Raw genomic sequence first — 56,250 nt, forward strand, 5'->3', positions numbered from 1 at the left:
ACATCATGGTAATCGGCGAAGCCCCCGGCGCGGATGAGGACAGACAGGGCAAGCCCTTCGTCGGCGTTTCCGGCCAGTTGCTGGACCGCATGCTGTCCTTCATCGGCCTTACTCGGGAAAACTTCTACATCACGAACACGGTCTATTGGCGCCCGCCGGGCAACCGGAAGCCCAATGACGGAGAGTTCGCGGTCTGCCGCCCCTTCGTCGACCGGCATATCGAACTGATCGATCCGAAACTGCTGCTGCTGGTCGGCGACAAGTCGGTGCGCGGCCTCGCCGGCGCCACGACCGGCATCACCCGCAGCCGGGGCCAGTGGTACGACGTAAAGATCGGCGACAAGACGATTCCGGCGCTTGCCACCTTCCACCCGGCCTATCTGCTGCGCACCCCCGCCGCCAAGCGACAGGCCTGGCAGGATCTGCTGACCTTCCAGCGCCGGATGCGAGAATTGGGGCTGGACTGACCCGCCCTACCGGAACATCAGGATCGGCAGGCGGCAGGAGCGGACGAGGCTGGTCGTCGTGGAACCGATGATCAGGTTGCGGATGCGGCTATGGCCGTAAGCGCCCATGATCAGCATCTGGCTTTTCTTTTCCACCGCCACGTCGGGAATGGCCTGTTCCGGTTCGCCCGCACGGATTTCCCAGGTCGCGGTCAGCCCTGCCTGTTTCAGCGTGGCGGCGACGCCTTCCAGCTCTGCGCGCACATCGGGCGTATCTTCACCGGCCTTCAGGATGTGGAATTCGATCCCGGCATAGGCTGACGCATCCGTGCCGGACAGATACCGCACCGCCTTTGCGATGCTGGTGCCGCCGTCATAGGCAATCAGACAGCGCTCGATAGGGCTGAATTCATAGTTTGCCACCAAGACCGGCTTGTCCGACCCGCGCAGCACGCGTTCCAGGTTGGACCCCAGATGCTCCCGGGCATAGCCGGACGCCTCGCCCCGCTTGCCGACGACGATCACGTCGGCATCCTGTTCTGCGACGGCGTCTGCCAGATCGTCGTGACGCAGCCGGGTCTCGACCGCGGCCTCCGTCTTTTCCGCCAAGCGCGCCGCTACATCCTCCAGGATCGCCCTGCCGCGCGCGAGCGCAAGCTGCGCCCATTCCTCATCGGCCGCGGACAGCTTGGTCAAGAGATCGGTACGTGCGCCGAGGCTGAGATTGCCGCTGAGATCCGCCGGGACGCTCTGGCGCGACCGACGGCCCAGCATATGGGTCACCATGATCCGAGACGGCGCGTTGAGATTGGCCAGCCAGGCCGCATGGTCGCAGACGCTGGCCGAATAAACGGACCCGTCCACGAAAGCCGCGAGTTTCAAGCTCATTTCCCCCTCAATGCCCCATCAGCTTGTCCATCGCGCCCGGCTGATCGGCGACACCCAATTTGTCGACGATCGTCTCGGACGCCTCGTTCATGCCGACGAGGTCGACCTGCGTTCCTTCTCTGCGGAACTTCAGGATCACCATGTCCACGGCAGCGACACTGGAGATATCCCAGATATGCGCCTTGCTGACGTCGATGATGACGGAATCGGGCGCCTCGCGAAAGTCGAAGGCGCGCTCAAAGGGTTCCGCGCTGGCGAAGAAGATTTGCCCTTCGACGGTATAGGTCCGGGTCCGCCCATCCGGCGTGATCGTGCTGGTGACCCGGAACAATTGCGCGATCTTGGCGGCGAAGAACAGGGCTGACAGCAGGACCCCGAACGCAACGCCGATGGCGAGGTTGTGAGTGTAGACGACCAGCGCGACGGTGCTGAGCATGACGATGGAGGAAGAGCGCGGATTGGTGCGCAGCGCCTTGATCGACGACCAGCTGAAGGTTCCGACCGAAACCATGATCATGATCGCGACCAGGGCGGCCATTGGAATTTCGCTGACCAGATCGCCCAGGACTAGGATCATGAACAACAGACCGCAGCCCGCGAAGAAACCGGACAGGCGACCGCGCCCGCCGGATTTCACGTTGATGATCGACTGGCCGATCATGGCGCAACCGGCCATGCCGCCCAGGAAACCGGTCACCGTGTTGGCGACACCCTGTCCGATGCATTCGCGGTTCTTGTTGCCGGTCGTGTCGGTCAATTCGTCGACGATCTGCGCCGTCATCATGCTTTCCAGCAGCCCGACCGCCGCGACGGCAATGGAATAGGGCAGAATGATCCACAGCGTCTCCAGCGTCAGCGGGACATCCGGCAGCAGGAAGATCGGCAGGGTATCCGGCAATTCGCCCATATCGCCGACAGTGCGCAGATCCAGTCCGAAGCCCCAGACGATGGCGGTGATGATGACGATGCAGATCAGCGGTGACGGAATGACCGAGATGAAGCGCGGCACCAGGTAGATGATGGCCAGCCCCAGCGCGACCAGCGCATAGGTCATCGGCGGCACGTCGATCAGTTCCGGCAATTGCGCCAGGAAGATCAGGATCGCGAGCGCGTTGACGAAGCCGGTCATGACAGACCGCGACACGAAGCGCATGACCCGCGCCAGTTTCAGCCATCCGGCGGCGATCTGGATCACGCCGGTCAGGACGGTACAGGCCAGCAGATATTGCAGTCCGTGATCCCGGACCAGGGTCACCATCACCACCGCCGTCGCCGCCGTCGCCGCGGAAATCATGCCCGGACGGCCGCCGACGATGGAGGTCAGAACCGCGATCGAAAAGGAAGCGTAGAGCCCGATCTTCGGATCGACCCCCGCGATGATCGAGAAAGCGATCGCCTCGGGTATCAGCGCCAGGGCGACGACGAGACCGGCCAGAAGGTCGGCGCGCACATTGCCCAGCCATTCGTGTTTCAAGTTTCGCAGAGGGTCGGTCATCGCGGGTCCTGGTCTCGGGCCCATCGGATGAGCCGGGTTTGCAGTCATTTCCTGTGCAGGAAAGGCGCGGACCCTACATTGCTGCACCGCACAAAATCAAGTCAAAGCGACCTTCCGGACAAGCGAAACGCCCCGCATCTTTCGACACGGGGCGCTTCTTCGGTACGCATTTCAGTCGGACGTCAGACTTTCGCCGCCTTCTTCAAGTGGCTTCGTTCCTGCATCAGTCCGCGATAGATCGCATAGCACATCACCAACAAGACCACCGTGAACGGCAGGCCTGTCGAGATCACCATCGACTGCAACGACTTCAGGCCGCCGGCCGAAAGCAGCAGGACGATCGCCACCGCACCTTCGAAGACGCACCAGAAGACGCGCTGCGGCACGGGGCCGTCGGTCTTGCCGCCCGCCGTGATCGTATCGATCACCAGCGAGCCGCTGTCGGACGACGTCACGAAGAAGACGATGACCAGCACGATCCCGATGAAGGACGTGATCGACGCCATCGGCATCGGGTCCAGCATCTTGAACAGCTGCAGCTCGAGGGCCGCGTCCTGGGCCGCGGTATAGCCTTCGACCAGGACCTGCTGAATCGCCACGCCACCGAAGACCGACATCCACAGGACGCAGACCAGGGACGGGATGAGCAGGACACAGGTCACGAATTCCCGGACGGTCCGGCCGCGGCTGACCCGCGCGATGAACATGCCGACGAAGGGTGACCAGGAAATCCACCAGGCCCAATAGAACGACGTCCAACCCTGGCTGAAGTTCACATCCTCCCGCCCGAACGGATTGGACAGGGCCGGCAGGTATTCGACATAGGCGACCAGATTCGACGCGAAGCCTGTCAGGACCGCAATCGTCGGTCCCGCGAACAACACGAAGAGCAACAGCAGCAGGGCGAGCCCCATATTGATTTCGGAGAGGACCTTCACGCCGCCCTCAAGCCCGCGCAGGACCGAGATCAGGGCGATGGCGGTAATACCCGAAATTAGCACGACCTCCATCGTGCCGCTGGCGGGTATGCCGAACAATTCCTCCAGACCGGCATTCGCCTGGGTCGCGCCGAGGCCGAGCGAGGTCGCCAAGCCGAACAAGGTCGCGAACACGGCAAGCGTGTCGATGACATGGCCGACCCAACCCCAGACGCGTTCGCCGAAGATCGGATAGAAAGCCGACCGGATCGACAGCGGCAGGCCCTTGTTATAGCTGAACAGAGCCAGCGACAGCGCGACGACCGCGTAAATCGCCCAGGGATGCAAAGCCCAATGGAAGATCGTCGTCGCCATGCCGAGCCGCACAGCCTCCGCCTGATTTCCTTCCGCGCCGCCGAGCGGGGCCCAGTCGGTGCGGACACCGTTCTCGACGGTTGTTCCGCCCATCGCGGTGGAGAAATGCGCCATCGGTTCGGAGACGCCGTAGAACATCAGGCCGATGCCCATACCCGCCGCGAACAGCATCGCGAACCAGCCGAGATAGCTGAAATCGGGCGTCGCGTCCGCGCCGCCCAGCCGGACATTGCCCAGAGGCGTCACGATCAGCATCAGGCAGAACAGCACGAAGATATTCGCCGCGCCGAGGAAGAACCAATCGAAGCTCTTGGTCACGGCGCTGAACAGCCAGGAGAAGGCCTCTCCCGCCTGCTCCGGCAGCGCCAATGTGTAGAACACGAACGCGACGATGGTGATACCGGACACCATGAAGACCGGGTTGTGAATATCGAACCCCAGGGGCCCGACGGTACCGTCGATATTGTCCTGACCGATTTCGTACTCGGTCTCGATCACATGGGAATGCCCGTCCGGACTGGGCACGCCCTGAGATTGCGTCGGTGAATCGCTCATGATCCCACCCCCAAAATTATATGACTACCCGGACCGATCCGATAACCGGCCCCGCTCTGGATTCTGTTCATAGAAGTTGTCTCCCGCAGTTTGATTGTCGCGCGACCGCCGGGGAGTCTTGTTTCGCGTCGTTCGTTGTTGACGGCGGTCCGCTTGTCGGCACCAGGACAGGCGGTGGGTGAATTTGCCTCTCCCCCCTTTTGCCGTATGTCCCCAGCGCCGTGCCGCCGCTCCGTCCAACCTCCAGACAGAACGGCCCAAACACTTCACTTACGATGCATTACGCCAAAGATTCGCCAAATTTTCAAATCACCCAGATTTCCAAACGGATGACAGGGCAAATATAACGCAACACAAATGTCGCCGCACGAGCAGGAATTCCTGCTTTTCACCGGCGATCGATAGCGCAGAACTTTATGATATTTTCATCGGAGAATGCGACCCGCGTTTCTCCTATCACCCCCCTGCAGTTATGATTCGTAATATTTATGAAATAGAGCCTATCGGCCTCGCGAGAGCCAATCTGTAACATCTGCGACACAAACACGGTGGGCTTGCGTCCGTCATAACGGACATGTGAGGCGGCGTGTTTCGCAATCGCCCGATGCGCCCGTCATTTTCCATACATGTTGCCCACCCCCGGCGTTCGGGGTTGGATGCCTGAATGGAGCAGGAGAGAAAGAAGGCCATGCCGGAACGGATCGATACCGATATTTGCGTCATCGGCGCGGGGTCCGGCGGATTGAGCGTCGCGGCGGGCGCCTCGCAGATGGGCGCGCGCACGGTCCTGATCGAAAAAGGACTGATGGGCGGCGATTGCCTGAATTACGGCTGCGTCCCGTCCAAGGCCCTGTTGGCCGCCGGGCATGCCGCGCAGGCCCAACGCGATTCAGGGCGTTTTGGTGTCGCCGCCATCGAACCCGCCATCGATTGGGCGAAAGTGCGCGATCACGTTCGCGACGTCGTCGCCGCCATCGCTCCGAACGATTCCGTTGAGCGGTTCGAAGGGCTCGGCGTGACCGTCTTACAGGGTGCCGCGCGCTTCACCGGCCCGCGGGAGGTACAGGTCGGCGACACGGTGATCCGCGCCAAATACATCGTGGTCGCGACCGGGTCCTCCCCCTTCATCCCGCCGGTTCCCGGATTGAAGGACACGCCCTATTTCACCAACGAGACCATCTTCGACAACGACGCGCCGATCGGCCATCTGATCGTGATCGGGGGTGGGCCGATCGGTTTGGAAATGGCGCTGGCCCATCGCCGTCTCGGGGCGAAGGTCACGGTCATCGAAATGGCCCGCGCGCTGGGCAAGGACGATCCCGAGGCGGCGGCCCTGGTTCTGGATCGGCTGCGCGGCGAAGGGATCGACATCCACGACCGCACCGAATTGAAATCCGTCGAGAAGACGGAGACCGGTATCCGCGCGACCGTCGAATGCGAAGGCCGGACGGAGACGGTGGAGGGCAGCCATCTGCTGATCGCCGTCGGCCGCCGCGCCAACACCGCCGGGTTGGACCTGGAGAAGGCCGGGATCGAGACCGACCGGGGCGCGATCAAGGTCGATGCGCATCTGAAGACCGCGAACCGTCGTGTCTTCGCCATCGGCGATGTGCGCGGTGGGTATCAGTTCACCCATATGGCGGGCTATGACGCCGGAATCGTCATCCGCCAGGCATTGTTCAAGATGGTCTGGGCCAAGGTCGATCACAGCGCGGTACCCTGGGTCACCTATACCGACCCCGAACTGGCCCAGGTCGGCCTGACCGAAGCGGATGCAGAGGCCAAGCTGGGCAAGGGCAACTACCAGATTCTGCGCTGGGGCTTCGCGGAGAACGACCGCGCCCAGGCCGAACGCGCGACGGACGGCTTCGTGAAGGTCATCACCGACAGGAAGGGCCGCGCCTTGGGCTGTACCCTGGTCGGCCGCCATGCGGGGGAACTGATCCTGCCCTGGATCATGGCGGTGCAGCAGAAACAGAAGATGGGCCAGATCGCCAGCCTGATCGCCCCCTATCCGACCCTGTCCGAGGTCACCAAACGCGCCGCCGGCAGCCACTTCACGCCCAGCCTGTTCAGCGAGAAGACCCGCAAGGTGGTGCGGACGCTGATGCGGTGGATTCCCTGACCCGCCCCTTCCTTCGACGCGTGATTTCAGATGCGTTCGACCCTACACTCGGCCCTGCGACGTCGTGTCGTTGGAGACGGTGAGGGAAATGTTCCTACCTCGGATTGCCCTTTTAGCGACGCTGGTCGGCATTCTGGGATGCGCGGGGCCGACGGAGACGCGCCGAGAGGCCGCGCCGGGACTGGCCCTTTCGGTCGAGGACCTGTACGCGGAACCCGTCTTCGCCGCCGATACTGCGCTGTTCGATGCCTGGACGCTGGTGCCGATCCGCGGCGAAGGGCGTTGGGGGCTGGAGCCGGGGCCGGATGACGCGCTCGCCATTGCCGGGCGGCCCGAGGCGGGCGCATCCGCGATCTATCTGAACACCGATATCGACCCGGTCGCCTGTCCGGTTCTGGAATGGCAATGGAGCGTCGGTGCGGTCCAGCCAAGCGCCGATCTGACCCGCCGCGAGACGGACGATGTCGCGGCGGCCCTGTTCGTCCTGTTCGGGGATGCGGGATCGCCCCTGGATCCAAAGCCCGTCCCGACCCTGCGTTATGTCTGGACCACGGAGCGGCATCAGGTGGGGGACGTCATTCCGAACCCTTACCTGCCCGACTTCGTGCGCAACATCGTCGTCGCGCGGGGGGAGGCCGATATCGGCCTCTGGCGACGGGAACGCCGGGACCTTCAGGCGGATTACCGCGCCGCGTTCGGTGTGCCGCCGGACGCCTTCGTCTGGTCGGTCGCGCTTTTCGTCGACAATGATCAGACAGGAGAACCGGCCGCCGCCTTTTTCCGCGACGCCTCGGTGTATTGCGACTGAAACGCTGAATTTGGCGCGAGACCTGTTTCGACGGGAACCTTTCGGGCCGGTCGGACGTTCATGCGGTGATCCGAAAGACCGCAAGGGGAACGACAGGAATTGCCCGGCAAGACCACAGACCAGGAAGCCCGGAAGGAGGAAGGCGGCAAGCTGCGCCTGCCCTCCTCCAAGATCTATCAATTGATCGCCAAGGAAGGCCGGGAGGAATTGGAACGACCGTTCCAATCACTCGCCGCGTCCGGCCTGGTTGCGGGGCTGTGCATCAGCTTTTCGTTGTTCTGCGAGGGCTTCTTCAAACTGCACGCCCCGGAAGGCGCGGATTTCTACCTGGTCGAAAACCTGGGATACACGGTCGGCTTCCTGATTGTCGTCCTGGGCCGGTTCCAACTGTTCACCGAAAATACGATCACCGTGATCTTGCCGCTGCTGGAGGAACCGAGCCGCAACCACCTGGTCCGCATTGCGCGGCTGTGGTCGGTCGTTCTGGCCTTCAACCTGGTCGGCACGTTCCTGATCGCCTTGATGGTCAGCCATTTGCCGCTGTTCAGCCCGGAACAGATAGAACCCTTCATGGAAGTGTCGCGCCATGCCGTGGACCGTCCCCTGGGCGACGTCTTCTTCCAGGCCATGCCGGCGGGTTTCCTGATCGCCGCCATGGTCTGGATGATGCCGACCGCGGAACATTCGAAGGTCCTGGTCATCGCCGCGATGACCTATCTGATCGCCATCGGCGATTTCGCCCATGTCATCGCCGGGTCGGTCGAGGCCTTCCTTCTGATGTTGCACGGCGACATCGGCCTGGGCCACGGATTAGGCTATTTGATCCTGTCCGCGGCCGGCAACATCATCGGCGGCACCGGCGTCTTCGCCATGATGGCCTATGCCCAGGTGCGGGAGGAGATGTAAGCCCTCACCCGCCCAGTTCGAACGCCACGTGGTCGCGTAACGCCGCCTTATCCAAATCAATGCCGAAGCCCGGCGCGTTGGAGATCGGCAGGCGGCCGGTCGACGGGTCGTGCAGCAGCGGATTGCGCGCGACCTCGACATAGCCGGGCACGCGGTCCCAATAGGGGAAATGTTCCTGGACATAGAAATTCGGGATGCAGGCGCTGAGGTGAGCGGCGATGCGGACCGCAACGGTGCTGCCGCAGACATGGGGCTGGACCTTCAGGCTGTAGGCATCGGCCATGGCGGCGATCTTATACGCCTCCGCGAAACCGCCGGTATTCCCGATATCGGGCTGCAGGATGTCGACGCAGCGGCGTTCCAGCAGATCCCGGAAGCCCATGCGCAGATACTGCCGCTCCCCCGTCGCGACCGGAATGCGGGTCTGTGATGCGATCCGTTCCAGCGCGCCGAAATCGCCCGGGTCGCCGACCTCCTCAATGAATTCGATATCCAGGTCCGAAACCGCGTCTAGGAAATAGATCGTGTCGGCCAGCGCGATGCCGCCACCGAAATCCAGGCACAGCCGCCCGGTCGGCCCCAGCACGCCGTGAACGGCGCGGACCAGATCGGCGGCACGGCGCCAGGATTGCGGGTCGGACGCGTCGCGATTGACCGGGTGACGCAGGGTCCCATTCGGCTGTACCCGCGCGAAGGGATACATTTTCAGCCAGTCGAAACCGTCGGCCACGGTCGCCTCGGCCATCCGCACGATCTCCGCATCCGAGGTCGCGCCGAAATACCAACCATTGGCATAACAGGGCAGGTCGTCCCGCATCCGCCCGCCGAACAGGTCATAGACCGGTACCCCCAACGCCTTGCCCCGGATATCCCACAACGCCATTTCGATGGCACTCAACGCCGCCCCGGCAATGCCGCCCGGATTCTTCAGCCAAAAGGACTGGTCGTACATTTCCCCGGTCAGCGCATTGATGCCGGGCACGTCCTTGCCGATCACGAAGCGGGTCAGCAGATCCTTGATCATCCCCGCCGCGCCGCTGCCGCCGCTGCCATAGGCGATGGCCGCCTCGCCGACGCCCTCGGTTCCATCGGCATCGCGCAGGGTGACAAGGACAGGCTTCAGCCCTTCCCCGGCGACCTGATAGATTGTGGCGGATTGGATTTTCATGACACGCCCCCCGATCCTGAAATGTCGGGCAAGGATGGCGCGGTCCGGAACCGGCAACAAGCGCACCTGAGGCACACCACTTGTGCCGCAATGCACCCGTGCGAATGTCCCAAAAAGCATCGCTTTATGTCTGCACAAAAACCCTCTTTCCCTGGTCTTCAAACCGAGTCAGAGTGCGCGCCGACGTGATGGGTTCGCTGCGGCGATGGCTTAGAGGGTTTCTGCATGAAAAATCAGGCGCGTGTGGTGGTGATCGGCGGCGGGGTCGTCGGGTGTTCGGTTCTGTATCACCTGACCAAGATGGGCTGGACCGACATCATGCTGATCGAGCGGTCGGAGCTGACCTCCGGGTCGACCTGGCACGCGGCCGGCGGATTCCACACGCTGAACGCCGACACCAACATGGCGGCGCTGCAGGGCTATACGATCAAGCTGTATCGCGAGTTGGAGAAGATCACCGGCCAGTCCTGCGGGTTGCACCATGTCGGCGGCGTGACCATCGCGACGACGCCGGACCGCCTGGACTATCTGAAGGCGGAGCGCGCGAAGCACCGTTACATGGGCCTGGAGACGGAAATCGTCGGGCCGGAAGAGATCAAGAAGCTGTCGCCCATCACCAATGTCGACGGCGTGCTGGGCGCGCTCTACGACCCGCTGGACGGGCATCTGGACCCGTCGGGCACGACCCATGCCTATGCCAAGGCCGCGCGGATGGCCGGGGCCGAGATCGTCCTGCGCAACCGGGTGATCGAGACCAATCCGCGCGCGGACGGCACCTGGGACGTGGTGACCGAGATGGGCACCGTCCATGCCGAGCATGTCGTCAATGCCGGCGGATTGTGGGCGCGCGAGGTCGGCGAGATGGCCGGCATCATGCTGCCGCTGCACCCGATGGAGCACCAGTATCTGGTGACCGGCGACATCCCCGAAGTCTATGAGCGCGACGAGGAACTGCCCCATGTCATGGACCCGGCGGGCGAGACCTATCTGCGCCAGGAAGGCCGCGGCCTTGTCATCGGCATATATGAGCAGGATTGCGACCCCTGGGCCGTCGACGGCACGCCGTGGGATTTCGGGCATGAGCTGCTGAACGACAATCTGGAACGCATCGCCGAGCCGCTGGACGCCGCCTTCAAGCGCTATCCGGTGCTGGAGCGCGCCGGGATCAAGACGATCATCAACGGCCCCTTCACCTTCGCCCCGGACGGCAACCCGCTGGTCGGGCCGATCCCCGGCCTGCGCAATTACTGGTCCGCCTGCGCCGTCATGGCCGGGTTCAGCCAGGGCGGCGGCGTCGGCCTGACCCTTGCCGAATGGATGATCGAGGGCGAGCCGGGCCGCGACGTCTATGCCATGGATGTCGCCCGTTTCGGCGATTACTGCACCCGCCCCTATACCCGCATGAAGGTGACGGAGAACTATCAGCGCCGCTTCTCCATCTCCTATCCCAACGAGGAACTGCCGGTCGGGCGGCCGCTGCAGACGACCCCGGCCTATGGGCTGTGGAAGGCGCAGCGCGCGGTCTTCGGCTCCGGCTATGGGCTGGAGCATGTGAACTATTTCGCGCCCGAAGGCGAACCGCTGTTCGAAACGCCGACCTTCCGCCGCTCCAACGCGTTCGACGCCATCGCCGCCGAATGCCGCGCGGTGCGCGAGGCCGTGGGCATCAACGAGATCCACAATTTCGGCAAGTATCTCGTCTCCGGCCCCGGCGCCGTCGACTGGCTGAACCGCATCATGGCGAACCGCGTGCCGAAGATCGGGAAGATCGCGCTGACCCCGATGCTGTCGCCGAAAGGCAAGATCATCGGCGATTTCACCATGGCCCGCCTGGGCGAGGAGGAGGTACAGCTCACCGCCTCCTATTCCGCGCAGGCCTTCCACATGCGCTGGTTCCTGCACCACCTGCCACAGGATGGGTCGGTCACGCTCCAAAACGTCTCGCTGCAGCGCATCGGCTTCCAGATCGCCGGGCCGAATGCCCGCGAATTGCTGTCCCGCGTCACCGACACCGACGTGTCGAACGCGGCGATGCCCTTCCTCAGCTGCACCCCAGTCGAAATCGGCCCGATCCCGGCCCTGGTCAACCGCGTCACCTATACCGGCGATCTGGGCTACGAAATCTATGTCGACGCCGCCCACCAATGCGCCCTCTACGAGGCGCTGTCGGCGGCGGGCGAGGATTTGGGCCTGAAACCCTTCGGCATGCGCGCGATGATGAGCCTGCGCCTGGAAAAGAGCTTCGGCTCCTGGATGCGCGAATTCCGCCCGGAATTCACCTGCGCCGAAACCGGTCTGGACCGGTTCATCAGCTTCAAGAAGAACGATTTCATCGGCCACGCCGTCGCCGTCCGGGAACGGGACAATCCCCCCGCCCGCCACCTGGCGACCTTCATCGTTGAGACCGGCGACGGACCCGACGCGGCGGATTGCGTCGCCGACGAGCCGATCTACAAGGACGGCAAGGTCGTCGGCTTCGTCACCTCAGGCGGCTACGCCCACTACAGCCAGAAAAGCGTCGCCATCGGCATGATCCCGAAGGAAATGATCGCCGACGGCGCCCAATTCGAAATCGAAATCCTGGGCGAGGTGAAACAGGCCACGTTGATCGAGGAGGTCCTGTTCGACTCGAAAGCGGAGCGGATGCGGGGGTAGCACCGTCAACCAAATCGAGATAGAATTAGCTTAATTAAATCAATATGAAGCGACACATTCATGGAAATTGAAACAACCAATGCTATAAAGCTATTGTTCCCAAACTCTTCGCTTATAATGGTATACCTAGAAGCGATAACAAACTCATTCGACGCTGGCGCGCGCAACATAAAAGTTCAAATTTCTTTAGAGGCCTACGATAAATCAAATACACTAAGCATCACCATATCCGACGATGGAGTTGGATTTACTGAAGAGAATTTTTCGCGATTTAAAAAACTTTTGAGACCAAGAGACAACCAACATAAAGGTTTGGGAAGGCTCGTATATCTAGAATATTTCTCCACAGTGTTTGTCGAGAGCTATTTTGATAAATTAAAACGTAACTTTGTATATTCTACCGATTTTGATGGAGAATCGAGTATCGAAGGAATTTCTGAGCCCAAGAATGGAACGACTCTCGTATTCAATGGATATCTAAAAGATAAAATCTACAGCTACGAATACGTCAAGTCCGAATCACTAAAATCGGAAATTCTGTACCATCTGTTTCCTACGCTCCAAATGCTCAAGAATACTGACCAAGATTTTCAAATCACCCTATCTGTTGAAACAAAAGAAGAAAACAGACAACAGGAATTTTTTTCAGACACTGCGACAATAACGAAATCGGACCTTCCGAACCTTATACACAAAGACATAATTGATTTAACAATTGATGGATTGGATAGCGTTCGAGTTAGTTATAACATTTCTGAAAGCGGGACACGCCCCATCAGGCTAATTGCATTTAGCGTAGATGGCCGAACCATACCATCAAATATTATCAATCTTAACAGTATACCAGAAGATTACTCCGCAATTTTCATATTTGAATCTTCTTTCTTTAATATGAAAAGCGATAATTCTCGGCAAAAATTAATTCTGCCCGAAGGAACTTCGGATAATGCACTATTTTCCGTTCTAAGAAAAGAGGTTGGTAGCATTCTTGATTCTGAAATCCCTGAAATCCGAGAAAAAAACAGTATCACAGAGTCAAAGTTTCACGAAAAATTTCCACACCTACTCGGCTACTTCGAAAAAACTAGCGTAGGTCTCATAGACAAAGACGAGTCTATTTACATCGCCCAACAGAAATTTTTTAGAGATCAGAAGCGGATACTGGAAAGCGAGTCTATTGATGAGAATGTATATGAAAAATCACTAGAACTGTCCTCACGGTCTCTTACCGAATACGTTTTGTATCGTGAAAAGATAATAGAGAAGCTTTCCGCGAATATTGAGAGCGAAAATGAGAACAAAATTCATGAAATTATTGTTCCAAGATACAAGGAGTTTTTTGGAAAAGAAGTAGTTGAACAAATTTATCGCAACAATGCCTGGTTGCTGGATGACAAATTTATGTCCTTCCAAACGATACTGAGTGAAAAGCGCATGCAGGAAGTCATAAGCGCGATTTCAGTAAATTCGGAAAAGGACGGCAGTGACGGCAGGCCTGACATAGCCATGATTTTTTCTGACGACCCAGATGATTGCCGCGCCGTAGATGTAGTGGTGATTGAATTGAAGAAGAAACAAGATAATGAAAAGGAAAATCAGTACGCAATAAATCAGCTTTTGAAACGAGCGCGTGAATTAGTAACCCATTGCCCAAACATACAGAGGATGTGGTATTATGCCATCATGCATGTTGACACAGAAATGGAGCAAAGTTTAATACAACAAGATTTTTCTCCTTTATTCTCAAAAGGGAAGGTTTTTTATAGGGAATTCAAGACACCAACAGAATACGGAGATAAAGTACCCACACCGTTGTTTGTCATAACAATGCAAACTATTGTGGCGGATGCTCGTGTCCGCAACTCAACATTTCTTAGAATCTTACGCGAAGGCATGGAGTATTACTCAAATAAGCAATCAAAAAGTTAGAGCATAGCGAGATGATCGTTGACCACTACTGGTCGCAAGAAAGTTGAACTTCACCGCACACCTTCCAACACAGCCTCAGCCAGTCGACTGTGGGAACGAGACAGGACGTCACACTCGGATCATCGTCTCGCTGTTTCCCCGCGCAGATTCGCCTCCGCCGGCGCAGTGACTAAGTACGGCTTTTCCAGTGAACGATGCAGATCATTTCATGGTCACCCAGAATTTCGCCACCTTGGCTATATCAATCCTAGACAAGCCGGTCGGGTAATTGGTGCCCAAGGTCTACGAGTTTCGCAATGTGTTGGAAATGGTGTCATCAGCTTTAGCCCCTTGCCACACCGCCCCGCAGCCGCTTCCCTCTCCCCGTCCGCGCCATCCATCCTGGATAGGGAAAGAGATGGCACCTTCAGTTGAGACCATGGTTCCGGAGGGGTCGCCGCCTCTGATCGGGCCGTATAGCCATGTGGCGAAGGCGGGCAATCTGATCATGATCGGCGGGGTCGGCGGAATTGACCGGGAGACCGGGCAATTGGCCGGGCCGGATGTTGCGGCACAGGCCGTGGCGATCCTGAATTCCTTCGATCACATGCTGCGCGCGGCAGGGTCCGATCTGGACCATGCGATGCATATCCATGTCTTCCTGAAAGACATGGCGGATTTCGAGCGGATGAACGCGGCCTATATCTCCGTCATGGGCGAGCGCCGCCCGGCCCGCACGGTGATCGCCGCCCATGAACTGCCGAAACCGGCCTTCCGGGTGCTGATGAACCTGACCGCCGTGACGCGGGATTGAAGGGCGCACTTCCCCTGGCGCGTCATTCCCGTGAAGACGGGAATCCAGGGCCCTGTGGCACGATCCCGCCGGTTTCCCTGGATCCCCGCCTTCGCGGGGATGACGGAAGTGAGAGGGGATGGCGGAAATGGGGAATGCGCAACGAAGCGGAGATTGCAGTGAAGAATGGCGCGGTGCTGCCTTGTTCCCTGGGCCCCGGCTTTCGCCGGGGCGACGATGCCGTGAAGCGGGGGCACCGATCCCTCGGCGTCCTTGGCGTCTTCTTCGCGTCCTCTGCGGTTCTCTTCCCCTATACCGGCAGCGTCCGCAGCGGCGCGGGCATTCCGTCCGGCACGGCGTCCAGCATGCGGGCCGCGGACAGCATCGCCATCAGGTAGCCATAAGGACCCAGGCCGCAGATCACCGACGTGGCGGCGGTGGAGATGATGGAGTGGCGGTGATGGATGTCGCGGGCGTGGATGTTGGAGATATGGACCTCCACGATCGGGCCGTCGAAGGTCTTCAGCGCGTCCAGCAGCGGGACGGAATGGAAGGACAAGCCGGCCGGGTTGATGATGATGGCGCGGCCGGTCTTGCGGGCCTCGTGGATCCACTCGATCAGCTGCCCCTCATAGTTCGACTGACGGAAGGTCATGGACAGGCCCAGCGTCTTCGCGAAACCGGTGCAGGCTTCCTCGATCTGCGGCAGGGTCGTGGCGCCGTAGATTTCCGGCTCCCGCTCCCCCAGCAGGTTCAGATTCGGGCCGTTCAGGATGGTCAGGTCGGTCATGGCGGTCTCCCCCGGGTCGGATGATCGATGGGCGCCATAGGAGCACGCCCGGGGACGATTGCCGAGAGACAGTTGCCGGGAGGCTTCTCGTCACGCCGCGAAGGCGATCATCCGGCCGCAGATCAGGGCGGCGATCCAGCAGGCGAGCGAGACCAGGGCATGGGCCCGGGGATGCGCGGGCGGGGTCCGGCGGCTGCCCCACAGCGCGGCGGCGGTGCCGAGCGCGATGAGGGCGAGCTTCGCCTGAAACACGGAGAGTGCCAGATAGTCGGCGGGCTGGATGCTGAACAGCAGCAGCCCGGTCAGGACGGCGAGGATCAGCCCCGCCATCGCGCAGGGCCGCAAAACACGGATCAGCGCGGCGCTGTCCAGTGCTTTTCCGTGCCAGCCCAGCAAGCGCAGATTCATCTGCACGACCGCGCCGATCAGCAGCGCGATCCCCAGGATATGCGACGCGTTGACGGCGGCGTAGCCCCAGCGCGCGCCGCGCAGATAGGCGGCGGGCGGCGTCTCCGCCAGGGCGGTCAGCAGCGCTTCCATCGCCGGCGGTCAGTTCCGTTCCGGATAGAGCACGAATTCCCGGTCGCCGATATAGAACTTCTCCGCCTTCAGCAGTTTCTGCGACGCGTCGGCCGCGGGCTCGCCGACAACGCGGATCTCGACGCCTTCCGACAGGTCGCCATCCTGCACGCCGGCGCGTTCGTTGCGCCAGGGCTGGCCGACCTCGACGGTCCAGATCTCGCCCTCCGCGTCGACGGTCAGAACGCCATGCGGATTGCCCAGCTTGGCCGACTGGATGATGCCGATCAGTTCGATGTTGCCGCCCGTCGTCCAGCGCCAGCCGTGATGAGCCGATGCCGTGGCCGCAATGCCGATCAGGATCAGAAATCCGGTCAGGGCCGCGAACAAAGGTTTCATGCCGTCTCTCCTTCCCGGTTAGGAATTCCTGGACCTGAATTTAGGGCGCCGGTGCGGAAGGTCCAGACCGGTTGCTACCCTGGCGGCGCCCGTGTTCAGAGCGGCGCGGGGTCGGCCAGGCGGCGGCGCTCCACGCCATAGGCATAGACCGTCAGGCGCCAGAACGATGCCAGGCTGATCCCGGCGGCCAGCCAGAGCGCGACGGTCAGGACGACGCTGGGCAGATCGAACGATCCGACGGTGGCCCAGAACAGGGCGGAGAGGACGGCGAAAATCTCGCTGCCGATCAGGCCGGCGACAAGCAGGGCGGCGGACAGGCAGGACAGCCGGACCGACAGGGATACGGATCGAGGGGATGCGGACGGAAGGGGGGACATGGCCGGAGCACTCCTTGGTTAAGCCGCCAGGAGATATCGGTATCCCCTTCCCGCCCCGCCAGAGGATGCCCGCAGTATATTTTCGCGGGCGAAACCAGGCGTTTAAGAATCCGATTGTCTATTTTATTTAGGAGTCCTATATATAAATCATGAGCCAGACCGACGCTACAGAGCAAAGCCTTTCCGGGCTGTCCCGCATCGCGGCCTTCCTGCGTCAGCAGGATTGGCAGGACGGTGAGCGGCTGGGCCTGACGCCGACACAGATGGCGATCCTGCACCTGATCCGCCGGCGCGGCCCGCTGCGGATCGCCGCCCTGGCGGCGCAGGTCGGCGCAACCCAGGCAACGGTCAGCGATGCCGTGGCAGCCCTCGTCGCGAAGGGCGCTGTCGCGCGCGTCAAGGACCCGGCGGACGGGCGTGCGGTGCTGGCGACCCTGACCCAGGCTGGAGAGAGAACGGTCGACGACCTCGCGGATCGGCCCAATGCCCTGGACGACATCCTGGCCGATCTGGACCCGCGTGACCGGGGCGACCTGAACCGCATCCTGGTGAAACTTGTACGCGGCCTGCAGGAAGCGGGCGCCATCGCGCCGCAGCGGCTCTGCGTCACCTGCCGGTTCTTCCGGCCCCATCATCATGACGATGCGGCCAAGCCGCATCACTGCGACTTCGTGAACGCCGCTTTCGGGGAGCCGCAATTGCGCCTCGACTGCGGCGACCACGAGGCGGCCGATCCCGATCAGGCCCGCCGCACGGCGCGGCGGTTCGATACGGGTCCCCCGGCCTGACGAAAAGACGCCCCGGTCGCGGCAACGACCGGAGCGTCCGTTTCACAACCTCTCTTCGCACAGAAAGGAAGTTCCCGATCATGACATGGAAGACTTACCCGGGCCAGCATGGGCTGGTCCGCACCCTAATCGCGCCGGTCCTTGCCGCCGCGCTGCTTGCGGCGTCCAGCCCGGCCGCCGCCCATGACCAGCATACCAGCGGAATCCAGGCCGCGCCGAACGCTGCCGAGAAAGCCGATTTCGATATCGTCCACGCCAAGGTCACCGTCGCGGGCAATGTCGCGACCTTCCATATGGCGGTCTCCGGCAAGGCGGGCGATAGCCGTCCCGCGGCGACCGGTCAATTGGCCGGGGCAGAGGTCTTCGCCTATGTCTGGCCGACCGGCCTGGACGCGTCGGCGGTCGGATTCGACCAGGGCGCAGGCATTCTGTCGCTGGCGGTTACCGCCCATCCGGATTTCGACGACACGCCGCTGTTCGACGAAAACGGCGACGGCGACACGGCCAATGACGGCGATCTGTGGCACAGCCATTGGGTCGTGCTGGGGCCGGACGAGGCCTGTGGGCCCGGCGCGCTGAAGGTCCTGGACATCCCGGAAGGGGCCACGCCGAGCCTGCCCAAGACATGGCCCGGCCTGCCGATCCTGATCGACAGTCCCGGCTGGCAGCCACTTCTGAGCGGGGAATCGGTCGACGTGAAGGTTCCCTTCGCACCGGGCCAGGACCTGACCGGCATTGCCTATGACGGCGTTACCAGCGGGCTGCGGGTGAACGCGAATGTCCATGCGCCGCTGCTCTGCGTCACCGATGTGTTCGACGTGGCGTCCGGCGATCTCAGCCTGCCCGGGCGTATCGGGCAATAGGCCCTGCCGCCGGGGGCGGGCCATGGCCCTGCCCGCCCCCGGCGGTTAAGGTCCCGGAATGACCCAAGACGCCTTTCTGAACCACTGTCTCGCCAATCCCTACAATCGCGAGATTCTGAACCGGCTGGGCGACCTGCCGCCGGCAACCTGGCTGACGTCCGGCTGTCTGGTGCAACCGGTCTGGAACGCATCGGCTGGGCGGGCGCCCCAGGCGGATATCGACGACTACGACCTGATCTACCGCGATCCCGACACGTCCTGGGAAGCGGAGGACGCGGTCATCCGGCGTGCCGCCGCACTGTTCGCCGACCTGCCGGTCCGCATCGAAATCCGCAATCAGGCGCGGGTGCCGATCTGGTATCGGGAAAAGTTCGGCATCGCTTACCCGCCGGTCCGGCAGGCACAACACGCGGTGCTGCGCTTCCCGTCGAAAACCACCGCGGTCGCCATGACCACCGGCCGCGACGGCAAGCCGCTGATCTATGCCCCCTTCGGCGTAGAGCAGGCTTTACTGGGCCGGATCGTCCCGAACCACCGGTTGGACATTCCTTCGGTCTATGCCGAAAAGACGCGACGATGGAAGTCGATCTGGCCCCATCTGACCGTTCTGCCCTGGCGGCGGGCGTGAGACGGAAACAGCGCTTCAATCCTAAACCTATGGGCAGAGGCAGGCGTCGCTGTTAGTCTAATGGCTCTGGAAGTCGGTAGAACCAAAACAAATCCCACTTCCGGATATGCCAAAGATTATCGGGGAGGATAGCTTTGGACCTGACGCCGGACAGCGAAGAGATCGACCGGATCAATCTGAAGAGCCTGCTGAAACACGCCCATATCGGCGTGGTCATTCACCGGCTGGACACGTCTATCGTCTATGCCAACCCGACGGCGTTGAAGCTGCTGGACATGTCCTACAACCAGGTGATTGGCCGAGACGCCTATGATCCGAGTTGGTACTTCATCGACGAGTATCAGCAGAAAATTCCAATCGATGCCTATCCCGTGAAGCAGGTCCTGAATACAGGCATGCCGCTGATCAACGAGATGATCGGCCAGTACAGCCCCACGACCCGCGAAGTGAACTGGTTTCTCGTGAACGCCTATCCCGAAGTCGGCGAAGAATTCGGCGACGAAGGCTTTGTCGTCGTGACCTTCAACGAGATCAGCGCCCGTCGGCATCTGTTTTCCTACCGTGATGTGATCGAAAACACGCGGGATGTCGTCATCGTCACGGACGCGGAGGGCATTGAGGCGCCATTCGGGCCGCAGATCGTCTTCGTCAATCGCGCATTCGAAGAACTGACCGGCTTCAGCTCCGCCGAAGCGATCGGCGAAACACCTCGGATCCTGCAGGGGCACGGCACCGACGCCGCTTGCCGCCAGCGTATTCGCGAGGCCCTGCAGGCGCACCAACCGATCCGCGAGACGATCCTGAACTACTCAAAATCAGGCAAACCGTACTGGCTGGATATGGATATCTTTCCGCTGCGGAATCAATTCGGGAAGGTGACCCATTTCGCCGCGATCGAACGCGACGTCACGGATCAGACCTACTACGCCGATCAGCTTTCCAAGCGCAACGAAGACCTTCGGCACCTGAAGCAGAGCCTGGAAAAACTGGTGTCGGACAAGACCAAGGAGTTGCGCGATGCGAACTACACGCTGCAACGCCTTGCCCTGTACGATGATCTGACCGGAATCCCCAACCGGCGCTGCTTTCTGGATCAGTTCAAGAAACAATGTGCGATGGCGGACCGATACGAAAAACTGGTCGCCATCGGTATGATCGACCTGGATCACTTCAAGAAAATCAACGACCAGTACGGACACGATGCCGGCGACGCTGTGCTGAAGGAAACCGCACAGTATTTCCGCAATTTCTTCCGCGCCGAGGACAGTTTCGGGCGGATGGGAGGCGAGGAATTCGCCTTCGCCGTCCTGGTTGGCGACGCCGAGGCGGCGGAAAGCATGTGCCGCCGCCTCGTTTCCAGATTTGCTGAATTACCCGTCACCGTGGACGGGCAAGACATTTCGGTCACCATGAGTGCCGGGGTCTACGTGGCGCCGTCCCCTACCCAGGAAATCAGTATCGACGACGCCCTCAGAAAGGCCGATACGGCCCTGTACGAAGCCAAGAAGTCCGGCCGCAACCAGGCCGTACGCTGGCAGAAATAACTGGGGTCAGGCGGCGCCCTGCAACAACGCCTGCATGGCGTCGACCGCCTCTTCGACCTGAACCCGCGAGACATCCAGATGGGTCACGGCGCGCATGGTGCGCTTGTCGAAAGCACCGATCCGGATGCCCTTCTTCATCAAGGCGGCGGAAATGGCCGGGGCGTCCAACGCCGCATCGTCGGCGATATGGTACAGTACGATATTGCTGTGCACCGTGGCCGGGTCGAGCTCTATCCCCGGCAGGCCCGCAATCCCGTCCGCGAACAGTTTCGCATTGGTATTATCCTCCACCAATCGTGCCAGATTGTGATCCAGGGCATAGAGCCCAGCGGCTGCCAGATAGCCGGATTGGCGCAGCGCGCCCCCCATGCGCTGTTTGACCCGCCAGGCCTCAGCGATGAAATCCTTGGATCCTGCCAAGACCGCGCCGACGGGGCAGCCCAGCCCCTTGGACAGATCGATCCAGACGCTATCCGTGGCTTGGACGATCCGCGCCGCCGGCTCTCCCAGCGCCGCGACGGCGTTCATCAGCCGCGCGCCATCCATATGCAGGGCGCAATCCTTGTCCCGCGCCAGCGCCCCCAACGCATCGATCCGGTCGACCGGCCAGACCGTGCCGCCGCCCAGATTGGCGGTCTGCTCCACCTCGATCAGGGTAACGCGCGGGGCATAGCGATTGGAACGCGGCGGGATTGCCTCTGCCGCCTGCTCGACCGTGTAGACGCCGCGAACGCCCTGAAGCGGCATGATGTTGACGCCCGCGGTCGCCCCGGCCCCGCCGCCTTCAAATCCGATGATATGCGCGGTCTTGTCCGCGATGACCGCGTCGCCGGGGCGGCAATGGATCTGCAATGCGATCTGATTGCACATCGTCCCCGACGGCAGGAAGACCGCAGCTTCCTTGCCCAGCAACTCCGCAACCCTCTCCTCCAGGCTCAGGGTGGTCGGATCCTCCATCGCCTGTTCGTCGCCCGTCGCGGCTTCGGCCATCGCGGCCAACATGGCGGCGGAAGGTCTGGTCTTGGTATCGCTGAAAAGTTCGATGCGGATGTCGTTCGCGCGGGCGCTGCCAGCCATTGGACCCTCTGAATGTCTTGAGAACTTGAAAAAGGATTGGGCTCAGTCCGCATCCGCCGCCAGGCCGGCGGACCGGATTCCGGCGATGGCATTCGCCTCGTCATACTCACCGGCCTCGCCCGCGACGCCGACCGCGCCCATGACGGACCCATCCGTATCGCGGATGAAGACGCCGCCCCGCGTCGCGATCAGCGGCAAACCCATCCGTTCCATGGAAACCCTGCTGATGCCTTCGAACCAGACCGGCCATTGTTCGGCCATATCCATCAGATCGGCGGTCGACTTGCCGTAGGCGATGCAGGTCTGGGCCTTGGCCTGGGCGATATGGCCCAGCAGCGGCGGTGCGCCGCCTTCGCGTTCAAAGGCCAGAAGATGGCCTCCTGCGTCGCAGACCGCCACCGCCAACCGGCGATCGGGAGAGGATCTCGGGGCGGACAGCGCCTGATCAATGATGATCCGCGCCTGCGCCAGCGTGACTGACCGCATCGACATCTCCCTTTCCGATATTTGCCGTTTCGCTGGAACGTTGAGGAGGAAGCGCCCATGTGTCAAACAGAACAGGCCTGCCGAAACCCTGCGACGGAATGGAAGCTGACATGTTGGGACCCATCGACACGGTGCGCCTCTTTACCGTGAACCTGAAGAAATCACTGGATTTCTATCAGGGAAAATTGGGCATGACGCCCGCAGTCTCGGACGAGAACGTCGCGATTTTCGACACCGGTTCCGCGAAGCTGATGCTGGAGGTTCTGGAGGCGGACAGCGAGGAAGCAGAAGACCTCGTCGGCCGCTTCACCGGCCTGTCCTTTGCGGTTCCCGATATCCGCGCCGCCGTCGCCGAGATGGAAGGCAAGGGCGTGCCCTTCGACGGCCGGCCCGAACTGCAGCCCTGGGGCGGTGCGCTGGCCCATTTCTTCGATCCGGACGGCAATGTCCTGACAATCGTCCAATACCCGCTACAGGACTGACACGGTTATGCGCCGGGGATTGGATGCCGAGGCCATTTTCTCCCGCGAACGGGTCGCTTCCACGCGGCTGGCCATGTTGGGACGTCTTGGGGTCATCGCCGCGATCGCGATCTGGATCTCGCTGACCCGCAACCCGCCGCTGGTCTATTACACGCTCGGCGCCTGCGCCCTGTTCGCGGCGATCACCGCACTGCATTACCGCCTGGTGCCCAGTTATGCCCAGATGCGGTGGCTGCCCTATGTCTTCTATGGGCTGGACGTCGCGATGGTGATCGCGGGGATCGCACTGTCGATCCTGATCTTTTTCGATCACGTGCCGCCGGCGATGGTCTACCACTTCAACTATTTTCCCTTCTTCTTCCTGGTGCTGATCAGCACGGGCATGAGCCTGTCCCCGCGCGTCGTTCTTTGGACCGGCGTCTGTATCGTGGCGGGTTGGCTGATGTTGTATCTGGTCGTCGACCATCCGGCCGGATTGGATTGGGACGACATCCCGGCCGACGCGCGGGGCGACGCCTTTCTGGCCTATATCCTGTCGCCCGACTGGGTCGGCGGGTTCAGCCGCATCCAGGAATCCATCGTCATCCTGGCCACGGCGGGGATTTTGGGCCTGATCGTCTATCGCGCCCGCCGGCTGGTCGCCCGTCAGATCGAGGCTGAGCAAAGCCGACGCGCGGTGCGCGAGGCTTTCGGCCAATATGTGCCGGACACTGTTGCCGACGCGATGATCGCAACGGGCGGCATCCTACCGCCCGAACAACGCCGCGCCAGCGTGCTGTTCTGCGATCTGACAGGCTTCACCGCGATGACACACCGTCTGGGGCCCGAACGGACGGTCGCCGTATTGAATGACTATTTCGACTGCGTCGCCGCTTGTATCGGCCGGCATGGCGGCATCATCACCCAGTTTCAGGGCGACGCCGCGCTGGCAGTGTTCAACGCCCCGACCGATCTGCCGGATCATGAGCGCAGCGCCCTGAACGCCGCGCGGGATATCCTGGAATCCTGCGCGGGCAGTACATTCGGCGGACAGGAAATGATCCCCCGCATCGGCATCGCGACCGGCGACCTGGTGGCGGGGACCGTGGGCGGCGCCGGGCGTCGGGGCTATACGGTCCACGGCGATACGGTCAATCTGGCCGCGCGGCTGGAATCCAAGAACAAGGACCAGGGCACGCGCATCCTGCTTTCGGCCGAAACCGCCGCAGCGCTGGGCGAAGGCGAGACGCTGCGAGCCATCGAGAATGTCTCTCTGCCCGGTGTCGCAGAACCGGTGACAGTCTATACGCCCACCCAGTAATCTTGCGGTATCGTGCGGGGTGCGGTTGCGTCGCGGCGAATCCGGGACTACCTAGATACGGATCGAACCCATGCTGAAAGTACGATTTTGACGCAGCAGCCCACCCGCATCGCACCGTCCATCCTGTCCGCCGATTTCGCGGCCCTGGGCGCGGAAGTCGCAGCCATCGACACGGCCGGCGCGGATTACATCCATATCGACGTGATGGACGGCCATTTCGTGCCCAACATCACCATCGGACCCGCCGTGGTCAAAGCGCTGCGCCCGCATACAGAGAAGGTCTTCGACGTCCATCTGATGATCGCGCCGGTCGATCCCTATATCGAGGCCTTTGCGGCGGCCGGGGCGGATATTCTGACGATCCATCCCGAATCCGGCCCGCATTTGCACCGAACGCTGCAGAGCATCCGCGCCATGGGCAAGAAGGCGGGCGTCGTCTTGAATCCCGGCACGCCCGTGCATGTGGTGGAACCGGTCATGGACCTTCTGGACCTGATCCTGGTCATGTCGGTTAATCCAGGTTTTGGCGGACAGAGCTTTATCGGCAGTCAGTTGGAAAAGATCGCCCGCCTGCGTGAGATGATCGACGCGACGGGACGTGAGATCGATCTGGAGGTCGACGGCGGCATCAATTTCGAAACCGCGCCGCGTGCCGTGGCTGCCGGGGCCGACGTTCTGGTCGCCGGGACCGCGACATTCAATGGCGGTCCGGACAGTTACGCTAAAAACATTCGCCGCCTTCGCGGCATGTGACGCCAGTCGAAGGGGCCGGGGGCCATCATGGAACCGGTGACGATTCCGCCCAACCCGATCGGACAGGAAGTGCGCTATAGAACCGCGCGCCTTGCAGGCGCTTTGGGCCTGTACGGGATCATGCTGTCGGGCGCCCGTCCGGGCGCGCCGTACCGTACGGTGCCGGATCCGTGGCCGGGTGATCCCGCGCGCGGCCGCGCCATCGCGTCTGGCCGCTACACCTTCGCCGGAACCACTATTACACCGACCGGGTCGCTCTGGGATCAGCAGGAGGCCGGCACCGGGTGGCGCATCGCTGCGCAGGGATTCGAATGGCTGCGCGATCTAGAAGCATCAGGCGGGGACGAGGCGGGCGAGTGCGCCCAGCGCCTGACCCTGGAATGGCTCGACCGCGACCTGGCCGGCAGCAAACCGGCCAGCGACCGGATCGCCTGGTCGGCGGGCACGGTCGGACGTCGGGTGCGCGCCTGGCTGTATCACTGGCGGCTGATCACGGACGGGCTGAGCGGCGAGCGCACGGAAGCGTTGCTGGATTCGCTGGGGCGTCAGATCCGCCACCTGACCCACTATGCCGGGTCGGACGGGGTCGGCGCGGAACGTCTGCTTGGTATTGTCGGCTATGTCCAGGCCTGCCTTATGCTGCCGATGTTCTCCCCCCGCACCGGCGCGGCGATCGGCCTGTTGGAACGCGAATTGTCCTATTCGATCCTGCCGGATGGCTGCCATGCGACCCGTAGCCCGCGCATCCAGTTCGAAGTCATGCGCGATCTGGTCGGCCTGAAGGAACTGTTCCAAGAGATGCAGCGGGAAATCCCGATCGGGCTGATGACCGCCATCGACCGTATGGCGCCGGTCCTGCGCTTCTTCCGGCATGGCGATGGCGGGTTGGCCCTGTTCCACGACAGCCGCGAGGGCGACAGCGCCGAGATCGACGCGGTACTGGGCCGTGCGGATGCACGCGGCCGGGCACCCGCCCGCTGCCCGCATGGCGGATTCGAAAAGCTAATCTCGGGCAAGTTGAGCGTTCTGGCCGATGCCGGCGCGCCGCCCGGTTACCCTTTCGACGCGCATGCCCACGCCGCGCCTCTGGCCATCGAGGTCGGCTATGCGGCGGAGCGGTTGATCGTCAATTGCGGCGCCGCGCGCCTGACCGAAGGGGACTGGGCGCGGGCCCAGCGCAGCACCGCCGCCCATTCGACGCTGGGGGTCGAAGACACGAATGCGGACGAAATCGGCAAGGATGGCCGGATTGGCCGCCGCCGCGCCAGCACTGTTGTAGAGCGGAACGAGGCAGACGGCGCGGTCTGGGTCGAGATGTCCCATGACGGCTATGCCAAACCCTTTGGCCTGACCCATACCCGCCGTCTGTATCTGGCGCCGGAAGGCACCGATCTGCGGGGCGAGGACGCGCTGGACGGGCCGGAAGGACATACCTTCACGATCCGCTTTCATTTGCACCCCAAGGTTCAGGTATCGCTTCTGTCCAACAACGCCTCCGCGCTGTTGAAGACGCCGTCGGGAACCGGCTGGCGGCTGCGCGTCAGCGGCGCGGCGATGTCGCTGACCGACAGTGTTTATCTGGGCGGTTCACAGGAAACCAAACGGACCCAGCAAATCCTGCTAACGGGCGTTACCGGACCGGAGGGCGTCAAGGTGAAGTGGGCGCTTCAGCGCGAAACCAAGCGGTAGAACCGGTCAGGGTTCACTAGGCCGGATCACAGATCTTCGGCCGGGATGCGCTTGATTTCCGGCCACAGTGTATCGGCCGTCGCGATATGGCCGTCGCGGTTTTCCAGCCAGATCAGCCGCGTCCCGGGATCAAGCTGCAGGAATAGCCGATCCCCCACGATCTCCCAGGCATTGGGGTCGATGTCGAACTTCTGCTTCTGTGTGACGCCATAGGCGCAGTATCCGCCATAGGCCGGCGCGTATTTGTCGGGATCGGCGTCGAACAAGGCCTTATGCTCCGCCGACGCGAATTGAAACAATGCGTCGCGATAGATTGACTGGAAATCGGCGGACCCTTCCACCGGGCGGCCTTCGGTGAAATACGCCACCGCGTCATAGCCGTGGATGACCAGGTTGGCATCGTTGGTATTCATCGCCGTCTCGGCGGAATCCTGTGTGCCGATCAGAACCCAAGACACCAGCGCGACCGCAATGGCGATCGCGACAACCGACTGAACCGCGCGTTTCATGGTGATCCGACCCGTTCCGAACAGTGAAATACCCCGAGCTCTCGGTTCGAAGTTTCAGCGCCGCGTACGGGCAGTGTCAACCGCCCGTTGACGATCCCTCGTCCTTGCGGATCAAACGTTGAAGCGGAAATGGAAGACGTCGCCATCCTTCACCAGGTAATCGCGGCCTTCCAACCGCACCTTGCCGGCCTCTTTGGCCGCCGCTTCACCCCCCAGCCCGGCATAATCGTCATAGGCGATGGTTTCCGCCGCGATAAAGCCGCGTTCGAAATCCGTATGGATGACACCTGCGGCCTGCGGCCCCTTGGCCCCACGGAACACGGTCCAGGCGCGGGCCTCTTTCGGGCCCACCGTGAAGAAGGTGATCTGATCCAACAGCGAGTATCCGGCGCGAATCACGCGGGCCAGACCGGTCTCCTCCAGCCCCAGCGTATCGAGGAATTCGCGGCGCTCCTCCTCGGTATCCAATTGTGCCACCTCGGCCTCGATCGCAGCGGAAATCACGACCGCCTGGGCCCCCTCGGCCTTGGCTTTCTCGAAGACCTTCGCGGAAAATGCGTTGCCGGTTCCGGCCGCTTCTTCCTCGACGTTGCAGACATACAGAACAGGCTTGGACGTAATCAGTTGCAGCCGACGGAAAGGCACTTCCTCCTCCGGCGTCAGTTCGGCCAAGCGGGCGGGTTTGCCGTCGCGTAACAGGTCCAGCGCCTTGGTCATCAGGGCAATATCCGCCTTGGCTTCCTTGTCGCCGGAATTGGCCCGTTTCTGGATCGGCTGGATGCGCCGCTCCAGGCTTTCCATATCCGACAGCATCAATTCGGTTTCGACCGTCTCCGCATCGCGCAACGGATCGACGGACCCTTCGACATGGGTGATGTCGCCATTTTCGAAGCAGCGCAGGACATGACAGATCGCGTCGACTTCACGGATATTCCCCAGGAACTGGTTGCCCAGCCCTTCGCCCTTGGACGCGCCCTTCACCAGGCCGGCAATGTCGACGAATTCCAACTGGGTCGGGATGATCTTTGCGGATTTGGCCAACGCGGCCAACTTGTCCAGGCGGGGATCCGGCACGGCGACGCGGCCGACATTCGGCTCAATGGTGCAGAACGGGAAGTTCGCGGCCTGGGCGGCTTGCGTTTCGGTCAGGGCGTTGAACAGGGTCGATTTGCCGACATTGGGCAGGCCGACGATACCGCAATTGAAGCCCATGGGGCCCTCCTAGCTTATAGTCACTGAGCGTCCGGACCGCCGGACATCCATTTCTTCAGTTGCGCCGCCAATCCGGTATCCGGCTTCGCGCCCGGCGCGTCGGCCGGGGCTGGCGCCGCCTTGGCGGGCCTTGGTTCGGATGCCGGTTTCGGCGGGTTCAAATCCATCGCCAGTTTCGACATGAAATCCGACGCTTTGCCTTGCGCCAGCAGATCGAAACGGTCGGAAATCCCGTCCAGCAGTCGTTCGAAATCCGGCCATTCCGCCTTGCTGAAATCGGACAGGACATGTCCCACGACGCGTGCCTTGTCGCCGGGATGGCCGATGCCGATACGCACCCGCCAATAGTCCTTGCCGATATGGGCATCGATCGATTTCAGACCGTTATGACCGCCATTGCCGCCGCCCTGCTTCACCTTGATGCGCGTCGGGGCGAGGTCCAGCTCGTCATAGAGGACGGTGACGTCGCCTGCATTCAGCTTGAAGAAGCGCATGGCTTCGCCGACGGACCGGCCGCTTTCGTTCATGAAGGTGGCGGGCTTGAGGATCAGAACCTTCTCGCCGCCGACCTCACCTTCCGAGGTCAGGCCCTGAAAGCGGCTGCGCCAGGCGGAAAAGGAATGGCGGCGGACGATTTCGTCCACCGCCAGGAATCCGACATTGTGGCGGTTGCGCTCGTATTTCGGTCCGGGATTGCCGAGCCCAACAACGAGACGCATGGGATACCGCCTTTCGTCCGGTCAGGAGGGTTACTCCTCGGACTCCGCTTCCTCTTCGGCGTCCGCCGCTTCTTCGACGTCCTCGTCCTCATCATCGCTTTCGACCGGCTCGGAGATCGAGGCGGACGTGATGTTGGCGACGACGAAGTCGCGATCCTGAATGACCGGCTCGACGCCTTCCGGCAGCGTGACCATGGAAATCCGGATCGTGTCGCCGATCTGGGTCCCGGTCAGGTCGCAAACGACTTCGTGCGGAATGTCGTCGACCGGGCACATCAGTTCGACTTCATCGCGCGTGACGTTCAGAATGCCGCCCTGGTCGATGCCCGGGCTGGCTTCTTCATTGATGAAGGTAACCGGAATGTTGACGTTGATCTTCGACCCTTTGCGCAGGCGCATGAAGTCGATGTGAAGCGGTGCGTCGGTGACCGGATGGAACTGCACGTCGCGCGGCAGCGCCTTTTCCTTGGCCCCGCCTTCAACGTCGACCGTATAGATCGTGTTGAACAGCAGACCCATTTCCAACTGCTTCATGATGTGACGCGGATCGACCGCAATCGTCAGGGGATCCTTGTTGTCGCCATAGACGACACCCGGCACAAGGCCTTCGCGGCGGACCGCACGGGCTGCCCCCTTACCTGCCCGCTCCCGCGCTTTGGCGGGGAAGATCGCTTCTTCAGCCATCTCATTTCTCCTCAATATGCGAGAATCCACCGGATCGACCTCCGATCCGGCGACCGACCTCCAGGGGTGTCGGCTGGGGCTCCTCAGAGCCAATGCTTCGCGCAACCGGAACGGTCTGGACCGCCCGGCGCCCGAAAAGCGGCCTCTTCTACACTCAATCGAAGAGGCTGGAAACCGATTTTTCTTCGTAAATCCGGCGGATCGCCTCGGCCAAGAGCGGGGCGATCGTGACCTGCCGCACATTGTGGCTGACCCGCACCGCCTCGGTCGCTTGAATCGAATCGGTGATGACCAGTTGCTCCAGCGGCGACGCCGCGACACGGGCGACCGCGCCGCCGGACAGAACGCCATGGGTGACCACCGCATGGACCGACTTCGCCCCGGCATCGACCAGTGCCTGCGCCGCGTTGCACAGCGTCCCGGCGGAATCGACGATATCGTCGATCAGGATACAGGTCCGGCCTTTCGGCTCGCCAATAATGTTCATGACTTCGGACACACCGGCCTTTTCGCGGCGCTTGTCGATGATGGCCAGATCGCATTCCAAGCGTTTGGCCAGCGCACGCGCGCGCACCACGCCGCCGACATCGGGCGAGACGACCATCAGCTCGTCCTCGTCCTTCAGCGTTTCCTTCAAGTCCTTATGCAGGACCGGCAGGGCGAAGAGATTGTCGGTCGGGACTTCGAAAAAGCCCTGGATCTGACCGGCATGCAGGTCCAGCGTCAAAACGCGGTTGGCGCCCGCCGTTTCGATCAGATTGGCGACCAGCTTGGCCGAGATCGGCGTCCGCGGCCCGGTTTTCCGGTCCTGACGGGCATATCCGTAATAGGGAATGACAGCCGTGACGCGCCGGGCGGAACCGCGCCGAAGCGCGTCCATCATGACCAGCAATTCCATCAGATTGTCGTTGGTCGGATAGTTCGTCGACTGAACCACGAACACGTCTTCGCCGCGTACGTTCTCCAGGATCTCGACGAAAATCTCCATGTCGGAGAAGCGCCGGATCGAGGCTTTGGTCAGTGGAACGTTGAGATAAGCGGAAATCGCTTCGGCAAGCGGCTTGTTCGAGTTGCCGGCAAGAATTTTCATGAGATGGCGTATCCCTGATGCGCCGGGACCCACCGCGTTTCGCTGAACACGGTCACCCCCGCTTTCGACTTCGTCCGCCGCTCCGCACCCCGCAGCCTTCCTCCGCTCCACCCCTGTGGGAAAGACCGTGCCGGGACGCGCGAACGACCGCGCGGGTGGGGTATACCAAGGGGCATGCGGACTGTAAACGGCCTGCCGCGTTTCGCCGCGCCCAGGGACCCATTATCGACCGCTGCCCAGGGGTCTGGAGATGGAATGCGCATGGCATCCCGACCGCCGGGAGGGGCAGACTGAAGAGATGCAAAGCCAGTGCCGGATCGTCATCGGTTTCCAAGGATGAACGTGCGGCAGCACGGTCATCCCTTGGCGCGTGGATGGGCCCGGGCATATTCCGCCATCAGGCGGGCGGTATCGACCTCGGTATAGCGCTGCGTCGTACTCAGGGATGCGTGGCCCAGAAGTTCCTGAATGGCCCGCAGATCGCCGCCGCCCGCCAGAAGATGGGTCGCAAAACTATGGCGCAAGGCATGCGGCGTCGCCGTGTCCGGCAGGCCCAGGGCGACGCGCAACATGCGGATCGGCTTGCGTGCGCTGTCCTGGTTCAAGCGCCCGCCGCGCACACCGCGAAACAACGGCCCATCCGGATCGCCCGCGAAGGGGCTTTCCGTCAGATAGGCCGCGATCGCATCCCGCACCACCGGCAGCACGGGCACGAAGCGTTCCTTGTTGCCTTTCCCCAGAACCCGCATCGCGTCGCCTTCAGGGACCTGCCCCTCGTTCAGCGACAACGCCTCGGCGATGCGCAGCCCACAGCCGTAGAGCAGGGTCATAAGGGCGACGTTGCGTTTCGCGACCCATTCTTCGGTCTCGAAATCCCCGGCGGATTCGATCAACAACTCCGCGTCGGGGACGCTCAGCGGTTTCGGAACCGAATGGGGAATCTTTGGCGCGCGCACCAGGTTCAACCGATCATTCTCGACGAGGCCCCGCTTGCGCAGATAGCGAAAGAACGTCCGGATCGACGACAGTTTCCGGGCGCGCGATATGTCCTGGACCCCGCCTTCCGATAGCCGCGCCAGCCAGGACCGGAAATCCAACTGCCGGAGATCCGCCAGGTCGGACAGTTCCGGCGGCGCCCCCAGATGGCGGGTCAAGAAGGTCAGGAAATCCTCAACGTCCCGGCTATAGGCGGACACTGTATGAGGGCTGAGGCGGCGTTCGTCGTTCAACCAGGTCAGGAAAGCGCGATAGGCCTTGGCCACCGGCCCGTCGCCGATGACCGGGTGCTGCGACAGGTCGAAGCGGTCATCGGCCATGCCGCGCCCCCTCGGCAGCGGCTCTTACTCCGGCAGATCCAGCCAAATGCGCACCAATTGGGCCAGGACCGCCGACAGGAACCCGATCAGTTCCGTCGCCTGTCCGGGATGGAACTTTTCGGGATCGCGATGCCCGAAGGCCAGGAGTGCCGGCGGCGACGACGCCGAAATTCGCAGTCGGACCAGCGCGTCGCTCTGCACCAGGGTCGCGGCCCCGCCGAACAGGTCCGGATCGCCGGAGATATGCGCGCGCAGCAGCATATCCCGATCCGCCCCGATCAGCCGGTCGACAAAACCGGGCGGTACCAGGGTCACGCTGCGCACCGGGAAATCCTCGGCATTGGCCGATTCGACGGCCAGCATGACGACATCCATGTCCAGCACGACCGCCACATCGGTCTGGACGAGATTGATCAACTGTTCGAAGGAATTGGCGTCCAGCAGCCGCAGCACGCATTCATGCACGCGCGACTGGCTGTTCAGGTTCTCACGGCTGGTGTCGATCAGTTCGCGCGCGACGTCGGTGGTCTCTTCGATCCGGTCGCGCAGGCGGCGGATCATCGCTTCCTGAAAGTCGAAGACGCCCTTGCCGCCGTTGCGCTTCGGCGGGTCCAGTTCCGACAGGAGGTCCGGATGTTCGTTCAGGAAACCGGGATTGTCGCGAAGAAAGCTGACGACGTCCTTGGCTTCGACGCCGGTCGGCGCAGGCTGACTGCCGGGAGAGGGTTTCATGATCTCATTCTCCTCCGTCGACGGCCGGCCTGCGCCCCGACCCGTTCGGGGCCAGATACCGGCGTTAAAGAATCGACTGACCCGTCGCTTCCCAATCCTTGAGGAAGGCGGCGAGGCCCTTGTCCGTCAGCGGGTGGGCGAACAGCTGACGCAGCACTTTCGGCGGCAGCGTCGCAACCCCGGCACCCATCTTCGCAGCCTGCACGACATGCACCGGATGGCGGATCGATGCGACCAGCACTTCGGTGGCGAAGCCGTAATTCTCATATATCGTGACGACGTCGGCGATCAGCTCCATGCCGTCCTGTCCGATATCGTCCAACCGGCCGACGAAGGGCGAAATGAAGGTCGCGCCCGCCTTGGCCGCCAGCAGCGCCTGGGCCGGTGAGAAACACAAGGTCACGTTCACCATGATCCCATCGTCACTGAGTGCCTTGCAGGTCTTGAGCCCCGCCTCGGTCAGCGGCACTTTTACCGCGATGTTATCCGCGATCTTGGAAAGCTTGCGGCCTTCCTTCAGCATGGTGTCGAAATCCGTCGCGACACATTCCGCCGAAACCGGGCCGTTGACCACGCCGCAGATTTCCTCAACCACTTCCAGGAAGTTGCGGCCGCTCTTGGCGACCAGGGAAGGATTTGTCGTAACCCCGTCAACCAGGCCGGTTGAGGCCAGATCGCGAATCTCTTCAATATCCGCCGTGTCGATGAAGAATTTCATACTTTCCTCGCTTGGCGCGTCCGGCCCGTCGAACAACCGGGCGCCGCGCCGATGGTTAGAGATCATGCCCCGATTCGCGGAAGTAAACCGCTTTCAACGCCGCTTCCGCCCTGTCCCGCCCCGGTCCGCGACGAGGGCGATGCGATGACGGAGGGGACGCCGCCTGTGGCCCGTTCTTTGTTCCCTCCGGCCCGCCGGGTCAAGGTTCTATTGCCGCTGCCGCTGGCCGGTTCCTACGATTATGGCGTCCCGCCCGGGATGGATCCCCTTCCTGGCAGTTTCGTGGAGGTGCCGTTGGGCGGCCGCGCCGTAGCCGGCGTCGTCTGGGACGGAGAGCCTGATCCCGGCGACGTCCCGGAATCGAAACTGAAGGACATTGCGGGCATTCTTCCAGCCCCGCCCCTGCCCGACGCGTCGCGCCGATTCGTCGAACGCCTTGCCGCCTATACCCTGGCCGCGCCGGGATCGGTCCTGCGCATGGCGATGAGCGCGCCCAAGGCCTTGGAACCGGCGTCCCTGCGCACCGTCTATACCGCGGCCGACCCGCCGCCCGAAGACATCCGGTGGACCGCCGCCCGACGCCGCGTCATGGACTTCGCCGCCCAAGGTCCCGCCCTGCCCGCCGCCGATCTGGCGCGGGAAGCAGGTGTCACGCCGGGGGTCATCCGGGGCATGGCGGATGCCGGTGCCCTTCTGCCCCTGCGCCTGCCCGACACCGAAAGTTTCGACGATCCGGATTGGGAACGTCCCGGCCCGGAACTGTCGGATAGTCAGCATGCCGCCGCCACGGAACTGTGCGAGGCCGTCCGTGCACGCCAATTTTCCGTCACCCTGCTGGACGGGGTGACCGGGTCCGGCAAGACGGAGGTTTATTTCGAGGCCGTCGCGGCGGCGCTGGCGGCCGGGCGGCCCGTTCTGGTGCTGCTGCCCGAAATCGCCTTATCGGCGCAATGGCTGGAGCGATTCGAGGATCGTTTCGGCACGCGCCCGGCGGAATGGCATTCCGACCTGCCGCCCGGCACGCGGCGGCGAACCTGGAAGGCGGTCGCGGAGGGCCGGGTCAAGGTAATGGTCGGCGCGCGGTCCGCCCTGCATCTCCCCTTCCCCGAACTGGGCCTGATCGTCGTCGACGAGGAACATGACGGGTCGTTCAAGCAGGAAGAGGGGGTGATCTATCACGCCAGGGATATGGCCGTCCTGCGCGCGCAGGTCTGCGATTGCCCCATCGTCCTGGCCTCGGCGACGCCCAGTCTGGAAACCGTGACCAATGCGGATGCAGGCCGATACCGGCGCCTGCGCCTGACGGAGCGGCATGGGGTCGCCAAGCTGCCATCGATCGACGTGATCGACCTGCGCAAGACGCCGCCGCCGCGACAGCGCTGGATATCGCCGCCGCTTCAAGACGCGCTGGAAGAAACTTTGGCGCGCGGGGAACAGGCGCTGCTGTTCCTGAACCGGCGCGGCTATGCGCCGCTGACCTTGTGCCGGACCTGCGGCCACCGTATCGAATGCCCCACCTGCGACGCCTGGCTGGTGGAGCATCGTTTCGGCCGCCGCCTGGAATGTCACCATTGCGGCTTCGCGATGAAAACACCGGACCATTGTCCGGAATGCCAGGATACGGACAGCCTGGTCGCCTGCGGTCCCGGGGTCGAGCGCCTGCACGAGGAGGCCATGGCGATTCTGCCCGATGCCCGCATCGAGGTCGTAACCTCCGATACGCTGCAAGGCCCCTTGGCCGCCGCCGCCTTCGTCGACCGAATGGCCAGCGGAGAGGTCAACCTGGTGATCGGCACCCAGATCGTCGCCAAGGGCTATCACTTCCCGCTGTTGACCTTGGTCGGCGTGATCGATGCCGATCTGGGACTGGCGGGGGGCGATCTGCGCGCGGCGGAACGGACGTTTCAGCTCCTCAGCCAGGTCGCCGGGCGGGCGGGCCGGGCCGGTCATGCCGGACGGGTGATGCTGCAGACCGCCAATCCCGGCGCAACCGTGCTGCAGGCCATCGCGACCGGCGACCGCGACGGCTTCTATGCCGCCGAGGCGTCGATGCGCGAGGAACATGGCTGGCCGCCCTATGGCCGGCTGGCGGCGTTGATCGTGTCGGGCGAGGACGAAGGCCAGGTCGAACGGACGGCCGGCGATCTGGCCCGCGCCGCCCCGCGCGCCGACGGGTTGCGGGTGCTGGGACCGGCCGCGCCGCCGTTGGCCCTCCTGCGGGGCCGCTATCGCCGTCGTCTGCTGCTGAAGACCGGTCGGGATATCAGCCTGCAGCGGGTTCTGACAGACTGGCTGTCCCGGGTGAAGCCGCCGAATGCAGTGCGCATCCAGGTCGATATCGACCCTTACAGCTTCATGTGATCGTCTGATGTGACAATCCGGAACAGCCCTGGCGATTGCACCCTTGGCGTCAGCCGAGTAGTAAAGAAACAGGATCGGCCGGGGTCAGAGAAAGCTGCCGAAAATCGGTCCGACGGGAGGGGGCGCCGCGCCGCGATGTTGTTCAGTCTGCCGAATTTCCTGACGCTGCTGCGCATCGTGGCAATCCTGCCGATCGTCGGCCTGTTCTATGTCGACGGCGATTGGGCGCGCTGGACCGCCTTCGGTCTTTTCGCGGTCGCCGGCATCACCGATTTCTTCGACGGCTATCTGGCCCGCGCCACCGGCCAGGTTTCCAAGCTGGGCCGCTTCCTTGACCCGATCGCCGACAAGCTGCTGATCGCGGCGGTGATCTTGATGCTGGTCGCGTCGGGCGGGTTGTCGGGCCTGGCGGTCCTGCCGGGCCTGGTGATACTGATCCGCGAGATCACCGTGTCGGGCCTGCGCGAGTTCCTGGCCGAATTAAGAGTCGGCATGCCCGTTTCCGGCCTGGCGAAATGGAAAACCACGATTCAGATTGTCTCGCTGGGCTTCCTGATCGTCGGCGAAGCCGGACCCGCCATGCTGCCGACCGTGTTGATCGGCGAAGTGCTGATATGGATTGCGGCCTTCCTGACCGTGATCACCGGCTTCGATTACCTGCGCGCCGGCCTGAAACATATGACGGAATAAGCCATGCGGATCCTGGGCATCGCCGGTTATAGCGGATCCGGCAAGACGACATTGGTCACCAAACTGATTCCCGCCTTGATCGAACGCGGCCTGACCGTTTCCACGATCAAACATGCGCATCACGCTTTCGACGTCGACACGCCCGGCAAGGATTCCTATGAGCACCGCAAAGCCGGAGCCACCGAGGTTCTGGTGTCTTCGGCCCAGAGATGGGCGCTGATGCACGAGCATCGCGGCGCGGCCGAGCCGGGACTGGACGAGCTGCTGGACCGATTGGCCCCGGTCGATCTGGTCCTGGTCGAGGGCTGGAAGTTCGGCGACCATCCGAAGCTGGAAGTCTTCCGCCAATCGGTCGGCAAGCCGATGCTGGCCCCCGACGACAAACAGGTCGTCGCCATCGCCACGGACCTCCAGGAATTGCCGGACCTCGCCATCCCGCGACTCGATATCGACGATGTCGACGCCATTGCAGATTTCGTCGTGGAGTATGCTAAGGTCTGATGCGTACACGGCCGGCACGCGGCCGATTCTTCGGAGCGTCCCGTTTGCTGAAATCCTTTACCATCGGCGGAAAAATCTACTCCATTGCCCTCGGCCTCGTGATTCTGATGGTCGCGGTGTCGGCAGCCTCCCTTTATATGGTCGACCGCGTCCGTGAGGAATTGCAGCTTCAGTCGACGATCTTTCTGCCGCTCAGCAACCGGGTTGCGTCGATCGAAGTCAAAGTGCTGGATGGGGAAGTCCATATCGAACGTCTGCGGCATGCCTTGGAAGAAGGTCGCCAGACGCTGGTTTCCAACGACATTCACAACAAAATTCAACAGATTGGCGCCACCGCCGACGAGGAGTTTCAACGCGCCTACGCCATTCTGGAGAGCATTGATCAGGCCGCCCTGTCCAAGGACAGCGCGGTCGCCGCCGCCCAGGTGGGGGCGGCCCTGCATTCGCTGGATACCGAGTACCGCGACTACCGCATGAAGCTGGAAAAGATGCTGACCGCCGAATTGAGCGGCGCCGTGTCGAATGTGCAATTGTTGAACGAATTGCTGATCCAGGATGAACAGCAGATTTACGAGCATGCCGAACGGGTTCGCGCGCAGATGCAGGATCATGTTTCGGCGTCGTTGAACCATGTCGTGGAACTGGATGAAATCCTGGACCGCCTGATCTTCATCCTGACCGGGCTTGCGGCCCTTTTGGGATTGTTGCTGTCAGCCCTGGTGACCCGTTGGATCGTAACCCCGATGCGCGCCCTTGTGTCCGGGCTGAAGCGCGTCGAGGACGGCGATTTGGAAACCGAACTGCGCATCGACACGCGCGATGAAACCGCCGCCATGGCCCGCAGCTTCAACGAGATGATTGCCGGACTGCGCGCGAAGGAACGCATCACCGAGACCTTCGGCAAATATGTCGACGCGCGCGTCGTGGATTCGCTGATCGGAAACCCGGCCCTGACCAAACCGGGCGGCGACCGCCGGCATATGACGGTCCTGTTCACGGATATGAGCGGCTTCACCGGCCTGTCGGAGGCGCTGTCACCGGATCTTCTGGTCCGGTTGTTGAACGAGTACTTTACCGAAATGTCGGATCCGATCATTCAGCGCGAAGGCGTGATCGACAAATATATCGGCGACGCGATCATGGCCTATTGGGGGCCGCCCTTCACCGACCCGGCACACCAATCCGAATGGGCCTGCGCCGCGGCACTGGATCAACTGGACCGGCTGGAAGGGTTCCGGAAGGCTGTACCGGACATAATCGGCGTGAAGCTGCAGGCCGAGCCGATAGACATTCACAGCGGCATCGCCAGCGGCCCCGCTCTGGTCGGCACCGTCGGGTCGCACCAGCACCGGAACTATACGGTCATGGGCGACACGGTGAATCTCGCCGCCCGTCTGGAAGGCGCTTGCAAGGCATACAAGGTGCGCATTCTGGTGGACGAAACCACCAAGGCCGACTGCAAGGACGTCTTGTTCCGAGAGGTCGATTTCCTGCGGGTCAAGGGCCGCGGCGAACCCGTCCGCGCCTACCAACCCCTGTCGCGTCTGCCTGCATCGGAAACCGCACAGTCCCTGGCCAAGCACTATTCCGACGGTCTTTCCGCCTATCGCATGCGCGACTTTCAGGGCGCGGTACGGTTGTTTGAAAAATGCCTGGAAATCACCCCCGGCGACGCGCCGAGCCAGGTCCTCCTTGAACGGGCGACGGCCCTGCGCGATACGCCGCCGCCGGACGGCTGGGACGGCGTTTGGGAAATGCGAAGCAAGTGACGGATCGGTTCGGGCCGGGTATGGTGGCGCATCATGTCCGACCGTAAACGCATAGACCCCAGATTGGTCCCGCCCGGGATCGGCCATAATGGCGGCCCGCCGCTGCAAAGCCGATATTCCTGGAAGGCCGTCTGCTGGCGGAAGGCGCAGGCCAAGGCCTGGAAATCGCCGCCGCCGGAAGTCGTGCGCCGCCGGTGCAAGCGCGCCGCGGAACTGGGCATGACCTACCGGGAATACACACTGGAAATCCTGGAGCGCGGCCGGCACCTCTAGGCCGGATGGGCATTCGGGAACGGATCGGGCATGGCGCAGCTAACCGACGATTGTTTCGCCTTCGACGGGCCACTGATCACGGCGGCCGACGCCTTGGCGCGCATTCTCGGCAATCTGACTGCGATCGCCGATGTCGAAACGGTCCCCGTCTCCCAGGCCCTGAACCGATTGCTGGCGGAGGATGTGACCGCCCCTCACGCCGTGCCGCCCTATGCCAATTCCGCCGTCGACGGCTATGCCGTCTATCACGCCGATCTGAACGCCGATGCGGATACGATCCTGCCGGTCGTTGGGCGCGTCGCGGCGGGCCGGCCATTGGGACGCCCGCTGAAACGCGGCGAAGCGGTCCAGATCTTCACCGGCGCCCCGATGCCGGACGGTATGGCCGAAACCGGCGGACCGGATACCGTGATGATGCTGGAGGATTGCCACGCCGACGATGACGGCACGCGGGTCGTTTTGCGGCCCGGGATCAAGCCGGGGGCGAACCGGCGTCTGGCCGGGGACGACGTAGCCGCCGGCAGCACGGTCTTGCACGCCGGCAGCCGGCTGGGCCCTTCCGAACTGGGCATGCTGGCGGCCTGTGGCCGGACGGAGGTTCTTGTCCGTCGCCCGCTTTCCGTCGCGCTGTTTTCCACCGGCGACGAGGTGACGGAGCCGGGCACGCCGCTGCCGCCGGGCGCGCTGTATGATTCGAACCGCTATGCCATCGGCGCGGCGTTGCAATCCATCGGTTGCGCGGTGGAGGATCTGGGCATTCTGCCGGACGATCCGGCGCGCATCCGCGCGACCTTGCGCGACGCCGCCGACCGCCATGCCGCCATCCTGTCTTCCGGCGGAATGTCGATGGGCGAGGAGGATCATGTCCGCGCCGCCGTCGAGGCACTTGGCAGCCTTAACTTCTGGCGCGTCGCGATTAAACCGGGCCGGCCGGTCGGCATGGGACTGATCAAATCGGAAACCGGCCAAAAGGCGGTGCTGATCGGCTTGCCCGGAAACCCCGTCGCCGCGATGACGACCTTCATCGCCATGGCACGCCCTGTCCTGTTGACCCTGGCCGGGGCGGCGGTGACGGAGGTAGCGCGGTTTCGCGTCATCGCCGATTTCGGCTATAAGAAGAAATCCGGCCGCCGGGAGTTTGTCCGCGCGCGGCTGGATGGCCGGGACGAAGCCACGTCATTGCCGCGCGCCGTAAAGCACGGCCGCAGCGGCGCAGGTGTCCTGTCCTCCATGGTCGGCGCCGACGGATTTGTGGAACTTCCGGAGGACGACACCCATCTGGAACCGGGTACGACGGTCGACTTCTTGCCGTTTGCGGAGGTATTTCGATGAAAGTTCTGTATTTCGCCTGGCTGCGTCAGCGGATCGGCACCGGGGAAGAGACCCTGGATTTGCCGGAGGGCATCTCCAATGCCGGGGAATTGATGGATTGGCTGAAAGCCAAAGGCCCGGGCTATGAGCAGGCGTTCCAGAACGCCGATGCCGTCAAGATCGCCGTCAACCAGACCTTCGGGTCGCGCGAAACGCCGGTCGCCGCCAATGACGAAGTCGCCTTCTTCCCGCCGGTCACGGGCGGCTGAACGATGAGCGTTTCCGTCCAAGCGGAGGATTTCGACGTCGGCGCGGAACTGGCGGCGATGACCGACGGCAAGGTATCGATCGGCGGGGTCTGCAGTTTCGTCGGACTGGTCCGTGACATGAATGACGGGTCCGGCGTCGGTGCGATGACGCTGGAACACTATCCCGGCATGACCGAACGCATGCTGGAGGAAATCGAGGCGGAGGCACATCGCCGCTGGCCCCTGGAGGCCAGTCGCATCATCCACCGCCATGGCCGCCTGGAACCGGGCGACCGCATCGTCCTGGTCGCCACCGCCAGTCCGCACCGGCTGGCAGCCTTCGAGGCCTGTCATTTCCTGATCGACTGGCTGAAGACAAAAGCGCCTTTCTGGAAGGCGGAGGAATTGTCGGAGGGCGGCACGCGATGGGTCGACGCCCGCCACGGCGACGACGAGGCGGCGGCGAAATGGCAGTAGAGGCGAATATGGAAACCGGTCCCCTTGAAATTGTCCGCGCCGGCGAGAACGACGCCGATCTGGTCGCCATCATGGTGCACCGGCTGCTGCATGAGGTCGGTGCCTGGCACGGCGCGCCGGATGACGAGCGCATCCACGAGGTGTGCCGCGAACTGCTGGAAGGGGATTCCCGCTTCATCGCGCTGTTGGCCTTCGATTCAGAACGGCGCCCGGTCGGCGTCATGACCCTGACCGAAGCCGTCGCGATCTATGCGCAGGGCCGCTTGGGCATCATCATGGAGCTTTACGTCGTGCCCGACGCCCGGTCGGCCGGCGTCGGCGACCGCCTGATCCATGAGGCACGAGCGATCGGCAAGACACGCGGGTGGACCATTCTCGAAGTCAACACACCGAACGGTGAGAAATGGGCGCGCACGCAATCCTTCTATGAGCGCCAGGGCTTTCGCCATGTCGGCCCGTTCATGAAGTTGAAGCTCTGACGGCAAATCGTCGCTTCAAAGATAGGCGAAGGCCTTTTCCTTGCCGATCTCTTTGACCAGCTTCTTCCCGACACGGCCGATCAGCTTGATGCCGGATTTTGAGATTCCGAGCTGGTCCGGGAAGGGCGGCCCCTTGCTGACCCGGTCGACCAGACCGTGCTGCGACAACAGGATCAGCAGTCGGCGGATCGTTTCGCGCGAAACACCGATATTCCCGAAGATTTCAAACAGCGCGGATTGGCTGAGATTCGGGAAAATCTTCAGATTGCCGGGCGTGTCGACCTCATGACGGGCCAACAGCGCGGCGAACTGCTTTTCAGTCAAATCCGACGAGGCGAAATCGGCGAGAAAGAGCAGAATGGTGTAGCTGTGAATGCTGGAAAGCTGAACCGCGTCCTGCCGTGCGAGCGGCGTTCCGGACCCTTCCAGCAGTTTTTCGATCTCGCGCTCATACGCCCGAAGCGCCAGAGCCGGCGCTCGAAGGTTCGCATCAATGGGGGTCGCTTCCTTGGTCTTCGCCATTTCCCGATCCTTTTTCATCACCTTTTGGGCCGCGGACTTTCAACACCCCCGCGTCTGCGGTAAAACCTCCCCCATCGGCATTCACTATAGTATGGGAACGCCGAAAATGCATTACCAGGATAAGAAAATAGCGCTTGAGCCATGACGACATCCGCATCGCGTCCCCGCCCCGTAGTCTTATGCATCCTCGACGGCTGGGGCGAGAGAGCCGAGACCAAGGATAACGCCATCGCTGCCGCGACGACGCCGGTCTTCGACCGGTTGAAGGCGAGCGTGCCTTTCGCGACGCTTGAAGCATCCGAGACCTTCGTCGGCCTGCCGAGCGGCCAGATGGGCAATTCCGAGGTCGGCCATATGAATCTGGGCGCCGGGCGGGTTGTCATGCAGGACCTGCCCCGCATCGACGCGGCGATTGCAGCGGGCGAACTGGCCGCCAATCCCGAATTGAAGGCTTTCGCCGCCCGCCTGCGCGAAACCGGCGGCACGGCGCATATTCTGGGCCTGTTATCCGACGGTGGGGTGCATAGCCACCAGGATCATATCGCCGCCCTCGCCAAGGCATTGGCCGATGACGGTATCCCCGTCGCGGTGCACGGCTTCCTGGACGGCCGTGACACCGCCCCGCGCAGTGCCGGGGGCCTGATCGACGCCTTCCGCGCGGCCGCGCCGGATACCCGCATCGCCACACTTTGCGGGCGCTATTGGGCATTGGACCGCGACAAGCGCTGGGACCGCGTGCGCAAGGCTTATGACCTTTTGGTCGACGGCAAGGGCGCCCAGTCCGACGACCCGTCGGCGGCGATCGAAGCGTCCTATGCCGCGAATGTAGGCGACGAATTCGTCGAACCGGTCGCCCTGGGCGGCTATGCCGGCATGCGCGACGGCGACGGGTTGCTGATGGCGAATTTCCGCGCCGACCGTGCGCGCGAAATCCTGTCCGCCCTTCTGGATCCGGCTTTCGACGGTTTCGCCCGGCCCCGGCAGGTCGACTTTGCAGCCAGCCTCGGCATGATCGAATATTCCGAGGCGCATAACGCATTCCTGAAAATTCTGTTCCCGGCCGAAACACTGGACGATGTTCTGGGCGCCGTCGTCGCCGAGGCGGGCGGACGGCAATTGCGCATTGCAGAGACCGAGAAATACGCCCACGTCACCTTCTTCCTGAACGGCGGTCGCGAGGCCGTCTTCGAGGGTGAGGACCGGATCCTGGTACAGTCGCCGGATGTTGCCACCTACGATCTGCAGCCCGAAATGTCCGCGCCGGAAGTCACCGACAAACTGGTCGCGGCAATCGAGTCGGGAGTTTACGACCTGATCGTCGTGAACTACGCCAACACCGACATGGTCGGCCATAGTGGCGTGTTTGACGCCGCCGTTGCGGCGGTGGAAGCGGTCGATTCCTGCCTCGGCCGATTGGAAGCAGCGGTGCTGGCGGCGGGCGGGCGCATGCTGGTCACCGCCGATCACGGCAATGCCGATATGATGGTCGATCCGGAAACCGGCGGCACGCATACCGCCCATACGCTCAGCAAGGTGCCGTTGCTGCTGGTCGGCGCGCAAGCCGGCACGATCGACGGATTGGGCGACGGACGGCTGGCGGATGTCGCCCCGACCCTGTTGGATCTCATGGGCCTGGCGCAGCCTGCGGCCATGTCCGGACGGAGCCTCTTGCGGCGCTCCGCCCGCCATGCCGCGGAATAATCCGGCCACATCGATCGGACCCGCCGCCCTGGTTTTGGCGGCCTGCCTTGCATGGTCGGCGTTCCCGGTAACCGCCCAAACCAATCCCGAAGCCGAAGCCCAGCGCATCGAGTCCGAACTGGAGAGCGAGCGGGCGCGCAGCCGCGACTTGGAGAAGCAGGCTCAATCCCTGGCCCGGGAGTTGGAGGCGCTGCGCCTGCAACTGGTTACCGTGGCCCGCGATACCCAGGAGCGGGAGAACCTGGTCAGCAATCTGGAAGTCCAGATCGTCGACCTGCGAGCCGAAACCGAACGCCGCCGTCAGGTCTTGAGCGAGCGGCACAGCCAGTTGACCGGCACATTGAGCGCCCTGACCGGCCTGTCGGCCGATGCGCCGCGCGCCTTTTTCCTATATCCGGGCGAACCCTTGGATGCGGTGCGCGGGTCGATCCTTTTGCAATCCGCCGCACCCGTATTGGGCCGACGTGCCGGCATTCTGCGCGACGACCTGGCCGCACTGGAGGCGGTGCGGCTGGATCTCAATGACAAGCTGGATCGCCTCAGCCAGCAGGATGCCGCCCTGTCGCAGGATCGCGCGCGGCTGGAATCGCTGCTGGTCAAGAAACGCGCCCTGTACGATCAGACCGCTCAGCAATCGCGCGCTGCCAATGAGCGGCTGCGGGAGCTGACGGAGAAATCGGCCGATCTCAAAGAATTGATGGCGGCGCTGGAGGCGGAACGGATCGCCCGTGAGGTCGACGAGGTGAACAGGTTGAAGGCCGAACAGGCCGCCCGCGCGGCGGCGGAAGCGGCCGCGAACCGCACGCCGGAAGCGCCCTCCACCCCGCCGGAGACCGCCTCCAATCCGGCACAACTGGCTGCGCTGGCAACCGCACCGACCGTTCGACCCGACGGAATCCGCACATTTCCGGCGGAAGGCGTGATTACACCCCCCTCCGTCGGCACGCTGGTTCAGCGCTATGGACAGGATACGGGCTATGGCCAGACGGCGAAGGGAATCGTCATCGAGACCCGGCCGGATGCCGCAGTTTTGTCACCTTTCGATGGGAAGGTGGTCTTCGCCGGGCCATTTCGCGACCTGGGCCCGATCTTGATCATCGAGCATGACGGTGGATATCATACGGTTCTGGCGGGGTTTGCGCGTATCGACGTCGCCGGCGGGCATTGGTTACTGGCCGGGGAGCCGATCGGCATCATGCCGCATACGAATTCCGTCGTCTCCGAATTCACGGGCGGACAAACTACGGGTAGCGGAACGCGTCCGCGGCTCTATATGGAACTGAGGCGCGAGGGGCATCCCGTCAATCCGCTTCGATGGATCACGGCTGGCAGCATTAGGGTGAACGGATGATTTCGCAGAACGACGCTTGCACCATTTCGAACCGCGCCGGATGGCCCGCCGTTCGGACCCTTCTGGCGGCTTCGGCTCTCGGCGTCGCCTTCCTGGTCGCACCGGCCCCACAGGCCGTCGCACAGGATACCGACAAGGATCAGCCCGATACGTTCGAAATGCTCGATCTTTTCGGCGAGGTGTTCAACCGCGTCCGAGAGGACTATGTCGAGGAAATCAGCGACAAGGAACTGATCGAGGCCGCGATCCAGGGCATGCTGGACAGCCTGGACCCGCATTCGGCCTATATGGACGAAGAAACCTTCCAGGCGATGCAGACCCACACGCGCGGCGAGTTCGGCGGGCTGGGGATCGAGGTCAGCATGGACGAAAGCGGTTTCGTGCGCGTCGTCTCCCCCATCGACGATACGCCCGCCGCCCGCGCCGGGATCGAAGCCGGCGATCTGATTTCCCATCTGGACGGCGAGGCCGTGAAGGGCCTGACGCTGAACGAGGCCGTCGAGAAAATGCGCGGCCCGGTCGGCGCGGACATCGTCCTGACGGTCCTGCGCGAAGGCATCGCCGATCCCTTCGACGTCACCATCACCCGTGACAAGATTCAGATCCAGTCGGTGCGCAGCCGGATGGAGGGCAATGTCGGCTATATTCGCATCACCAGCTTCTCCGGACAGACGCAGAGCGGCTTGGAACGCGCGATCGATTCCATCAAACAGGAGGCCGGCGAGGACCTTGCGGGCTATGTCCTGGACCTGCGGAACAATCCGGGCGGTCTGCTCAATCAGGGCGTTTCCGTGTCAGACACCTTCCTGGAGCGCGGCGAAATCGTCTCGACGCGCGGCCGCAGCCCGGAGGAAATTCAACGCTTCCAGGCGACCCCGGGTGATCTGACCGACGGTTTGCCGATTGTGGTTCTGATCAATGGCGGTTCCGCCAGCGCGTCGGAGATCGTCGCGGGCGCCCTGCAGGATCAGCGCCGCGCGATCCTGGTCGGCACCCCGACCTTCGGCAAGGGCTCGGTTCAGACGATCACCCCGCTGAGTCGCAACAATGCCGCGATCAAGCTGACGACCCAGCGCTTCTATACGCCCAGCGGCACGTCGATCCAGCAATTGGGCATCAAGCCTGACATCGTCGTCGAACGCGCCCGTGTCGAAGTTCTCGACGCCGGGCAACGCCGTTTCGAACGCGATCTGGATGGATCCTTGGAGAACGAGAACGGCGCGGTTCAGAACGACGAGAAGGCGGCGACCGATACCACGATCGAGGACTATCAGCTTGCACGCGCTCTCGACCTTGTGCGTGGAATCGGCTTGTATCGGTCTCAGTCGTCCAACTAAGTCGCGGCGGGCATTGACGCGGACACGCATCCTCAACGCGCGGTTCGGTCGCCCGGCCGCGCAGTGAGGGTTTGTATTGGCGAAACCGAACCTGGCCGCAATTGTCGAGAAGCTGAAAGGGATTGGCCCGTCCTTGCGCGCCAAGCTGCCCGGAAAGCTGGGCGGCCGGTCCGGCGACGGGTCCGAAGGCGATTCTGGGGACGGCTCCGCCAAGACCGATCCCTATGCCGGCGTTCCCGATCATCTAAAGCCGACCTTCTTTGAGCGCAACGCCCAGATCCTGCCGGTTGCGGCCGCCTATGCGGCACTGTTTCTCGCAGTCGTGGGGGTCGGCACCTATCTGTTCCTGAAGTCGGACGCGATCGAGGCCGAGCTGGAGGCCAAGGTACCGCGCGTCGAGATGACGGAATTCGATGTGGTGGACAAGCGCGGCCAGCCGACCGACACCGCCCAGGAAGAAGCCGCGTCTTCCGAGACTCCCCCGGCGGAGGCGACCGAAACGCCTGCCCAAGCCACCGCCGATCAAACGGCGGCTGAGCCAGTGACGGAAACGGATCAGCCGCCCATCCGGTCGGTCGACGAACCCGACCCCTATGCCGGTAATCTGGCCCCCCATCCCGATCCTGGATTGGTCGAAACCGTCGCGACGATCGGTGATCTGCCCCGGATTGGCGAGGACGGCCGCCTGCCCTGGAAAGTCTATGCCCGGCCGTCCAGCAGTCTCGAGACTCGGCCGCGCATCGCCGTCGTCTTCACCAATCTGGGCCTGTCGGAGCGCAGTACCGAGGCCGCTATCGCGCTGCCCGGCGCCGTCACCCTGGCCTTTTCGCCCTATGCGCCGAGGATCGAGGAATGGATCACCAAGGCGCGGGACGCCGGCCATGAAGTGATGATCGGTCTGCCCATGGAACCACGCGATTTCCCGCGCAGTGACGCGGGATTGCTGTCGCTGATGACGTCGGTCGACGAGGAGCAGAACCTGCTCAACCTGCAACGGGTGCTCAGCGTCAGTTCAGGCTACATTGGCGTGGTCAATTTCCAGGGGTCCGGTTTCACCGCCAGCCGCGCCGCGATGCAGCCCATCCTGGCGGCGCTGACCAGCCGCGGCCTTGTCTATCTGGACACACTGGAGAATGCGACCAGCGTCGCGCCGGAACTGTCCGAGAAACTCAGCACCCCCTTTGCCACGGCCGATCTGGTGCTGGACCAGACCCTGTCGCGGCCCATGGTGACGACACGGTTGAGCCAGTTGGAACTGGTAGCCAAGAACCAGAAAACGGCCATCGTCGCCGTTCAAGCCTTTCCCATGCTGATGGACCGTGTCGGGTCCTGGACAAGGGACCTTGCAGGAAAATCGATGGTCCTATCGCCGTTATCCGGCATAATAGCCGCCCGCAATCGCGGAAGCTGACCGTCCCCAAGGGCGGCGACGAAAAATCAGGCCGGTGAACCGGCCGAAGCGTAGTTGGAGCAGGGATGTCGGGACGGGAACAATCGGATGTGCCATCGCGAACGGGCCCGGTAGCGATCACTGATTCCGTCGATCCCTATCGAGACGACCCCCGCCCCTACCGCCGCTGTGTCGGCCTGATGCTGTTCAACGGCGACGGGTCGGTTTTCGTCGGCAACCGGATCGATGTTCCAGGCGATCACTGGCAAATGCCCCAAGGCGGGATCGATCCCGGCGAGTCTCCGGAACAGGCTGCCTGGCGCGAGCTGCGTGAGGAAGTCGGTACGGATCGCGCCGAAATATTGGCCGAAAGCAAGACCTGGTATCCGTACGACCTGCCGGTCGGCCTGTCCCGTCGGATCTGGAAGGGCAAGTATCGGGGCCAGACCCAGCGCTGGTTCGCCTTCCGCTTCCTGGGCCAGGACGGCGATATCGACCTGACCCATCACAAGCCCGAATTCAGCGAATGGCGTTGGGTGCCTCTGGCGGAATTGCCCGACCTGATCGTCCCCTTCAAACGCCCGATCTATGAACGCGTGATCCGGGAATTCTCGAAGTTCGGTGGATAACCGATACGGGTGCCCTGTCCGCACCTGCGTTCCGGCGCAGACAGGAGCCCTTTGGGGATAGCTAAGCGGCGCGTTCGCCGTAGCGGTGAATGCCGCACTCCGTCTTTTCCTGACCAACCCAACGGCCGGACCGATCGTCGCCGGCTGCGATGGGCTTGCCCGTGCAGGGGCCGCAGCCGATCGAGCGATACCCACGATGCCACAGCGGATGCCGGGGCAGCGCGAAATTGTCGAAATACGCGTCGATCCGGTCGGGAGTCCAATCGGCCAGCGGATTCAGTTTCAGTCGGTCCGGCCCATCCGTCTCGGCTGTCGGCAAGACGGCACGCGCACCGCCCTGGAACCGTTTGCGGCCGGTGACCCAAACGTCGAACTGTGCCAGGGCTTTTTCCAGCGGCTGCACCTTGCGCAGATCACAGCAAGCATCGGTATTAGTCTGGTGCAGCAAGCCGTCGGGATCGCCCGGGGTTGCGTCGCGCGCCGGACCGATGCTGCGGACATCCTCCAGCCGCAGCCGGTCGATCAGCATGTCGCGGTAATCCAGCGTTTCCTGAAAATGTTTGCCGGTATCGATGAACAGAACCGGTGTCCGCCGATCGATCCGCGCCACGAGATCCAGCACTATCGCCGATTCCGCACCGAAAGCGGAGACGACACAGGCTCGCCCCGGAAAGATTTCCTCCAACGCTTTGCTCAACAGCGGCGTATCGGACAGGCCGGACAGCGCCTGAAGGGCGGTGTCGAGGCGATGGGGGCTGGCGGCGGCTCGGGTCATACTGTATCTCCAACTGTAGTTTTCTAATCTATACACTGTGTTTGTGTGATTCAATGAATTCCACACCTCAGACCAATTTATTTTCGAAGTTTTTTTCGGAGTCGCCTTTTTCCGGGATTTTCGCTAGGGTTCGCAGAAGGTTGGGGCAGAAAGGCCTTTTAAACCGCCCTCCGCATTGAGGCGGTTGCGGCGAACCATCGGGTCACGAGACCGGCCGGAATTGTCGTTTCCGGTGCAGTTTCAGATGAACCGTCAGAAGACGAACGATGCAGATCGACCGGGCCGGCACGGCCGCCTTAGCAACTATTCAGCAGATCGGATCGCCACGCGACGCCCAAAGTGCTACGCCGGTGCCGAGCGTGCCGCAGGCCCAGGCGTTGCAAAGCCCGGGCGCCACAGCCTTCGATTTTCAGGGCTCGACACTCAGCGCGCAGGCTGTGGCGGTATTGCAGCAGACCGGCGGCGCGGCGCCGCTTCGCAACACCACGCCCGGTGCGCAGGAATCAGAAGACGGCCGACGCCCTCCCGGCGGGACTGCGAACCGGGTGGCGGAAGAAGAGGAACGTCCGGCCCAGGCCGATGAAGAAGGCTCGGACGGTCTGACGCCGGAAGACGAGGCCATCGTTCGGGAGTTGCAGCGGCGTGACGCCGAGGTCCGCCGCCATGAACAAGCCCACGCGGCGGCCGGCGGCCGATTTGCCGGACCGCCCTCCTATGAGTATCAGCGTGGTCCCGATGGGCGGCTCTATGCCGTCGGCGGCGAGGTGAGCATTGACACCAGCCCTGTCGCCGGCGATCCGGAAGCAACGATCGCGAAAGCGCAACAGGTTCGGCGCGCGGCTCTGGCCCCGTCCCAACCGTCGCCGCAGGATCGGCGTGTGGCGGCCGAAGCGCAGCAGCAGATCGCCCAGGCGCGCGCCGATTTACGGACGGAACAGGCCGCGGCCCGCGCCGAAGAAGCCGAGCAACGCCGCGAAGAAGCGGATACCGCCGAGGCCGCCCGCGGCAGGGCCGATAACGGATCCACGGCACAGGGTACGGAAGTTCAAACCGCCGCCGCCATCCGGCAAAGTGCCGGGACCGAGACCGCCTCCGACCGGAACGAACAGCAGCCGGGAGCCGTCGCTTCGGACGGGCTGGCCGCGGTTCGGCTGCAGGCGGGCCTGGCCTTCGGTCAGTCCCTGGCCCTGAACGGCAATGCGCAAGCCCCCCGCAACGGCGGGTTCTTCTAAGGGCCGCTTGACCCCCGCCTCAATCGCGATGATAGGGATGGCCGTCCAGGATCTGTCGGCATCGGTAGATCTGTTCCGCCAGCATGGGACGGACCAGCATATGCGGCCAGGTGACCCGGCCGAAACGGATCTTCAGGGCCGCCGCGCTCTTCAGGCCGTCGGATAAACCATCGGCGCCGCCGATCAGAAAGGCGACGTCGCCCACGCCGCGATCCTGCCAATCCTGGAACCGCGCCGCCAATTTGCGACTCGTAAGGTCGTCCCCGGTCTCATCCATCGCAACGATGACCGCCCCATCGGGGATCTTGGCGCGGATCAGTTCGTCCTCCCGCAGGATGCGCTGATCGGTAGGGAGCGGGCGTTTTTCCTCGACCTCGATTAGCTCCAAAGGCCAGGCGATACGCTTGCGATAGACATCATAAAGACTTTGTTCGGGACCGCGCTTGGCGCGCCCCACCGCGATGATGCGAATCCGCATCGGTCCCTCACTGTTCCGGCGGCCGAAATCTTGGCCGCCTGTCCCGGTCAGGCGTGCATGCCGATCGGTTCCGGCATCGCCACGCCCCACATCTTCTCAAGATTATAGAAGCTGCGGACCTCCGGGCGGAACAGGTGCACGACCACATCGCCGGCGTCGATCAGGACCCAATCGCCCTGGCTCAACCCTTCGACGGTCGCCCCTTGTACGCCTTTGGCTTTCAGCTTTTCCAGAAGATGGTCGGCCATGGAAACGACTTGCCGGCTGGATGTGCCGGACGCGATCACCATGTGATCGGCTATCGTCGTTTTGCCGCGCAGTTCGATGACGGTCACGGCTTGCGCCTTGTCGTCATCCAGTGAGGTTTCGATCAATCCCAACAAGGCGTCGGGATCCGGTTGCTGCTGCGCAAGGTTGGTAGCGATCTTCGGTCTCTCCTTCTCAAACCGCCGACTCGCCTGCGGCCGGTTTCCGTGTCTCAAGGCTGGGTCTGGTCGGGGTCTGAAGAGGGGAACCCGCCGGAAGCCCTGATCGCGGTGGCCGACGCCGCATGTCGGCGTATCGCCATAAACACCCAGGCCGGCGGCGCTCTGTAAGCCAGGGTCGTGGCAAGCCTTTCCGGGACTTGCGCCCTGGCAAACCGGGTTGCCGCCAACCCGGCCAACGCTTTGGAATCATACGTAGGTCTTGCGAAAACGGCAAGGGGAACGGACATGAAGATTTTATGCCAGCGATACCAGCGATGAATCTGCAACAGATTGTCCGCGCCCATCAGCCAGACGAACCGCACGCCCGGAACCGCCCGCGACAGGCGTTCCAGGGTCAGCGCGGTCTGCGTCGTGCCCAGGCGGCGTTCCACATCGGTCACCCGGATACGCGGGTCGCGGGCCATCGCCCGGGCCGAGCCGATACGCTGTTCGAAACCCGCCATCCCGGTCGCGGATTTCAAGGGATTCTGCGGCGAAACCATCCACCAGACCTGGTCCAGCTTCAGGCGTTTCAAGGCCTCGCGGGAAATATGCAAGTGGCCTTCATGGGCCGGATTGAAGGATCCGCCCAACAGGCCGACCGTCATCCGCCGTTTCCGGTGAACCGGCGTGTTGGGAGGAATTTTACGCATCGGCGCCGGATCAGCCCCGTATCTGGCCGGTGCCGCGGACGCGGTATTTGAAACTGGTCAACTGTTCGGCGCCGACCGGCCCGCGCGCATGCATCCGACCGGTGGAAATCCCGATTTCCGCGCCCATCCCGAATTCGCCACCGTCGGCAAACTGGGTAGAGGCATTGTGCATGACGATGGCCGAATCGACCTCGGTCAGGAAGCGGTCGGCCGCTGCCGTATCTTCAGTCACGATGCAATCGGTATGGTCGGACCCGTAACGGCCGATATGCGCCATGGCCTCGTCCAGGCCGCCGACGATCTTCACCGACAGGATGGCGTCGAGATATTCGGTCGACCAATCGACATCCGACGCGGCCGCCATGCCGTCGACAATCGACCTCGCCTCCGGATCGCCGCGCAGGACACACCCCGCCTCGGCCAGGGCCGCGGCGACTTTCGGCAGCAGAGCACCCGCCACGGACCGGTCGACCAGCAGGGTTTCGGTCGCCCCGCAGATGCCCGTCCGGCGCATCTTGCCGTTGACCGCAATCGCGACCGCCTTCTCCGGATCGGCCTTCTCATGCAGATAGAGATGCACCAGCCCTTCCAGATGGGCGAAGACCGGCACCCGCGCGTCGCTCATGACCCTTTCGATCAGATTGCGGCCGCCGCGCGGGACGATCACATCGATCAGACCTGCCGCCCCCAGCATCGCACCGACAAAGGACCGGTCGCGGGTCCGGGCGATCTGCACCGCGTCTTCCGGCAGCCCCGCCTCGGCCAACCCCTGGCGCAGGCAGTCCGCTATCAGGCCCGAGGAATGCAGGCTTTCCGACCCGCCGCGCAGGATCGCCGCATTGCCCGCCTTCACGCACAGCGCGCCGGCATCGGCGGTCACATTCGGGCGGCTTTCATAGATCACGCCGATCACCCCCAAGGGTGTGCGGACCCGTTCGATCTTCAAACCGTTCGGACGGTCCCAGGAATCGATCACCCGGCCGACAGGGTCCGGCAGGTCGGCCACGGAATCCAGCCCGGCCGCCATCGCCTCGATCCGCTCCGGCGTCAGCAGCAGCCGGTCCAGCATCGCGGCGCTCAGCCCCTTCTCGCGTCCGAAGGCCATGTCCTTGGCATTGGCGGCCGCGATCTCGTCAGCCCGCGCCCGAACAGCGCCGGCCGCGCGGCGCAGCCCATCGGCACGCTGCGCCGGCGTCGCAAGGCCCAGCGCCTTGCAGGCCGCCCGGGCTCTGCCCGCCATCGCCGTCAGGTCCGCTTTCGACTCGTCCGCTGTCGCAACGCCGTCCATGGTGTCTTACTCCTTACGCCAATCGAGGCGCAGCCTAGGCCCGTGAATTAAGTGTCCGCAACCGCAATTTCCGCCGGGTCTATCGACATATCGTCCCGGTGAATCAGTTCCGACCGGCCGTCATAGCCCAGAATTTCGCCGATCTCGGCGGACCTTTTGCCGACAATCCGGATTGCGTCCTCGGAGGAATAGGCGCTGAGCCCCTTTCCGACGACCCGCCCGTCCGGCCCCTTGATCTGTATGGCGTCACCGCGCTCGAACGTGCCGCCGACCGCGCGGACGCCCGCCGGCAGCAGGCTCTTGCCCCGGCCCAGGGCCGCCAGGGCCCCGGCGTCGACAACAACCTCTCCGACCGGTTTCAGGGTACCTGAAATCCAGCGCTTGCGGGCCGTAACCGGCTGATCGGAGGGCACAAACCAGCTCGCCTTCGCGCCCTCGGCCAAACGGCCCAGTGCGTGGTCGTCGCGGCCCAGGGCGATGGCCATACGGCACCCGCCCGCCAGAGCGATCTTGGCGGCGTCCAGCTTGGTGATCATCCCGCCGGTAGAGACGCCGGGCACCGCGTCGCCCGCCATCGCCTCGATCTCCGGCGTCACTGCGCGGATTTCGGGGATATGCGTGGCGGCAGGATCCTTGCGCGGATCGGCGGTATAGACACCGTCGATATCCGACAGCAGAACCAGCAGATCGGCGCTGGCCATGGTTGCGACCCGCGCCGCGAGTCGGTCATTGTCGCCATAGCGGATTTCGCTGGTGGCGACAGTATCGTTCTCGTTGATCACCGGAACCGCACCCAGCTTCAACAATTGCAACAGCGTCGCACGGGCGTTCAGGTGACGCCGCCGCTCTTCCGTGTCCGACGGGGTCAGCAGAATCTGGGCGACGGTGATCTCATGCCGTGCCAAGGCGGTCTGATAGGCATGGGCAAGGCGGATCTGACCGGTCGCGGCAGAGGCCTGTTTCTCCTCCAGCTTCAACGCGCCGTCGCCAAGACCCAATATGCGGCGCCCGACGGCGATGGAGCCTGAGGAAACGATCAACACCTCCTGCCCCGCCATCCGGAAAGCCGCGACGTCCTGGGCCAGCGCGTCCAGCCAGGCCTGGCGGATCGTCCCGTCCGGGTTGACCAGAAGGGCGGAGCCGATCTTGATGACGATGCGTTTGGCGTCGGTCAGGCGCATGGCGCTCTCCCCTTCCCCTACAGCGGCGACCAGGGCTTCGGCTCCAGTTCTTCTTCCGGCGGCGCCTTCTTCTCCGCCTCCGCTGCACGGCGTTCCGCCTCCGCCTTGCGGAAGGGTTCAATGACCCGCCACAGCGCGCGTAGTGCGTCGATCACCCCGGTACCGGCCGCGCCGGATATGCCCAGGATCGGTGCGTCGGTTTCCTTGCGCAGGGCGGCGATCTGTTCGGCCAGCAGTTCCGGAATCGAGGCATCGGACTTATTGATCGCAACGATCTCCGGCTTCTCGTCCAGCCCGTTGCCATAGGCGGTCAATTCGTGGCGGATCGTCCGATAGGCCTCGACGACATTGTCCTCGACCCCGTCGATCAAATGCAACAGCACCTGGCAGCGCTCAATATGCCCCAGGAACCGGTCGCCCAGGCCTGAGCCCTCATGCGCGCCCTCGATCAGGCCGGGAATGTCGGCAATGACGAATTCATGCGAATCGACACCGACCACGCCCAGCTGCGGATGCAAGGTGGTGAAGGGATAATCGCCGATCTTCGGCTTGGCCCGGCTGACCGCATTCAGGAATGTCGACTTGCCCGCATTGGGCAGGCCGACCAGCCCGGCATCGGCGATCAGCTTCAAGCGCAGCCAGACCCAGCGGTCTTCCCCGGGCTCACCGGGGTCGGCACGGCGCGGGGCCTGATTGGTCGAGGATTTGAAGGTCGCGTTGCCGCGCCCCCCCAGACCGCCGCGAGCCAGTATCGCCGTCTGCCCGATTTCGGTCAGGTCGGCCAGGATCGTCTCCTTGTCCTCGGCCAGGATCTGGGTTCCGACCGGCAGCTTCAGGATGGTTGCCGGCGCGCTCTTGCCCGTGCGGTTCGCCCCCATGCCATGGGTCCCGGTCTTGGCCTTGAAATGCTGCTGATAGCGGTAGTCGATCAGCGTGTTCAGGCCGTCGACGGCCTCCGCCACGACATCGCCGCCGCGCCCTCCATCGCCGCCATCCGGCCCGCCGAATTCGACGAATTTTTCCCGCCGGAAGGACACGCATCCAGCCCCGCCATCGCCGGAGCGGATATAGACCTTGGCTTCATCCAGGAACTTCATGGTTCTAGTCCATTTTCATCTCGGTTCCGGCCCGCTCCCCCACCCGGCCACCCAACGGCAGCTTACGATGTGGGTGGCCGGGTGGGGGAGAGGGCCGGAACCGCAGAGACATAAATACAAAAAGGGGAACGGCCCGGCCGTTCCCCTTCTCATTACCCGATCGACGCGCTGTCGGGTCCGGGACCGGCCTTACTCGGCGGCCTCCGGCAGCGGTCGCACCGACACATAGGTGCGGTCGCGCGTCTTCTTGAACTCGACATTGCCGTGCACCAGCGCGAACAGCGTGTAGTCGCGACCGACGCCGACATTCTCGCCCGCATGCCACT

57 protein-coding genes (1 of these 57 only partly in view) are annotated in these 56,250 nt (G+C 63.1%); 30 read left to right on the top strand and 27 right to left on the bottom strand.

What is annotated here, in order from left to right; translation table 11 throughout:
• Positions 1-467: uracil-DNA glycosylase (locus tag ACO06O_RS14645; protein WP_421881172.1), on the top strand; the 467-nt coding region annotated here is incomplete at its 5' end.
• A 6-nt stretch (positions 468-473) separates the two neighbouring features.
• Here the strand turns inward: ACO06O_RS14645 and ACO06O_RS14650 are convergent.
• From ACO06O_RS14650 to ACO06O_RS14660, 3 genes are all read right to left on the bottom strand, one after another.
• Positions 474-1,334, bottom strand: a complete 861-nt coding sequence (locus ACO06O_RS14650) for a universal stress protein (protein ID WP_421881175.1) — start codon at positions 1,332-1,334, stop codon at positions 474-476.
• Between the two features lie 7 nt (positions 1,335-1,341).
• Positions 1,342-2,829: a SulP family inorganic anion transporter gene (locus ACO06O_RS14655; RefSeq protein ID WP_421881177.1), complete on the bottom strand. Its 1,488-nt coding sequence runs from the start codon at positions 2,827-2,829 to the stop codon at positions 1,342-1,344.
• Between the two features lie 182 nt (positions 2,830-3,011).
• Positions 3,012-4,676 (bottom strand): BCCT family transporter, encoded by a 1,665-nt coding sequence (locus tag ACO06O_RS14660; RefSeq protein ID WP_421881180.1) that lies wholly within the window; start codon positions 4,674-4,676, stop codon positions 3,012-3,014.
• 664 nt (positions 4,677-5,340) lie between these two features.
• Here ACO06O_RS14660 and ACO06O_RS14665 point away from each other — a divergent pair.
• From ACO06O_RS14665 to ACO06O_RS14675, 3 genes are all read left to right on the top strand, one after another.
• A complete protein-coding gene (locus ACO06O_RS14665) occupies positions 5,341-6,801 on the top strand; it encodes a dihydrolipoyl dehydrogenase family protein (RefSeq protein WP_421881183.1) in 1,461 nt (486 codons plus the stop codon).
• An 88-nt stretch (positions 6,802-6,889) separates the two neighbouring features.
• A complete protein-coding gene (locus tag ACO06O_RS14670; protein ID WP_421881186.1) occupies positions 6,890-7,609 on the top strand; it encodes a DUF3047 domain-containing protein in 720 nt (239 codons plus the stop codon).
• A gap of 99 nt (positions 7,610-7,708) precedes the next feature.
• The gene (locus ACO06O_RS14675; RefSeq protein ID WP_421881189.1) at positions 7,709-8,515 is read left to right on the top strand and encodes a formate/nitrite transporter family protein; all 807 of its coding nucleotides are present in this window, start codon (positions 7,709-7,711) and stop codon (positions 8,513-8,515) included.
• Positions 8,516-8,519: 4 nt separating this feature from the next.
• Here ACO06O_RS14675 and ACO06O_RS14680 read toward each other — a convergent pair whose 3' ends face one another.
• Entirely contained in the window at positions 8,520-9,683 is a 1,164-nt protein-coding gene (locus tag ACO06O_RS14680) for a mandelate racemase/muconate lactonizing enzyme family protein (protein ID WP_421881191.1), read from the bottom strand.
• A 225-nt stretch (positions 9,684-9,908) separates the two neighbouring features.
• Here ACO06O_RS14680 and ACO06O_RS14685 point away from each other — a divergent pair, with 225 nt between their 5' ends.
• From ACO06O_RS14685 to ACO06O_RS14695, 3 genes are all read left to right on the top strand, one after another.
• Positions 9,909-12,338 carry a GcvT family protein gene (locus tag ACO06O_RS14685; protein WP_421881194.1) on the top strand — a complete coding sequence of 810 codons (2,430 nt, stop codon included), beginning with the start codon at positions 9,909-9,911 and terminating at the stop codon, positions 12,336-12,338.
• Positions 12,339-12,398: 60 nt separating this feature from the next.
• On the top strand, positions 12,399-14,267 hold the full coding sequence (locus tag ACO06O_RS14690) for an ATP-binding protein (protein ID WP_421881197.1): 1,869 nt from the start codon (positions 12,399-12,401) through the stop codon (positions 14,265-14,267).
• 397 nt (positions 14,268-14,664) lie between these two features.
• Positions 14,665-15,060: a RidA family protein gene (locus tag ACO06O_RS14695; protein ID WP_421881200.1), complete on the top strand. Its 396-nt coding sequence runs from the start codon at positions 14,665-14,667 to the stop codon at positions 15,058-15,060.
• A gap of 289 nt (positions 15,061-15,349) precedes the next feature.
• Here ACO06O_RS14695 and ACO06O_RS14700 read toward each other — a convergent pair whose 3' ends face one another.
• From ACO06O_RS14700 to ACO06O_RS14715, 4 genes are all read right to left on the bottom strand, one after another.
• Positions 15,350-15,829, bottom strand: coding sequence for a type II 3-dehydroquinate dehydratase (locus ACO06O_RS14700; RefSeq protein ID WP_421881204.1), 480 nt, complete (start codon positions 15,827-15,829; stop codon positions 15,350-15,352).
• Between the two features lie 90 nt (positions 15,830-15,919).
• Positions 15,920-16,369 carry a hypothetical protein gene (locus ACO06O_RS14705; protein ID WP_421881207.1) on the bottom strand — a complete coding sequence of 150 codons (450 nt, stop codon included), beginning with the start codon at positions 16,367-16,369 and terminating at the stop codon, positions 15,920-15,922.
• Positions 16,370-16,378: 9 nt separating this feature from the next.
• On the bottom strand, positions 16,379-16,747 hold the full coding sequence (locus ACO06O_RS14710) for a DUF6152 family protein (protein WP_421881209.1): 369 nt from the start codon (positions 16,745-16,747) through the stop codon (positions 16,379-16,381).
• Positions 16,748-16,842: 95 nt separating this feature from the next.
• Positions 16,843-17,124: a hypothetical protein gene (locus ACO06O_RS14715; protein ID WP_421881212.1), complete on the bottom strand. Its 282-nt coding sequence runs from the start codon at positions 17,122-17,124 to the stop codon at positions 16,843-16,845.
• A gap of 149 nt (positions 17,125-17,273) precedes the next feature.
• On the opposite strand from ACO06O_RS14715, the gene ACO06O_RS14720 reads away from it, so the two are divergent.
• The 4 genes from ACO06O_RS14720 to ACO06O_RS14735 all read left to right on the top strand — a co-directional run bounded on the left by ACO06O_RS14720 (position 17,274) and on the right by ACO06O_RS14735 (position 20,947).
• Complete coding sequence (locus ACO06O_RS14720; protein WP_421881215.1) at positions 17,274-17,912, top strand: MarR family winged helix-turn-helix transcriptional regulator; 639 nt, start codon at positions 17,274-17,276, stop codon at positions 17,910-17,912.
• Positions 17,913-17,992: 80 nt separating this feature from the next.
• Positions 17,993-18,775, top strand: coding sequence for a hypothetical protein (locus ACO06O_RS14725; protein ID WP_421881218.1), 783 nt, complete (start codon positions 17,993-17,995; stop codon positions 18,773-18,775).
• 58 nt (positions 18,776-18,833) lie between these two features.
• The gene (locus tag ACO06O_RS14730; protein WP_421881221.1) at positions 18,834-19,403 is read left to right on the top strand and encodes a nucleotidyltransferase family protein; all 570 of its coding nucleotides are present in this window, start codon (positions 18,834-18,836) and stop codon (positions 19,401-19,403) included.
• 134 nt (positions 19,404-19,537) lie between these two features.
• Positions 19,538-20,947: a diguanylate cyclase gene (locus ACO06O_RS14735; RefSeq protein WP_421881225.1), complete on the top strand. Its 1,410-nt coding sequence runs from the start codon at positions 19,538-19,540 to the stop codon at positions 20,945-20,947.
• A gap of 6 nt (positions 20,948-20,953) precedes the next feature.
• Here the strand turns inward: ACO06O_RS14735 and ACO06O_RS14740 are convergent, their stop codons facing one another.
• Both ACO06O_RS14740 and ACO06O_RS14745 read right to left on the bottom strand, forming a co-directional pair.
• Complete coding sequence (locus ACO06O_RS14740) at positions 20,954-22,024, bottom strand: threonine aldolase family protein (RefSeq protein WP_421881228.1); 1,071 nt, start codon at positions 22,022-22,024, stop codon at positions 20,954-20,956.
• 42 nt (positions 22,025-22,066) lie between these two features.
• A complete protein-coding gene (locus tag ACO06O_RS14745) occupies positions 22,067-22,516 on the bottom strand; it encodes a GlcG/HbpS family heme-binding protein (protein WP_420418293.1) in 450 nt (149 codons plus the stop codon).
• A 104-nt stretch (positions 22,517-22,620) separates the two neighbouring features.
• Here ACO06O_RS14745 and ACO06O_RS14750 point away from each other — a divergent pair, with 104 nt between their 5' ends.
• The 4 genes from ACO06O_RS14750 (at position 22,621) to ACO06O_RS14765 (ending at position 26,734) form a co-directional block, all read left to right on the top strand.
• Positions 22,621-22,992, top strand: coding sequence for a VOC family protein (locus tag ACO06O_RS14750; RefSeq protein WP_421881231.1), 372 nt, complete (start codon positions 22,621-22,623; stop codon positions 22,990-22,992).
• 7 nt (positions 22,993-22,999) lie between these two features.
• Positions 23,000-24,292: an adenylate/guanylate cyclase domain-containing protein gene (locus ACO06O_RS14755; RefSeq protein WP_421881233.1), complete on the top strand. Its 1,293-nt coding sequence runs from the start codon at positions 23,000-23,002 to the stop codon at positions 24,290-24,292.
• A gap of 87 nt (positions 24,293-24,379) precedes the next feature.
• Positions 24,380-25,045, top strand: a complete 666-nt coding sequence (gene rpe / locus ACO06O_RS14760; RefSeq protein WP_421881235.1) for a ribulose-phosphate 3-epimerase — start codon at positions 24,380-24,382, stop codon at positions 25,043-25,045.
• 27 nt (positions 25,046-25,072) lie between these two features.
• Positions 25,073-26,734, top strand: a complete 1,662-nt coding sequence (locus ACO06O_RS14765) for a heparinase II/III family protein (protein ID WP_421881237.1) — start codon at positions 25,073-25,075, stop codon at positions 26,732-26,734.
• A gap of 26 nt (positions 26,735-26,760) precedes the next feature.
• Here ACO06O_RS14765 and ACO06O_RS14770 read toward each other — a convergent pair whose 3' ends face one another.
• The 8 genes from ACO06O_RS14770 to fsa all read right to left on the bottom strand — a co-directional run bounded on the left by ACO06O_RS14770 (position 26,761) and on the right by fsa (position 33,714).
• A complete protein-coding gene (locus ACO06O_RS14770) occupies positions 26,761-27,243 on the bottom strand; it encodes a YHS domain-containing (seleno)protein (RefSeq protein ID WP_421881240.1) in 483 nt (160 codons plus the stop codon).
• Positions 27,244-27,354: 111 nt separating this feature from the next.
• Positions 27,355-28,455: a redox-regulated ATPase YchF gene (gene ychF, locus ACO06O_RS14775; RefSeq protein ID WP_421881243.1), complete on the bottom strand. Its 1,101-nt coding sequence runs from the start codon at positions 28,453-28,455 to the stop codon at positions 27,355-27,357.
• Between the two features lie 20 nt (positions 28,456-28,475).
• A complete protein-coding gene (gene pth, locus ACO06O_RS14780) occupies positions 28,476-29,174 on the bottom strand; it encodes an aminoacyl-tRNA hydrolase (RefSeq protein WP_421881246.1) in 699 nt (232 codons plus the stop codon).
• A gap of 30 nt (positions 29,175-29,204) precedes the next feature.
• A complete protein-coding gene (locus tag ACO06O_RS14785; protein WP_421881249.1) occupies positions 29,205-29,858 on the bottom strand; it encodes a 50S ribosomal protein L25/general stress protein Ctc in 654 nt (217 codons plus the stop codon).
• A 154-nt stretch (positions 29,859-30,012) separates the two neighbouring features.
• Positions 30,013-30,948 carry a ribose-phosphate pyrophosphokinase gene (locus ACO06O_RS14790; protein ID WP_420418302.1) on the bottom strand — a complete coding sequence of 312 codons (936 nt, stop codon included), beginning with the start codon at positions 30,946-30,948 and terminating at the stop codon, positions 30,013-30,015.
• A gap of 356 nt (positions 30,949-31,304) precedes the next feature.
• Positions 31,305-32,264: a tyrosine recombinase XerC gene (locus ACO06O_RS14795; protein ID WP_421881252.1), complete on the bottom strand. Its 960-nt coding sequence runs from the start codon at positions 32,262-32,264 to the stop codon at positions 31,305-31,307.
• 24 nt (positions 32,265-32,288) lie between these two features.
• A complete protein-coding gene (locus ACO06O_RS14800) occupies positions 32,289-32,996 on the bottom strand; it encodes a DUF484 family protein (protein ID WP_420418304.1) in 708 nt (235 codons plus the stop codon).
• 64 nt (positions 32,997-33,060) lie between these two features.
• Positions 33,061-33,714, bottom strand: a complete 654-nt coding sequence (fsa, locus tag ACO06O_RS14805; RefSeq protein WP_420418305.1) for a fructose-6-phosphate aldolase — start codon at positions 33,712-33,714, stop codon at positions 33,061-33,063.
• Between the two features lie 165 nt (positions 33,715-33,879).
• On the opposite strand from fsa, the gene ACO06O_RS14810 reads away from it, so the two are divergent.
• The 9 genes from ACO06O_RS14810 to ACO06O_RS14850 all read left to right on the top strand — a co-directional run bounded on the left by ACO06O_RS14810 (position 33,880) and on the right by ACO06O_RS14850 (position 41,823).
• A complete protein-coding gene (locus ACO06O_RS14810) occupies positions 33,880-36,075 on the top strand; it encodes a primosomal protein N' (RefSeq protein WP_421881255.1) in 2,196 nt (731 codons plus the stop codon).
• 135 nt (positions 36,076-36,210) lie between these two features.
• Positions 36,211-36,765, top strand: coding sequence for a CDP-diacylglycerol--glycerol-3-phosphate 3-phosphatidyltransferase (pgsA, locus tag ACO06O_RS14815; protein ID WP_421881258.1), 555 nt, complete (start codon positions 36,211-36,213; stop codon positions 36,763-36,765).
• A gap of 3 nt (positions 36,766-36,768) precedes the next feature.
• On the top strand, positions 36,769-37,266 hold the full coding sequence (gene mobB / locus ACO06O_RS14820; RefSeq protein WP_421881260.1) for a molybdopterin-guanine dinucleotide biosynthesis protein B: 498 nt from the start codon (positions 36,769-36,771) through the stop codon (positions 37,264-37,266).
• Positions 37,267-37,310: 44 nt separating this feature from the next.
• Entirely contained in the window at positions 37,311-39,035 is a 1,725-nt protein-coding gene (locus tag ACO06O_RS14825) for an adenylate/guanylate cyclase domain-containing protein (RefSeq protein WP_421881262.1), read from the top strand.
• Between the two features lie 33 nt (positions 39,036-39,068).
• Positions 39,069-39,308, top strand: coding sequence for a hypothetical protein (locus tag ACO06O_RS14830; protein ID WP_420418310.1), 240 nt, complete (start codon positions 39,069-39,071; stop codon positions 39,306-39,308).
• Positions 39,309-39,338: 30 nt separating this feature from the next.
• Positions 39,339-40,640, top strand: a complete 1,302-nt coding sequence (gene glp / locus ACO06O_RS14835; protein WP_421881265.1) for a gephyrin-like molybdotransferase Glp — start codon at positions 39,339-39,341, stop codon at positions 40,638-40,640.
• Positions 40,637-40,888, top strand: a complete 252-nt coding sequence (gene moaD, locus ACO06O_RS14840; RefSeq protein WP_421881268.1) for a molybdopterin converting factor subunit 1 — start codon at positions 40,637-40,639, stop codon at positions 40,886-40,888. The genes glp and moaD overlap by 4 nt, the downstream gene beginning before the upstream one ends.
• Before the next feature lie 3 nt (positions 40,889-40,891).
• Complete coding sequence (locus tag ACO06O_RS14845; protein ID WP_421881271.1) at positions 40,892-41,344, top strand: molybdenum cofactor biosynthesis protein MoaE; 453 nt, start codon at positions 40,892-40,894, stop codon at positions 41,342-41,344.
• Entirely contained in the window at positions 41,335-41,823 is a 489-nt protein-coding gene (locus tag ACO06O_RS14850) for a GNAT family N-acetyltransferase (RefSeq protein WP_420418314.1), read from the top strand. Before ACO06O_RS14845 ends, ACO06O_RS14850 begins: the two co-directional genes overlap by 10 nt.
• Positions 41,824-41,838: 15 nt before the next feature.
• On the opposite strand, the gene ACO06O_RS14855 is transcribed toward ACO06O_RS14850, so the two are convergent.
• Positions 41,839-42,345: a hypothetical protein gene (locus ACO06O_RS14855; protein WP_420418315.1), complete on the bottom strand. Its 507-nt coding sequence runs from the start codon at positions 42,343-42,345 to the stop codon at positions 41,839-41,841.
• Between the two features lie 141 nt (positions 42,346-42,486).
• On the opposite strand from ACO06O_RS14855, the gene gpmI reads away from it, so the two are divergent.
• The 5 genes from gpmI (at position 42,487) to ACO06O_RS14880 (ending at position 48,753) form a co-directional block, all read left to right on the top strand.
• Positions 42,487-44,046, top strand: coding sequence for a 2,3-bisphosphoglycerate-independent phosphoglycerate mutase (gpmI, locus tag ACO06O_RS14860; RefSeq protein ID WP_421881275.1), 1,560 nt, complete (start codon positions 42,487-42,489; stop codon positions 44,044-44,046).
• A complete protein-coding gene (locus ACO06O_RS14865; protein ID WP_421881279.1) occupies positions 44,033-45,397 on the top strand; it encodes a murein hydrolase activator EnvC family protein in 1,365 nt (454 codons plus the stop codon). The genes gpmI and ACO06O_RS14865 overlap by 14 nt, the downstream gene beginning before the upstream one ends.
• Entirely contained in the window at positions 45,394-46,734 is a 1,341-nt protein-coding gene (locus tag ACO06O_RS14870; protein ID WP_421881282.1) for a S41 family peptidase, read from the top strand. Before ACO06O_RS14865 ends, ACO06O_RS14870 begins: the two co-directional genes overlap by 4 nt.
• A gap of 76 nt (positions 46,735-46,810) precedes the next feature.
• Positions 46,811-48,145 (top strand): divergent polysaccharide deacetylase family protein, encoded by a 1,335-nt coding sequence (locus tag ACO06O_RS14875; protein ID WP_421881285.1) that lies wholly within the window; start codon positions 46,811-46,813, stop codon positions 48,143-48,145.
• An 89-nt stretch (positions 48,146-48,234) separates the two neighbouring features.
• Positions 48,235-48,753 carry an RNA pyrophosphohydrolase gene (locus ACO06O_RS14880; protein WP_420418320.1) on the top strand — a complete coding sequence of 173 codons (519 nt, stop codon included), beginning with the start codon at positions 48,235-48,237 and terminating at the stop codon, positions 48,751-48,753.
• Between the two features lie 61 nt (positions 48,754-48,814).
• On the opposite strand, the gene ACO06O_RS14885 is transcribed toward ACO06O_RS14880, so the two are convergent.
• Positions 48,815-49,528, bottom strand: coding sequence for a phosphoadenylyl-sulfate reductase (locus tag ACO06O_RS14885; RefSeq protein WP_421881288.1), 714 nt, complete (start codon positions 49,526-49,528; stop codon positions 48,815-48,817).
• Between the two features lie 266 nt (positions 49,529-49,794).
• On the opposite strand from ACO06O_RS14885, the gene ACO06O_RS14890 reads away from it, so the two are divergent.
• Positions 49,795-50,760, top strand: coding sequence for a putative metalloprotease CJM1_0395 family protein (locus ACO06O_RS14890; protein ID WP_421881291.1), 966 nt, complete (start codon positions 49,795-49,797; stop codon positions 50,758-50,760).
• A 19-nt stretch (positions 50,761-50,779) separates the two neighbouring features.
• On the opposite strand, the gene ACO06O_RS14895 is transcribed toward ACO06O_RS14890, so the two are convergent.
• The 7 genes from ACO06O_RS14895 to rpmA form a co-directional block, all read right to left on the bottom strand.
• Positions 50,780-51,238, bottom strand: coding sequence for a 23S rRNA (pseudouridine(1915)-N(3))-methyltransferase RlmH (locus ACO06O_RS14895; protein ID WP_421881295.1), 459 nt, complete (start codon positions 51,236-51,238; stop codon positions 50,780-50,782).
• A gap of 47 nt (positions 51,239-51,285) precedes the next feature.
• Positions 51,286-51,621: a ribosome silencing factor gene (gene rsfS / locus ACO06O_RS14900; protein WP_421881299.1), complete on the bottom strand. Its 336-nt coding sequence runs from the start codon at positions 51,619-51,621 to the stop codon at positions 51,286-51,288.
• A gap of 95 nt (positions 51,622-51,716) precedes the next feature.
• Entirely contained in the window at positions 51,717-52,358 is a 642-nt protein-coding gene (locus ACO06O_RS14905) for a nicotinate-nucleotide adenylyltransferase (RefSeq protein ID WP_421881303.1), read from the bottom strand.
• Positions 52,359-52,368: 10 nt separating this feature from the next.
• Complete coding sequence (locus tag ACO06O_RS14910; protein WP_421881307.1) at positions 52,369-53,646, bottom strand: glutamate-5-semialdehyde dehydrogenase; 1,278 nt, start codon at positions 53,644-53,646, stop codon at positions 52,369-52,371.
• 47 nt (positions 53,647-53,693) lie between these two features.
• A complete protein-coding gene (gene proB, locus ACO06O_RS14915; RefSeq protein ID WP_421881309.1) occupies positions 53,694-54,827 on the bottom strand; it encodes a glutamate 5-kinase in 1,134 nt (377 codons plus the stop codon).
• Positions 54,828-54,844: 17 nt separating this feature from the next.
• On the bottom strand, positions 54,845-55,924 hold the full coding sequence (gene obgE, locus ACO06O_RS14920) for a GTPase ObgE (protein WP_421881312.1): 1,080 nt from the start codon (positions 55,922-55,924) through the stop codon (positions 54,845-54,847).
• A gap of 189 nt (positions 55,925-56,113) precedes the next feature.
• A protein-coding gene (gene rpmA / locus ACO06O_RS14925) for a 50S ribosomal protein L27 (protein WP_420418329.1) crosses the window boundary here: on the bottom strand, positions 56,114-56,250 show its 3' portion. It continues 130 nt past the right edge of the window; only the last 137 of its 267 coding nucleotides appear in the window; its start codon lies off the right edge, out of view; it ends in the stop codon at positions 56,114-56,116.

The sequence above is a fragment of the Pacificispira sp. genome, from assembly GCF_965228185.1.
GTDB lineage: Bacteria > Pseudomonadota > Alphaproteobacteria > UBA8366 > Aestuariispiraceae > Pacificispira.

Coding starts and splice junctions, on each gene's coding strand:
- ACO06O_RS14765 (WP_421881237.1), top strand. CDS start 25,073: ATGGAACCGGTGACGATTCCGCCCAACCCGATCGGACAGGAAGTGCGC.
- ACO06O_RS14705 (WP_421881207.1), bottom strand. CDS start 16,369: ATGGAAGCGCTGCTGACCGCCCTGGCGGAGACGCCGCCCGCCGCCTAT.
- ACO06O_RS14750 (WP_421881231.1), top strand. CDS start 22,621: ATGTTGGGACCCATCGACACGGTGCGCCTCTTTACCGTGAACCTGAAG.
- ACO06O_RS14895 (WP_421881295.1), bottom strand. CDS start 51,238: ATGCGGATTCGCATCATCGCGGTGGGGCGCGCCAAGCGCGGTCCCGAA.
- fsa (WP_420418305.1), bottom strand. CDS start 33,714: ATGAAATTCTTCATCGACACGGCGGATATTGAAGAGATTCGCGATCTG.
- ACO06O_RS14685 (WP_421881194.1), top strand. CDS start 9,909: ATGAAAAATCAGGCGCGTGTGGTGGTGATCGGCGGCGGGGTCGTCGGG.
- ACO06O_RS14665 (WP_421881183.1), top strand. CDS start 5,341: ATGGAGCAGGAGAGAAAGAAGGCCATGCCGGAACGGATCGATACCGAT.
- ACO06O_RS14655 (WP_421881177.1), bottom strand. CDS start 2,829: ATGACCGACCCTCTGCGAAACTTGAAACACGAATGGCTGGGCAATGTG.
- ACO06O_RS14850 (WP_420418314.1), top strand. CDS start 41,335: ATGGCAGTAGAGGCGAATATGGAAACCGGTCCCCTTGAAATTGTCCGC.
- ACO06O_RS14855 (WP_420418315.1), bottom strand. CDS start 42,345: ATGGCGAAGACCAAGGAAGCGACCCCCATTGATGCGAACCTTCGAGCG.
- ACO06O_RS14800 (WP_420418304.1), bottom strand. CDS start 32,996: ATGAAACCCTCTCCCGGCAGTCAGCCTGCGCCGACCGGCGTCGAAGCC.
- ACO06O_RS14795 (WP_421881252.1), bottom strand. CDS start 32,264: ATGGCCGATGACCGCTTCGACCTGTCGCAGCACCCGGTCATCGGCGAC.
- ACO06O_RS14785 (WP_421881249.1), bottom strand. CDS start 29,858: ATGGCTGAAGAAGCGATCTTCCCCGCCAAAGCGCGGGAGCGGGCAGGT.
- ACO06O_RS14730 (WP_421881221.1), top strand. CDS start 18,834: ATGACCCAAGACGCCTTTCTGAACCACTGTCTCGCCAATCCCTACAAT.
- ACO06O_RS14790 (WP_420418302.1), bottom strand. CDS start 30,948: ATGAAAATTCTTGCCGGCAACTCGAACAAGCCGCTTGCCGAAGCGATT.
- obgE (WP_421881312.1), bottom strand. CDS start 55,924: ATGAAGTTCCTGGATGAAGCCAAGGTCTATATCCGCTCCGGCGATGGC.
- ACO06O_RS14680 (WP_421881191.1), bottom strand. CDS start 9,683: ATGAAAATCCAATCCGCCACAATCTATCAGGTCGCCGGGGAAGGGCTG.
- ACO06O_RS14695 (WP_421881200.1), top strand. CDS start 14,665: ATGGCACCTTCAGTTGAGACCATGGTTCCGGAGGGGTCGCCGCCTCTG.
- glp (WP_421881265.1), top strand. CDS start 39,339: ATGGCGCAGCTAACCGACGATTGTTTCGCCTTCGACGGGCCACTGATC.
- ACO06O_RS14720 (WP_421881215.1), top strand. CDS start 17,274: ATGAGCCAGACCGACGCTACAGAGCAAAGCCTTTCCGGGCTGTCCCGC.
- ACO06O_RS14845 (WP_421881271.1), top strand. CDS start 40,892: ATGAGCGTTTCCGTCCAAGCGGAGGATTTCGACGTCGGCGCGGAACTG.
- ACO06O_RS14660 (WP_421881180.1), bottom strand. CDS start 4,676: ATGAGCGATTCACCGACGCAATCTCAGGGCGTGCCCAGTCCGGACGGG.
- ACO06O_RS14830 (WP_420418310.1), top strand. CDS start 39,069: ATGTCCGACCGTAAACGCATAGACCCCAGATTGGTCCCGCCCGGGATC.
- ychF (WP_421881243.1), bottom strand. CDS start 28,455: ATGGGCTTCAATTGCGGTATCGTCGGCCTGCCCAATGTCGGCAAATCG.
- ACO06O_RS14710 (WP_421881209.1), bottom strand. CDS start 16,747: ATGAAACCTTTGTTCGCGGCCCTGACCGGATTTCTGATCCTGATCGGC.
- proB (WP_421881309.1), bottom strand. CDS start 54,827: ATGCGCCTGACCGACGCCAAACGCATCGTCATCAAGATCGGCTCCGCC.
- ACO06O_RS14770 (WP_421881240.1), bottom strand. CDS start 27,243: ATGAAACGCGCGGTTCAGTCGGTTGTCGCGATCGCCATTGCGGTCGCG.
- ACO06O_RS14725 (WP_421881218.1), top strand. CDS start 17,993: ATGACATGGAAGACTTACCCGGGCCAGCATGGGCTGGTCCGCACCCTA.
- gpmI (WP_421881275.1), top strand. CDS start 42,487: ATGACGACATCCGCATCGCGTCCCCGCCCCGTAGTCTTATGCATCCTC.
- ACO06O_RS14890 (WP_421881291.1), top strand. CDS start 49,795: ATGCAGATCGACCGGGCCGGCACGGCCGCCTTAGCAACTATTCAGCAG.
- ACO06O_RS14910 (WP_421881307.1), bottom strand. CDS start 53,646: ATGGACGGCGTTGCGACAGCGGACGAGTCGAAAGCGGACCTGACGGCG.
- ACO06O_RS14870 (WP_421881282.1), top strand. CDS start 45,394: ATGATTTCGCAGAACGACGCTTGCACCATTTCGAACCGCGCCGGATGG.
- ACO06O_RS14690 (WP_421881197.1), top strand. CDS start 12,399: ATGGAAATTGAAACAACCAATGCTATAAAGCTATTGTTCCCAAACTCT.
- pgsA (WP_421881258.1), top strand. CDS start 36,211: ATGTTGTTCAGTCTGCCGAATTTCCTGACGCTGCTGCGCATCGTGGCA.
- ACO06O_RS14650 (WP_421881175.1), bottom strand. CDS start 1,334: ATGAGCTTGAAACTCGCGGCTTTCGTGGACGGGTCCGTTTATTCGGCC.
- ACO06O_RS14755 (WP_421881233.1), top strand. CDS start 23,000: ATGCGCCGGGGATTGGATGCCGAGGCCATTTTCTCCCGCGAACGGGTC.
- moaD (WP_421881268.1), top strand. CDS start 40,637: ATGAAAGTTCTGTATTTCGCCTGGCTGCGTCAGCGGATCGGCACCGGG.
- mobB (WP_421881260.1), top strand. CDS start 36,769: ATGCGGATCCTGGGCATCGCCGGTTATAGCGGATCCGGCAAGACGACA.
- ACO06O_RS14745 (WP_420418293.1), bottom strand. CDS start 22,516: ATGTCGATGCGGTCAGTCACGCTGGCGCAGGCGCGGATCATCATTGAT.
- ACO06O_RS14885 (WP_421881288.1), bottom strand. CDS start 49,528: ATGACCCGAGCCGCCGCCAGCCCCCATCGCCTCGACACCGCCCTTCAG.
- ACO06O_RS14905 (WP_421881303.1), bottom strand. CDS start 52,358: ATGCGTAAAATTCCTCCCAACACGCCGGTTCACCGGAAACGGCGGATG.
- ACO06O_RS14670 (WP_421881186.1), top strand. CDS start 6,890: ATGTTCCTACCTCGGATTGCCCTTTTAGCGACGCTGGTCGGCATTCTG.
- pth (WP_421881246.1), bottom strand. CDS start 29,174: ATGCGTCTCGTTGTTGGGCTCGGCAATCCCGGACCGAAATACGAGCGC.
- ACO06O_RS14715 (WP_421881212.1), bottom strand. CDS start 17,124: ATGTCCCCCCTTCCGTCCGCATCCCCTCGATCCGTATCCCTGTCGGTC.
- ACO06O_RS14700 (WP_421881204.1), bottom strand. CDS start 15,829: ATGACCGACCTGACCATCCTGAACGGCCCGAATCTGAACCTGCTGGGG.
- ACO06O_RS14865 (WP_421881279.1), top strand. CDS start 44,033: ATGCCGCGGAATAATCCGGCCACATCGATCGGACCCGCCGCCCTGGTT.
- ACO06O_RS14740 (WP_421881228.1), bottom strand. CDS start 22,024: ATGGCTGGCAGCGCCCGCGCGAACGACATCCGCATCGAACTTTTCAGC.